Here is a 46,775-nt window from a genome sequence, read left to right on the forward strand (position 1 = left end):
AGGCCGTTCAGGGTCTTCAGCCGGCGGGCGTAGTTATAGGCGGCCATGTCGTCGCCGGGATGCGCCCTGAGTTGCTGATGATCCTGATAATGGAAGCGCTTGACGTTCAGCAGGAAAACGATCCCCCGGCTCGGTTTCTGATCTGCTTCACCGTCTTTGATCGTTCGGTTCATCCGCTCGACCTGACCGTTTGTCGGGAAAACCAACCGCAGGGTATTTGATCCCCCGGATCAAATGCTTGCCCTGCTCATACCCGGACTGTTTTCTGATTCTCCAAACTCCAGGGGTGGTTGGGCTTCGTCAGCCGATGCTCGATACCATGCGCTTCGCAGATCATGTCGAAGCGCATGGGGCGGGACCAGACCTGGTTTCTGTTGCGCGGCTGATCTGCGAATTGGATCCCCTTCGCCATTGGGCTTGAGCCAATGGCGCCTCAATGGCGCAGTCAGTGAGGAGGGTGTGGATCCGATATGGCACGGCCTTGAGGAGATGTTCGAGGAACTCCCAGGCGGTTTTCCGATCGGCTTTGTCGACCAGTTGGGTCACCGCGAACCTGCTGGTTCTGTCAATGCCCACAAAGAGATACAGCCAATCGTCGGGCAAACGATCCCCTGGATCGTTTGCTGATCCTCCTCATACCTCCGCCGTTTGCACCTCGGCTATGTCGATGTGGAAGAAGCCGATCAGGGTGCGCTTGAACTTCTGCCGCCTGGGCTTATCGCCGCTGACATCCTCCAGCTTTGAGATCCCGTGGCGCTGCAAACACCGATGAAGTGCCGATCTGCTGAGATGCGGGATGCCGGGCTGGAGGGCATAGAGACAGTCGTCCAGCGGAAGAAGAGTGTGGCGTCGGAAGGCCACCACAATAGCCTCTTCTCCCTCGGTCAGAACGGTCGAACGGGGCTCCTTTGGCCCCGTTTTCTGATCTTCAACCGATGCTCGCTTATGCCATTTGGCGACTGTCCTGGAGTTTATTCCGAGCTCCCGGCTCAACTCCGCGAGCACTCAAGCCTGCCGTTGAGCCGATGGCGGGCAAGCCCTCAGTATTGCTGCTCTGACGGCGTGCCCTCGCCATGGTCACTCGAATCAGTGGCATGCCATGGCTCGATCGTGGCGCTTCCATGACGAATTTGTCCCATAGGACATCCTTCCATTCCCTTGAAAAGATCTCACCATCAAACCGTGGGATCAAACACCTAAGGTTTCCCCCCAGACCACCTGACACCCCCCGTATCGCATGATCGCTGGCGGGCAGGCCCGTTTCATTGCAACAGCACGAGGAAAGCCGGATCCTTCGGGCCGCCCAATCCCCGGGGCCCCTCGGGATGCGCCAAACCCCGCCTGCCTCGCTGCGCCAGCGCGGGACTCAGTTGATTTTCAGTCGCGCTGTCCGCAGTCTTTCCCTGACGACATCTGACCGGAGGAGGGCAGGATGAACTGCTACACAGGCTCGCTGATCGCCGTGCCTCTGACCAGCAGGGCGGCTTATCTTGAATTGAGCAGGGCGTCCTGGCCACTGATCCGAAAGCAGGGCGCAAGGCGCATTGTTGAGGCCTGGGGCGTGGATATCCCGAAAGGCAAAATTAACGATCTGCCCGGTGCTGTGCAGGCGACTGAAGAGGAGGCCGTGGCCTTTTCCTTCGTCGAATGGCCTGACGCCGCCACCGCTGCCACTGCCTGGGAGGCGATGGCCGCAGATCCCGCTATGGCCGCGCTTCCTGAGATGCCCTTTGACGGCAGCCGCATGATTATGGGCACTTTTGAGGCCATTCTCACCGCGGGGACGGACCGCGGGATGGGCTGGCTTCAGGGCTTTGTGCTTGCGGTGCCGGAGAGTGCAAAGGCGCGCTATACCGCCCTTGCCCGCCGGGTCTGGGAGGAGGAGTTCCGCCCCAATGGCTGTCTGGGCACCGTTGAGACCTGGGGCCGCGATGTCCCGCATGGACAAAAGACCGATTTCTGGCGCGCCACTCTGGCCAGGCCCGGTGAGGTGCCGCTGTTCAGCTGGACCGCCTGGGCGGACCGCGAAACCTGCGATGCTGCGACCTCTGCCATGTCCTCGGGCAACGGCGAAGAGCGCTATGGAGAGATGCCCTTTGATCCGCAGCGGATGATCTGGGGCGGCTTTGAGGTGATCTACGATTCCGACCGCGGCTGAAGGCACGCGGCCCGTGCAAAAGGAGGCGTCAATGGGCTTTCAGGGCACACCCTGCTGGTATGAACTCGGCACCCCGGATCCGGAGGCGGCGGCAAAGTTTTACAGCCGTCTTTTGGGCTGGCAGATCAGCGACAGCGGGATGACGGGCATTGACTACCGCCTTGCGCGCAGCGGTGAGGACACGGTGGCCGGCCTGATGCCCCTCGCAGAGCGACCCGACAGCCCGCCGCAGTGGCTCATCTATTTCGCGGCGGAGGATTGTGACCGCAGCGCCGCAGCGCTCACCCAGGCCGGCGGGCAGATCCTGCAGGCCCCGGCAGATATCCCCGGCACCGGCCGCTTTGCCGTGGTGCGCGATCCGCAGGGTGCCCGATTTGGCCTCCTGCAGCCTGATATGAGCAATATGTCCGAAAGCGACCGCGCAAAGGCCGAGGCCGGTCGCGGGGCTTTCAGCGCGGGCGCATCGGGCCATGCGCAGTGGAATGAGCTGATGAGCGCTGATCCGGAGGCGGCCTTTCGCTTTTACACCGGGCTCTTTGGCTGGACGCGGGGAGAAGCCATGCCAATGGGCGAGGCGGGCGACTATCAGCTTTTCCGCCATGAGGGTCGCGATATCGGTGCCATGATGGGCCTTGATGAGGCTCCGGCCTCTGTCTGGCTGCCCTATTTTGGCAGCGATCTTCCGATAACGAAGGCGATTGAGGTCATCCGCGCAGAAGGCGGGCAGGTGCATCACGGCCCGATGGAAGTGCCCGGCCCCGCCTTTATCGCTGTGGCGCAGGATCCTCAGGGGGCCTGGTTTGCCCTGATCGGCAAAGACAAATAGCCGGGGGTGCCCCCGGCAAGGACATCAGCAGAGAGCGCGCCATGCCCAAAAACACCATCTGCCTCTGGTTTGACCACGACGCCGAAGAGGCCGCGCGGTTTTACGCAGAGGTCTTTCCCGACAGCCGCGTGACGGCGGTGCATCATGCCCCTGCGGATTACCCTTCCGGCCTGGCCGGAGATGTGCTGACGGTAGAATTCACCGTCGCGGGCCTGCCCTGCATTGGCCTGAACGGCGGCCCGGTCTTTCGCCACAGCGAGGCCTTTTCCTTTCAGATCGCCACGGACAGTCAGGAAGAAACCGACCGCTACTGGCAGGCGATCATCGGAAACGGTGGCGAGGAAAGCGACTGCGGCTGGTGCCGGGATCGCTGGGGGCTGTCCTGGCAGATCACCCCCAGGGTGCTGACTGAGGCTCTGGCCCGCGGCGGCGCAGAGGCCCGGCGCGCTTTTACCGCCATGATGCGCATGAAAAAGATCGACGTCGCGGCGATTGAAGCCGCCGTGCGGGGCTGAGCGACCCCGGTGGGGCGCAGCCGCTGCCTGAAAGAATGGCACTCTGCCTGACGCGCAGGTGCTGCGGTGGCCACACCCGTCCTGAAACTGCTTCATAAGGTGAGAGAGCCGTCGCAAAAGCGCCGTCACTCGCCTAAGCCCGGAGGGCCTTTCTTTCGGGACCGACCCTGCCATGACGCCGCTCCTTTATCTCTCCTCTGCTGCGATCGCCGCCCTGCGTCCTGATCCGCAGCTTGCCCGCGATGCGGTGGCGCAGGCCTTTCGCCTGAAGGCCGAAGGCCGCACGCGGATGGCGCCAAAAACCGCCGTGGCACTGCAGGGCAGCGATGTGGCCATGGCCATGGTGGGGATGCTGGAAGCGCCCGGGCTGGCGGGGGTGAAATGGGTGGGGGTCTGCCCGGGGAACCCGGCAGCGGGGCTTGCCGCCATCAACGGGGTGATCGTGCTGAGCGATGCGGCCACGGGCCTGCCGCGCGCGATCCTTGATGCGGGCTGGATCACCGCCACCCGCACCGCCGCCTGCACCGGGGTTGCCGCCGTGCATCTGGCCGATCCCCAAAGCGAAAGCGCGGGCTTTATCGGCTGCGGGCTGCAGGCCCATGCCAATCTGGATGCGCTTTTGCTGGCGCTGCCGGGGCTGCAGCGGGTGCGGATCTTCGGGCGCGGTGCCGCCTCTCGTGACGCTTTTGCCGCAAGGGTGCACGAGCTTGGCCTGCGGGCCGAAATGGCACCAACACCGGAAGCGGCCGTGCGGGAGATGGATGTGGTGGTCAGTTCTGTCCCGCCTGCCCCGCAGCTTCAGCCCTTTCTCGATCCGCGCTGGCTGACGAAGCGCGCCTTTGTCTCGGCGGTCGATCTGGGGCGCAGCTGGCATCAGGCACCCTGGCGCGCGGCCTTTGATCTTGTGGTGACCGATGACACCGACCAAAGCAAAGCGCTGATCGAACAGGGCAAACTTCTGGACGGCGGCCCCTTTGACGGCGAGATAGGTGATCTGCTGACCGCCCGGCTGAGCCCCCCGGACGGACGCCGCGCGCTGCTCTTTGCCGGGACGCCGCTTTGCGATCTCGCGCTTGCCGCGCGGATTGAGGCGCTGGCCCGCGAAGCCGGGCTCGGGATGGAGCTTCCGCGATGAGCCCGCATCCGGCGCGCCCCGATGTCATTATCGCCGGGGCAGGCATCATCGGCGTGGCCCTGGCGCTTGAGCTGCGCCTGCGCGGGCGCGAGGTTCTGCTGATCGATCCGGCCCCGCCCTGTGATGCCGCCTCCCGCGTCAATGCGGGCGTGCTGTCGCCGGGCTCGGTGCTGCCGCTGTCGGGGCCGGGCCTCTGGCGGGCGCTGCCGCGCTATCTGACCCGGCGCGATCCGGGGCTGCGCTTCGCTTTGCGCGATCTTCCGGGCCTCAGCCCCTGGCTGATCCGCTTTCTGGCCCGCGCCAATGCCCGCAGCGTCACCGATACCGCCGGGGCCCTGGCCCCCCTGACCGCGGCGGCCAGCGCCGCGCATCTGCGGCTGGCGGATCTGTCCGGCGCGGGCAGCCATTTCCGCGCCACCGGCTGGACCAAACTCTACCGCAGCCCCCCGGGCGCGGCTCAGGAAGGCGAGATGCGCCTGATGGAGCGGCTGGGCATCCCGGTGCACCGCCTCTCACGCGAGGCGGTGCAGGCGCTGGAGCCGGATCTGGCCCCGGTCTATGCGGGCGCGCTGCACTATCACAGCGCCCTCTCCGTCGACAGCCCGCAGGAGGTCGGCCTGAGCTATTTCCGGCAGTATCAACGCCTTGGCGGGGCCTTCCTTCAGGCGGCCCTGACACAGCTTCACCGCGAGGGCGAGGCCTGGGTGCTGCGCACAGGCGCGGGCGAGATCCGCAGTAAAGCGGTGGTGATTGCCGCCGGAGCCTGGAGTGCGGCCCTTTTGCGCCCGCTGGGGCTGAAGCTTCCCATGGTGGCCGAGCGCGGCTGGTCGGCCCATCTGCCGCAGGGCACGCTGCGGTTGTCGCGGCCGGTTTATGACGTGGCGCGCGGCTTTGTCATGACCCCGATGCGCGAGGGGATCCGGGTCTCCAGCGGGGTAGAGCTGACCCTGCCCGGCCGGGCAGCGGATCTGAGCCAGATCACCGCCGCGCTGGAGGGTGCAAGGCAGGTGCTGGGGATCACGGCTGCCGCCACCACAGCGCCGCGCAGCGGGATGCGCCCCTCGCTGCCGGACGGGCTTCCGGCGATCGGGCGGGCGGCGCGGCTCAGCAATCTCTGGGTGGCGACCGGGCATGCCCATATCGGCTTTGCCACCTCAGCGATCACCGCACAGATGATCGCGGCGGACATGGCCGGAGAGACCCCGCCGGTGCCCATGGCCCGCTTTGCGCCGGACCGCTTTTAGCCCTTCTTCGGGGCTGGTGCGGGCGGCTCAAGCGTGGTCTGCACAAAGGCCACGATATCGCGGGCCGGACGCGCGCCCGCCAGACGGCCCATCTCTTTGCCGCGGTGATAAAGGATCAGCAGCGGAATGCCCTGAATGCGCGAGCGCGTGGCGATGGCCGGGTGATCCTGGGTGTTCAGCTTGGCCAGCCGCACCCAGGGCGCCAGACTTTTGGCCGCGCGCAGAAACTCCGGCGCCATGGTCCGGCAGGGACCGCACCAGGGCGCCCAGTAATCCACCAGGATCGGCACTTCATCATTGCGGATCGCCTTGTCATGCGAGACCGGATCAAGCTCCGCCACGCCCCCGGTGATCAGGGGATCCCCGCAAGTTCCGCAGCGCGGCTTGCCGGGCAGTTTCTCAACCGCCAGCCTGTTAATCTGACGGCAGGTCAGACAGGTGATTTTTGCCTGCTCCATTGCGCTTTCTCCGATCCCCGCTAACACAGGATTGACCGAGCCCTGCCCGCAATGCCAGAGGGTTGCAACCGGCCGGGGAAACAAAACCGTGTAACCGGCAAAAGTCTGCGCGAGAGTGCTGAAAAGGACCGTCATGACACGACCCCAGGCCACGCTGATCGGAACCACTGCCATCCTGCTCTGGGCCTCGCTGGCGGCCCTCACGGTGCTGTCGCAGCCGGTTCCGGCCATGCTGCTGAATGCGCTGACCTTCGGGATCGGCGGCGTGCTGGGCATGGGCTGGCTGATCGTCTCGGGCTCGCTGGGCAAGCTGCGCGGGATCAGCCTGTCGGCGCTGGCTTTCGGGACAGCAGGTCTGTTCGGCTATCACGCGCTTTACGTCTCAGCTCTGCGGCTGGCGGCCCCGGTGGAGGCGAGCCTGATCAATTATCTCTGGCCGCTGTTCATCGTGCTGCTCTCAGGGCTGCTGCCGGGAGAGCGGCTGAAGCGCGGGCATATCCTCGGGGCGCTGCTGGGCTTTGCCGGCGCGGTGCTGATCGTCGTCACCCGCGCGCCATCAGAGGCGCAGCCGGGGGCGGCGCTTGGCCTGCTGCTGGCCTTTCTGGCGGCGATCACCTGGGCGCTTTATTCGCTCGGCTCGCGCCGCATGGCCGGGGTGCCGACAGAGGCGGTGGCGCTTTACTGCCTTGGGACGGCGGTGCTTTCGGCCCTGCTGCACCTGGGCTTTGAAGACACCGCCTGGCCCGCCGACAGCACCGGCTGGATTGCGGTGGCGGTGCTCGGTGCCGGTCCGGTGGGGCTGGCCTTCTACGTCTGGGATATCGGCGTGAAGCGCGGCGATATCCAGCTGCTGGGCGTTGCCTCTTATGCCGCACCGCTGCTGACCACCTTTGGCCTGTGGCTGACCGGCCAGGTAGAGCTGACGGCCATGGTGGGGCTTGCCGCCTGTCTCATCACGCTCGGCGCGGTCATTGCAGCCCGCGCCGGGCGTAAGCCGCGTCAGGGCGCGGTGGCCGCAAAAGAGGGCCGCGCCGCCTGAGCGTCAAACCAGGCCGCCAGCTCCGGGCGGGCCTCACGCCAGCCGCGCGCCGCATGGCGCAGATCCAGATAGCCAAGCGCCGCAAGCACCGCGATCTGGCCGATGCCGAAGGGCCCGTGCAGATGCGCCATCCAGCGCTCTTCCAGCGCGGCGAGGGCGCGGTCGATCTTCACCCACTGCGCCTCGACAAACTCGGGCACATGTTTGTCTTCCGGGCGCAGACGCCCCTCATAGACCATCAAAAGCGCCGCATCGAGGATGCCATCTGCCGTCGCCTCCAGGGTCAGCGCCTCCCAAAGCGTCTCGCCTTCGGGATAAAGGCCGCCCTTCGCGCGGGCGTCGAGATAGCGGGTGATCACGCGGCTGTCGTAAAGCGCCGGCCCCTCCGGGCGCTCCAGCGCCGGAACCTTGCCAAGCGGGTTCGAGGCGGCCGGCCGCGCCGCCGTCTCATAGGGCGTACCGCCCGAGGTCACCAGCTCCACCTGCGCCAGCTGGCCGGTTTCATGCAGCACCGTCATAACTTTACGCACATAAGGCGAGGTCGGAGAGTAGAAGAGACGCATGGCAGTCCTCTGAGTGGCACGGGCGGGACGAAAAACCCCCGCCGTGGTTACGGCGGGGGTATGATGGCAGGCCCTGCGACAGGTGCAAGCGGCCTCAGCCGTATTTTGCAACCGGCGTCCCGGCCAGCGCCGCGATGTTCAGCAGCCCGCGCGAGGTGACCGAGGGCGTCACGATATGCGCCCGGTTGCCCATGCCCATGAGAATCGGCCCGACTTCCAGACCATCACCGCGGGTTTTCAGAATGTTGCGCACGCCCGAAGCCGCATCGGTCGACCCAAACACCAGCACATTGGCGGCACCTTCCATCCGCCCCGAGGGGAAGACCCGGCCCCGCAGATCCGGATCCAGCGCCAGATCGACCGTCATCTCGCCCTCATATTCAAAGTCGAGCGACATGGCATCCAGCAGCGCCATAGCTTCGCGCATCCGCAGACCCGAAGAGGTATTCAGGTTGCCAAACTGCGACGACGAGCAGAGCGCGATTTTCGGCGTGATACCAAAGCGGCGCACGTGGCGCGCGGCCCCGATGACAATATCCGCAAGCTGCGCCGGGGTCGGCTCGGCATGGGCCTGAGTATCGGCGATGAACAGCGGCCCCTGATCCTGGATCATCAGACTAAGCGCGCCAACCGGGCGCAGCCCGTCGCGGGCCAGCACTTCCTGGACGTATTTCAGATGCCAGAGATATTGCCCGAAAGCGCCGCAGATCAGGCTGTCCGCCTCGCCGCGATGGACCATGACGGCACCGATGGCGGTGGTATTGGTGCGCAGCACCGCGCGGGCGGTGTCGGGGGTGACGCCGCGCCGCTCCATCAACCGGTGATAGGTTTCCCAGTAATCGCGGTAGCGGCTGTCGCTTTGCGGGTTCACGATCTCAAAATCGCGGTCCGGACGGATCGGCAGACCGGCGCGCTCACAGCGCAAGGCGATGACATCGGGGCGACCGATCAGGATCGGCACCTCGGTGGTTTCCTCAAGGATCGCCTGGGCCGCGCGGATCACCCGCTCATCCTCACCTTCCGCAAAGACGATGCGGCGCGAGGCGGTGCGGGCGGCCTCAAAGACCGGGCGCATAATCATCGACGAGCGGAAGACCGAGCCATCAAGCTTGTGCTTATACTCCGCCACATCCGCCAGCGGACGCTTGGCCACGCCGGTCCGCATCGCGGCTTCGGCCACGGCGGTGGCGATCACCCCCATGAGGCGCGGATCAAAAGGCTTCGGGATCAGATAGTTCGGCCCAAATGTCATCTGCTCACCGTGATAGGCGGCAGCGGCCTCAGCCGAAGTGGTGGCGCGGGCCAGCTGGGCAATGCCTTCGATACAGGCAAGCTGCATCTCATCATTGATCTCACTTGCGCCTACGTCCAAAGCGCCCCGGAAGATGAAGGGGAAGCACAGAACGTTGTTCACCTGGTTCGGGAAATCCGAGCGCCCGGTGGCCATAATCGCATCCGGCGCCACTTCGCGCACCAGATCGGGCAGGATTTCCGGGGTCGGGTTTGCCAGCGCAAAGATGATCGGCTGCGGCGCCATCAACTTTACCATGTCCTGGGTCAGAACGCCCGGACCCGAAAGGCCAAGGAACATATCGGCACCCGCGATCACCTCGCCAAGGTTGCGCGGACCACCCGGCTGCGCATAGGCGGCCTTATGGGGGTTCATATCCTCTTTGCGGCCCTCATAGACCAGACCATGAAGATCACAAAGCCAGACGTTTTCGCGCTTCACGCCCAGTTTCAGCAGCATGTTCAGACAGGCAATGCCCGCAGCACCACCGCCGGTGGAGACCAGCTTGATATCTTCAAAGCGCTTGCCCGAGACATGCAGCGCATTGGTCGCCGCAGCGCCCACCACAATGGCGGTGCCGTGCTGGTCATCATGAAAGACCGGAATGCCCATCCGCTCGCGGCAGATCTTTTCCACGATAAAGCAGTCGGGGGCCTTGATGTCTTCAAGGTTGATCGCCCCGAAGCTCGGCTCAAGGGCGCAGACGATCTCGGCCAGTTTATAGGGGTCGTTCTCATTCACCTCGATATCGAAGCAGTCGATATTGGCGAATTTCTTGAAGAGAACCGCCTTGCCCTCCATCACCGGCTTCGAGGCCAGCGCGCCGATATTGCCAAGGCCCAGAACGGCGGTGCCGTTGGAGACCACCGCCACCAGGTTGCCGCGCGAGGTATAGCGCGCCGCGGTCGAGGGATCGGCCTTAATTTCAAGGCAGGCCTCTGCGACGCCCGGCGAATAGGCGCGGGCCAGGTCGCGGCCGGTGGCCAGGGGCTTGGTCGCGCGGATCTCAAGTTTGCCCGGCCGGGGAAACTCATGATAGTCCAGCGCCGCCTGGCGGAGATTTTCGTGGCGATTTTCTTCCATAGCCCCCTCCGGAGATTTTGTTTAAGGCTAAACTATATTCAGGCAGGGGTGTATATCGAATTTCCGACAGGTTCTTCCGCAAAAGCGTGAAGTTTACGTGAACGCCACAGGGTTACGCAGCGTCCGTCGGCCCCGCCCAGCGCGCAAGCGCCTCTTCATCGGCATCCTTTGCCGCGACCCAGGATTTCCCGCTGCCGCTGACTTCCTTTTTCCAGAACGGCGCGCGGGATTTCAGGTAATCCATCAGAAATTCAGCCGCTTCAAAGGCCGCCACCCGGTGCCGTGCCGCCGTGACCACCATCATAATCACTTCGCCCGGGCGCAGGGGCCCGTGACGGTGGATGACCAAAGCCGCCTCCAGATCCCAGCGGGCCATGGCCTCAGCACGGATCTGTTCCAGCGCCTTTTCGGTCATGCCGGGATAATGCTCAATCTCCATGACGCTGAGGCCGCCCTCAACATCACGCACCACGCCGGAAAAACTGACGATCGCACCCGAGGCAGAGACCCCGGCGGAAAAGGCGTTCAGCTCAGCGCCCGGATCGAAGGCTTCGGCCTGCACCCGCACCGACATGGCTCAGCCCCCCGTCATCGGCGGGAAAAAGGCCACCTCGCGCACACCGCTCAGCGGCGCGTGAAATTCAGAGAGTTCCTGATCCAGCGCGACCCGAAGCGCCGTCAGGTCCGAAAAGGCCAGCGCATAGCGCGGCTCGCGGGCGGCGAGTTCCGCCACCAGGTCCGCCACCGTTGCTGCCTCCGTCTCCACCCGCTCCCGCGCCTCACCGATGCGTTCGCGCACCCAGGCAAAATAGAGCAGATCGAGCGTCATTGCGGATCGTCTTTCAGATAGGGCGCAGCCTTGCGCAGATAGTCAAAACCGGTGATCGCGGTCAGAATGGCCGCCAGCCAGATAAGGGCCAGACCCGCCCAATTGGCAAGGGCCGCATAGCTGAGGCCCGGGGGCACTTCGCCCTCACCCGCGACCGGGCTTTGCCCGGCCTCCAGATAGGCCAGACCGGTGGCCAGAAACAGCACCGCAATCGCCACCATCTGCGCCGTGGTCTTCCACTTCGCCAGCCGCGTGACCTTCAGAAGTGAGGATTTTGCGCCGAGATATTCCCTGAGGCCCGAGACAAAGACCTCCCGGAAGAGGATCACCGCCGCCGGAAGGATCAGCCAGGGGTTCATGCCGGAATAGCCGGTGATCACCATGATCGCGATCACCACCATGGCCTTATCCGCAATGGGATCGAGCATGGCGCCGTAGCGGCTTTCCTGCTTCCAGGCCCGCGCCAGATAGCCGTCGACAAAGTCGGTCAGCGCGGCGGTCACAAAAAGTGCCAGCGCCAGCCAGTCGGCCCAGGGGCGGTTAAAATAAAGGAACATCACCGCTACGCCGGGGGCGGCGAGCAGGCGCAGGGTCGTCAGAATGTTAGGAACCGTCCACCGCATGGCACAGGGATAGCCCAAGCAACACGGAACGGGAAGGGGGCCTGACGCCCCCCTGCGGGATTTCAGCGCAGAACGTGAACCGAGCATTGCGCATGACGCACCACACGCGCAGCGGTTGAGCCAAGAAAATAGTCCTGCAGCCCCGGACGGTGCGAGGCGATCACGATGCAGTCATGGGCATCGGCCTCTGCCACATCGAGGATGGTCTGCGCCGCATGGCCGGCCCGCACCTCAACGCTGACGCCCTGCCCTGCGAATTCGGCCTCAAGCGCCTCTTTCGCATCGGTCAGATTGCGCTGCAGCTGATCCTGCGGAAGATATTGCGAGACATAGGTCGGGATCTCGGCCAGCACGGTCAGCAGAGTGATCCTGCCGCCCTCCGCGCAAAGCACCCGCGCCGCCGCCATCGAGGAGGCAATGGTGGTTTCATGGTCCTGAATGACGGGGACGAGAATATTTTTATACATCATCAGCTCCTGTTTACGGATCCTTCATAGCAGATCCGCTAAAGACTGACTTTGATCGGGATCAAAGCGCGCGGGAACCACCCGCGCGTGCAGAAGCCTTCAGCCCGCAGCGTCGCTTTGTGCCAGACGCGCCGCACCGATCAGTGCCGCCTGAGTGCGGTTCTTCGCGCCCAGCTTCACGCAGACAGAGCGCATATGGGTTTTGATGGTGATCTCGGTCAGATCCATTTCGCGGGCAATCTCTTTGTTGGAAAGCCCCTCACAAAGATAGCGCAGCACCCGCGTCTCCTGGGGCGTCAGCCCCGGCAGAACGACCGCCGCCGCATCGCGGTCATAGTCCGGCGGCAGCCAGACGCCGCCTTCGGCCACTTCAAGAAGCGCCTCAGCCAGCTGCGCGGGCGACAGGGTCTTCGGCACAAAGCCCCGCGCGCCGCCCTGCAATGCCTGATCGACGGTGCTGCGCGCGACATTGCCGGACATCACCACCACAGCGCCGCCTTCATTGGCAGCCACTACTTCGGCCACGCCGCTCAGCCCGTTCATCCCCGGCATCACGAAATCCAGCAGCACCACATCAAAGGTGCCCTGGCTGCGGATCGCCGCAAGGCTTTCCTCCAGCGTGGCGGCGGTGGTCATGGCAAAGCCGCCTCGGGCATTCAGAAGCGCGACAAGCGTGTCCCGCAGCAGCAGATGATCATCCGCCACCAGCAGTGATATCACAGCCATCCCGCACTTCCTTCCTCACGCCCCGATTGCAACACTTTAACGGCACAGGCCTCAGGTTCAACCCCGGGGGCATAATTCATTCGGCGCTCTCGCTCCGCATGAAACGCACCAGCTGCTGCGTGGAGCCGTCGATACCGTCATCGCGGGTGTCGCCCGACAGCATCGGCTCAAGGGTCAGGGCAAGTTCCTTGCCCAATTCGACCCCCCACTGATCGAAGCTGTTGATGCCCAGAAGCACCCCCTCCACAAAGACCCGATGCTCATAAAGCGCGAGGATCATGCCAAGGGTAAAGGGCGTCAGCCGGTGATAAGCCAGCATCACAGAGGGACGGTTGCCCGGGAAAACGCGGTGGCGCGCCTGCCGCTCCAGCTCAGCACCGGTCAGACCGGCGGCGGCCATCCGGGCGCGGGCCTCATCAAGGCTGCGACCGGCCATCAGCGCCTTGGCCTGCGCGAGGCAATTGGCGATCAGCTGACGGTGCTGGGCCTGCTGCTCGGGATAACAGCCCCGCGCTGCGACCAGAAACTCGCAGGGGATCACCCGGGTGCCCTGGTGGATCAGCTGATAAAAGGCGTGCTGTCCATTGGTGCCAGGCTCCCCCCAGACCACGGGGCCGCTGTCGCAGGGCAGATCAGAGCCGTCCATGGCGACGCGCTTGCCGTTGCTCTCCATTTCCAGCTGCTGAAGATAGGCCGGAAGCCGCCCAAGCCTTTGATCATAAGGCAAAACTGCGCGGGTCGGATAGCCACAGCCCTGGGCATGCCAGACCCCGCTCAGCGCCAGAAGAACCGGCAGGTTCTGTGCAAAAGGCGTGGTGCGGAAATGGTGGTCCATATGGGCCGCCCCGGCGAGGAACTGGTTGAACCGCTCGGGCCCCACGGCCAGCATCAGGCTGAGCCCGACCGGACCCCAGACCGAATAGCGCCCGCCGATGTAATCGCCAAAGCCAAAGACCCGCTCGGGCGGAATGCCCCATTCCCCGGCCTTATCGGCGGCCGAAGAAATCGCCACCATCTGCGCGGCCGGATCCGCCACCGCCGTCAGCAGCCAGTTCCGCACAATGCGGGCATTGGCCATGGTCTCAGAGGTGGTGAACGTCTTTGAGGCGATCAGCACCAGGGTGCGCGCCGGGTTCATCTCGCTCAGGATCCAGTTGGCATGAGCCGGATCCACATTCGAGAGGTAATGCGTGCGCGGTCCGGTGCGGAAAGGCGACAGCGCAATGCTGGCCATCGCCGGGCCCAGATCCGAGCCGCCGATGCCGATATTGATGATATCCGTAAACCGCCCGCCGGGACCGGAATAGGCCCCGCTGCGCACCGCCTCACAAAGCGCCGCCATCCGTGAACGGGTGGCCTCCATCGCAGCGATATCTGCTTTGGGAAGCGTCGGATCGGGCGTGCCGCGCAGCATGGTGTGCAGCACGGCCCGGCCTTCGGTCTCATTGATGCGCGCGCCGGTGAACATGGCGTCGCGCCGCGCAGCAAGGCCCGACTCCTCCGCCATGCGCAGCAAAAGCGCCATCACCTCATCGTCGATCAGCGTCTTTGAAAAATCAAAGAGCATCTCAGAGTTAATATTGTCATCCCTATAGGGCAGCCGCGCTGAAAAACGCGCCGCGCGGCCCCCCGCTTCAAAAAGATCTTGTATCGAGCTGTCCTTCCGGCTCAGCGCGGCCTGCGATAAATTCCGCCAGGACTGGTCGTTCAGCATAAATCACTCCGCCCAATGGACGGTGGCATTCTCTGCGATTGCCCTCACCGGCGCAAGCTCTGGTGGTAAACCCTTTGAACTCTCAAAGGCTTCGCGTTTGGCGTGTCCCAGGATCACCAGATGAATGTTCATCGCATCGCGCAGCACCGGCAGGCTGAGGGTGATGCGCCCTTCCGGCTGGCCCGGAACGCTCATCTCCATCACCGGCGGAGCGGCGGGCGAAAGCGCCCCGGCAAGCTGCGGCGAGCCGGGAAAAAGGCTGGCAATATGGAGATCTTCGCCCATGCCCAGCACCACCGTGCTCAGCGGCAGACGGGTGGAAACGGCCTCGGCAATCCGCTCAATCCGGCCCGTCTCTCCCGCGGCATGCAGATAAAGCGGCACCACTTTTGCCGCAGAGGCCGCTGCCCGCACCAGCCGTTTGCGCACCTGACCCAGGTTGGAGCGCGGGTGATCTTCCGGCACGCAGCGCTCATCCGTCAGCATGAGGGCGACGTTTTCCCAGTCAAGCTCCACCGCCGACAGCAGATCATAAAGCGGCAGCGGCGTGCTGCCCCCCGCCACCGCAAAGCTCGCGCGCCCGGCAGAGCGTAAGGCCTGCCCCAACTCACCAGCCACCTGATTGGCCAGCGACAAAAACAGCATCTCACGATCGGCGTATTCGATAAATTCCATGTTAATGCAGCTCCCTCCAAACCCGTCCGTCCCGCGCCATCAGCCGGTCTGACGCCAGCGGACCGGAAGTCCCTTCGGCATAGGCCAGCGGGCGGCGCCCCTCATGCGCTGCGATCACCGGATCCGCCCAGCTCCAGGCGGCCTCCACTTCATCGCCGCGCATAAACAGTGTCTGATTTCCGCGGATCACATCCATAATCAGCCGCTCATAGGCGTCGGGCATATCCGCACCCTCCGCCCCCAGCGCTTCGGCAAAGGACATATCGAGCGGCACCCGCACGAGGCGCATGCCACCCGGGCCCGGCTCTTTGATCATGACCTTAAGGTTCATCCCCTCATCCGGCTGCAGCCGGATCACCAAAAGGTTCTCCTGCCAGCCGGAGGCATCATCAAAAATCGTATGCGGCGGCTGTTTGAAGAACACCGCAATCTCTGAGGCCCGTGCCTTCAGCCGCTTGCCGGTGCGCAGATAAAACGGCGTGCCCTTCCAGCGCCAGTTCGAGATATGCACCTTCAGGGCCATGAAACTCTCGGTCCGGCTGTCGGGGTTTCCCGCCTCATCGGAATAAGACAAGCCCTCGCCCGCCTCATACTGGCCGCGCACCACATCTTCCGGGCGCACCGGGTCCAGCGCGCGGATCACCTTCAGCTTTTCATCGCGCACCGCATCAGGATCAAAATGATAGGGCGGCTCCATGGCGATGAGGCACAAAAGCTGCATCATATGGTTCTGGATCATATCGCGCATCGCGCCCGCGCGGTCGTAATAGGCCCCGCGCCCGGCAACCCCCACCGTTTCGGCCACGGTGATCTGAACATGATCAACGTATTGCGCATTCCAGAGCGGCTCAAAAAGAATATTGGCAAAGCGCACCGCCATCAGGTTCTGCACGGTTTCTTTGCCAAGGTAGTGATCGATCCGGTAGATCTGCGTCTCGTCAAAGTGCTGCGCAAGCGTGGCATTCAACTCCCGCGCCGTCTCCAGATCATGGCCGAAGGGCTTTTCCACCACGATGCGGCTGCCCGCATCGGCCACATCATGGGCGCGCAGACGCTCGGCCAGCGGACCGAAAAGATCGGGTGCGACGGAGAAGTAAAACGCCCGCACCACGCCCTCGCGCATCATCGCGGCCAGATCGGACCAGCCGTGATCGCCCCGCGCATCGACGGTGACAAACTCCAGCCGCTCCAGAAAGCCCGCGACTTTTTCAGCCTTCAGCTTGTCTTTCGCGACATGCTGGCTCAGCGCCTTTTCAATCATCGCCTGCCAGTCCGCGCGGGTCATCGGACCCCGTGCTGCGCCAATGATACGGCAGTGCTCTGTGACCTGACCACCCAGATAGCGGCGATAAAGACCTGGTAAAATCTTCCGGCAGGCCAGATCGCCCGTGGCCCCAAAGACCACCAGATCGAACGCTTCAACCGGAATCACACGTGAAACCACAATCGCCCCCTGCCCCTCAGGGGCTTAACCGACAGGCGCCGTCAGACGCCGCAGGGCAGTCTAGCACCGCTCCTGCGACACCGAAAGAAGGCCGCAACCCCGGGGGGCGGAAAACCCCCTTCGGTTGTCAAGCGGATGGAAACGCGGGGAAACGGGGTGAGATACCCTTTCCCGAAGGCAGCCGGCAACCGCCCCTCAGAGGTCCGAAAGCCCCGCGCAAAGGCCCGCAACCATTTTCAACCAATTCGACGGCGCGAGGATGATGCGTAAGCATCCAGCCCCGCAAAAGATTAAAAATTAATCATCAGCAAGATCATGACCCTCTAATTGTCATAAAATCACCCGAAACCTGCAGAAATTGAAACTATCATATTCCCATGCCGGAGATTTCGGGACAAAAGCAATGCAACCAATAATGAAATGGTTGACTCATGCCCGGCACCTCCGATCTGTCCCAAACCCAGGGCGCGAACTTCGCGCTCAATGAACTGCGTCAGCTGATCGCCAGTTCTGCGGCGGGTGGCACCCGGAAGCTGCCGACCGAGCGCGAGCTGACCGCGCAGCTGGGCATCACCCGCCATGCGCTGCGTCAGGCGCTTGAGGTGCTGGAGACCGAGGGGCTGATCTGGCGCCGTCAGGGGGCGGGGACCTGGATCGGCTCACCGCGCAGCAATCTCGAAAGCCAGATCAATGCCACGCTGCCCGGCACCACGGTCGAGGAAGCGATTGAGACCCGCCTGCGCATTGAGCCGCAGCTGGCGCAGCTGGCCGCCCTGCGCGCCACCGGCGATGACGTCGCCCGCATGAAAGAGCTGAACCGGCGCAGCATCGAGGCCTCTGACCCTGAGGCCTGTGAGCTGTGGGACGGCGCCTTTCACCGCCAGATTGCGCTGGCCGCCCGCAACCGGATCCTGCTGTCGCTCTTTGATGTGATGAACCGCATCCGCGAAGAGCCCTTCTGGCAGATGACCCGCGAAAACGCCCGCACCGAGGCTGGCATGACCGAGCAGGTCAATTTCCACCATCTCGCCCTGATTGAGGCCATCGAGGCCCGCGACAGCCAGCGCGCCGGTCAGGCGATGTGTGACCATCTTCTCGACGTTCAGCACCGCTGGCTGCGGCGTCTGAGCCGCGAAAGCCTGGGCATTCCTGCTTTGAATGCCGCCCCGCCCGTCCTTCCGTCCTGAGCCCTGAGGAGTCTCACCATGACCTGGAAAACCCTTGCCACCACCGCCCTTGCCGGCTGCCTGTTCGCTTTTGCCGGTCAGGCTGCGGACCTGCGCATCGCGCTGCAGGACGATCCTGACATGCTCGACCCGGCGCAGTCGCGCTCTTTTGTGGGGCGGATCGTCTATGCGTCGCTTTGCGATAAGCTGGTGGATGTGAACGAAAATGTTGAGCTGGTGCCGATGTTGGCCACCGACTGGGCCTTTTCGGACGACGGGCTGAAGCTGGTGATGAACCTGCGCGACGGCGTGACATTCCACGACGGCGAAGTGATGAACGCGGATGCGGTGGTCTATACCATCAACCGCAACATCAACCTGAAAGAAAGCCGCCGCAAGTCAGAGCTGGCCTCGATTGACTCGGTTGAGGCCACCGGCCCGCTGCAGGTCACCTTCACGCTGAAAAAGCCCGATGCCTCGCTGGTTGCCCAGCTGTCCGACCGCGCCGGCATGATCGTCTCGCCGAAAGCCGCAGAGGCGGCTGGCGCGAACTTCGGTGCGAACCCCGTCTGCGCAGGCCCGTTCAAATTCGTTGAGCGCGTGGCGCAGGACCGCATCGTTCTGGAGAAATTCGCCGATTACTGGAACGCGGATGCGATCCACCTGAACAAGGTGACCTTCCTGCCGATCCCGGATACCACCGTGCGTCTGGCCAACCTGCGTTCGGGCGATGTGCAACTGGTTGACCGGATTGCCGCCACCGATGCGGGCATCGTGCAGGGCGATGCCTCGCTCGGCTATGCCGAAGCGGTGGGCCTTGGCTCCATGGGCATGTATGTGAACATGGGCAATGGCCCGAATGCTGAAAAGCCGATGGGCCAGCACAAAGCGCTGCGTCAGGCCTTTTCGGCGGCGATCGACCGCGAGGCGATCAACCAGGTTGTCTTCTCGGGCGGCGCGCTGCCGGGCAACCAGCCCTGGCCGCCGACCTCGCCCTGGTACAACCAGGATCTGCCGGTGGAGCCGCGCGACATCGAAAAAGCCAAAGCCCTTGTGAAAGAGGCAGGCTTTGACCGTGTGGCCGTGACGCTGAAGCATCACAACAACCCGGTTGTCACTCAGACCATGCAGATGATCCAGGCCATGGTCGCAGAAGCAGGCTTTGACCTTTCGCTCCTGTCGACCGAATTTGCGACGCTGCTCGATAACCAATCCGCCGGTGATTATGAGCTGACCCGCTCGGACTGGTCGGGCCGTCCGGATCCGGATGGCAACGTTCACACCTTCTACCACTCGAAGGGTGGTCTGAACGATCCGAAGTATAACAACCCCGAAGTGGACCGCCTGCTCGATGAGGCCCGCGCCTCGACCGATCCGGTAGCCCGCAAAGCAAACTATGATGAATTTGCCGCCATCGTCACCGATGAGCTGCCGATCATCACCATCGGCCATCAGAAATACCTCTATGGCTTCACCGCAAAACTGGAGGGTTTCACCGCCTATCCGGATGCGATGATCCGCCTGCAGGGCGTGAAACTGAACGACTGATCCTGAAACCCGCCGCCTTCGGGTTCTTCCCGAAGGCGGCCCGTGCGGACCCCGGCCATGCATATCTTTCTCGCCAAGCGGCTGTTGGTGGCGATCCCCACCCTTCTGCTTGTTTCCGTTTTCGTCTTCTTCCTGCAAAAGCTGCTGCCCGGTGATCCGGTGCTGGCCCTGGCAGGCGAAGAACGTGATCCCGCCACTCTCGAAGCCATCCGCGAACAGCTGGGCTTCAATGATCCGCTGATCGTGCAATATCTGCGCTGGATCGGAGCGGCGCTGACCGGGGATCTCGGCACCTCTCTGCGCACCGGACAGCCGGTGCTGGAACTGATCGGGCAAAAGCTGCCCGTGACCCTGCAACTCGCCACTATGGCGCTTGGCATTGCCTTTCTCTTTGGCGTGCCCGCAGGCATCTATGCCGCCGTGCGCAAGCGCCGCGCGGGCGATTATACCGCGAATTTCATTGCCCTGACGCTGCTTTCGGTGCCGAATTTCTGGCTGGGGATCATGCTGATCCTGCTGGTTTCGGTGAACCTGAACTGGCTGCCCGCTTCGGGCTATGTCTCGCCGCTTGAGAATTTCGCGCTGTCGATGAAGACCATGATCATGCCCGCCCTGGTGCTGGCCACGGGTCTGGCGGCAACGCTGCTGCGTCACACCCGCTCGTCGATGATGGGGGTGCTGAAGTCCGACTATATCCGCACCGCGCGGGCCAAGGGCCTTGCGGGCCGCAATGTGGTGCTGGGCCATGCCTTCCGCAACGCGGTGCTGCCGATCATCACCCTGACGGCGCTGCTGTTCGGCGAACTGCTGGCAGGCGCGGTTCTGACCGAGCAGATCTTCACCATTCCGGGTTTCGGCAAGCTGATCGTCGATGCGGTCTTCACCCGCGATTATGCCGTGGTCCAGGGCGTGGTGCTTTGCACGGCGGCAGGTTTCATCCTGCTCAATATCATCGCTGACGTGCTTTACGTCCTTCTCAACCCGCGTCTGAGGGCCCAGCTGTGAGTTCTGCTGTTCAATCCCCCGCGCTGCCGAAAAAGCAGCCCTCCCGCGCCTGGCGCTCGTTGCGGCGCAATCCTTCGGCCATCATCGGCGCGCTGATCATTCTGCCGATCGCGCTGCTGGCGATCCTGGCACCGCTGCTGCCGATTGCCGATCCGAATGCCACCTCCTGGACCGCCATCCGCCTTGCGCCCAATGCGCAATATTGGATGGGCACCGATGAGATCGGCCGCGATATCTTCTCGCGGATGATCTGGGGCGCCCGCGCCTCGCTGCTGGCGGGCACGATTTCGGTGGCCATTGCGCTGGTGACCGGGGTGCCTTTGGGCCTTCTGGCGGGCTATTTCGGCGGCTGGGTCGATATGGTGATCTCGCGCATCACCGAGGCGCTGCTGGCGATGCCCTTCCTGATCATGGCCATTGCGCTTGCAGCCTTCCTCGGGCCGTCGCTGACCAATGCCATGATCGCCATCGGGCTTTCGGCCATGCCGATCATCATCCGTCTGACGCGAGGCCAGGTGCTGGCGGTGAAGGCGGAAGACTATGTCGAGGGCGCCCGCGCCGTGGGTCTTAACCACTTTGAGATCATGTCGCGCTATATTCTGCCCAATATCGTGCCGCCGATCATTGTGCAGGCCGCGCTGACCATCGCCACCGCGATCATTGCGGAAGCCTCGCTTTCCTTCCTCGGTCTGGGCCAACAGGCGCCCGCGCCCTCCTGGGGGTCGATGCTGAACACGGCGAAGAACTTCCTGAGCCAGGCCCCGACCTATGCCCTCTTCCCCGGCCTTGCGATTTTCCTTGTTGTGGTTGGCTTTAACCTTCTGGGCGACGGTCTGCGCGATGCGCTGGACCCCCGTGAACACTGAAGACGGACATTTGACATGAGCACTTTTACCACCCGCCCTGAGATCACCGGCACCTTTGGCGTGACCACCTCGACCCATTGGATCGCGACCGCCGTTGGCATGTCGATTCTCGAAAAAGGCGGCAATGCCTTTGACGCGACCGTCGCGACCGCACTGACGCTGATCGTGGTTGAGCCGCATCTGAACGGCTTTGGCGGCGATATGCCCGCCATTTTCTACAGCGAAAAAACCGGCAAGGTTGAGGTGATCTGCGCCCAGGGGCCCGCCCCTGCAGGTGCCACCATCGCGCATTATAAGGCTGAAGGCATTGATCTGATCCCCGGCGACGGGCTTCTCTCGACCGTGATCCCCGGCGCTTTCGACGGCTGGATGCTGATGCTGCGCGATTATGGCAGCATGTCGGTGCGGGAGGTCTTTGAGCCTGCAATCGGCTATGCCCGCGACGGCCATCCGCTGCTGGCGCGCGTCGCCAATACCATCAAAGATCTGGCGGAATTCTTTGAGAAGGAATGGCCGACCTCGCATGCGCATTGGCTGCCGGGCGGCAAAGCGCCTGAGGCCGGAAAGCTCTTCAAACAGCCGGAACTCGCCCGCACCTGGACCCGCATTGTTGAGGCCGCCGAGAAAGTGGACGGCCGTGAAGCGCAGATCGATGCCGCGCGTGACTTCTTCTACCGGGGTGAGATCGCGGCTGAGATGGCGGAATGGCTGAAGACCGCTGAGGTCATGGATGCCAGCGGCAGCAGGCACAAAGCCGTGCTGACGGCGGAGGATCTGGCGGGCTATAAAGCCACCATCGAGGCCCCGCTGACCTATGACTACGAAGGCTGGACGATCTGCAAACAGGGTCCCTGGGGCCAGGGCCCGGTCTTCGCCCAGACCCTCGCGCTCCTGAAGCACACCCATATTGCCACTATGGACCCGATGGGCGCGGAGTTCGTCCATACCGTCATCGAGGCCATGAAGCTCGCCTATGCCGACCGTGAGGTCTATTACGGCGATCCGGATTTTGCCGAGATCCCGATGGAGCATCTGCTGTCGGATGCCTATAACGCCGGGCGCGCAAAGCTGATCTCCGATCAGGCCTCGCTGGAGCTGCGCCCCGGCGTGGTGCCGGGCTTTGAAGCCCAGGTCGCGCTGGCCATGGAGATCCTTGGCGCGCAGAAGGGCCAGGCGGTCTATGAGCCGACCATGGCGCATCTTGCGACCGCTGAGGATAAAAACACCGAAAAACGCGGCGATACCGTGCATATCGATGTCATCGACCGCTGGGGCAATATGGTCTCGACCACGCCTTCGGGCGGCTGGCTGATGTCTTCGCCGATCATTCCGGGGCTGGGCTTCTGCCTGAACTCGCGCGCGCAGATGTTCTGGCTGAAAGAGGGTCTGCCGACCTCGCTCGCACCGGGCAAGCGCCCGCGCACCACGCTGACCCCCTCGCTCGCGCTGAAAGACGGCAGGCCGACGCTGGCCTTTGGCACGCCCGGCGGCGATCAGCAGGACCAGTGGCAGCTGGGCTTCTTCCTGCGCTATGTCCACACCGGGCTGAATCTGCAGCAGGTGATTGACGGGCCGCTGTTTCACAGCTCGCATTTCCCGGCCTCGTTCTATCCGCGCACCATGGATCCGGGCGTTATGATGATCGAAGACCGCATCGGTGCCGAGGCCATCGCCGATCTGAAAGCCCGCGGCCATAAGGTCACCGTCTCGGGCCCCTGGGACATTGGTCGTCTGACCGCTGCCCGCCGTGATGAGGACGGCCTTTTGCGCGCCGCCGCCACCCCCCGCCTGATGCAGGCCTATGCCGCAGGCCGCTGAGGCTTTGCGAGGAGTATGGTATCGTGACTGAACCCGTTCTGAGTGTCCGCAACCTCACCACCTCTTTCCGCACGGAAGCGGGCTGGAAATCGGTGGTGCGCAATATGGGGTTTGACATCCACGCCGGGGAAACCGTGGCTGTGGTGGGGGAATCGGGCTCCGGGAAATCGGTGACCTCGCTTTCGGTGATGCGGCTTCTTGATCCGCATGCGAGCCGGATTGAGGGGGAAGTGATCCTCAATGGCCGCAACCTGCTTGGGCTTTCTGAGCGCGGGATGCAGGATGTGCGCGGCAATGAAATCGCCATGATCTTCCAGGAGCCGATGACCTCTCTCAACCCCGCCTATACCGTGGGGCGGCAGATCGCCGAGGTGCTGATCCGCCACAAAGAGATGTCGAAAGACGAGGCCCGCCGCGCCGCCATCGCCATGATGGAGCGCGTGCGGATCCCCAATGCCGACCGCCGCTTTGACCAATATCCGCATGAGTTTTCCGGCGGGATGCGCCAGCGGGTGATGATCGCCATGGCGCTGGCAGCACGTCCGAAACTGCTGATCGCCGATGAGCCGACCACCGCGCTTGATGTGACGATCCAGGGACAGATCCTTGATCTGATCAAGGAGTTGCAGCAGGAAGAGGGTATGGCGGTTCTTTTCATCACCCATGATATGGGCGTGGTGGCTGAGATCGCGGACCGCACCGTGGTGATGTTCCGCGGCGATCAGGCCGAGACCGGCACCACGGAAAAGATCTTCCGTGACGCCGCGCACCCCTATTCCCGCGCGCTGCTGGCCGCCGTTCCGGCGCTTGGTGCGATGGAGGGGGCCGATAAACCGCTGCGCTTCCCGCGCGTCGATATGGCAAGCGGGGCGATCTCGCCGCTGCCGCCCCAGGCGCGTCCGGTGGATTACGCCGCGGCACCGCTGCTGTCTGTGAAAAACCTGGCGACGCGCTTTGACGTCAAATCGGGGCTTTTGAACCGCACCACGGGGGCCGTTCATGCGGTCGAGGGGGTCAGCTTTGATCTTTGGGCTGGCGAGACGCTGTCGCTGGTCGGGGAATCGGGCTGCGGGAAATCGACCACCGGCCGCTCAATCATGCGGCTGGTCGAGCCGCGCGGCGGTGAGATTTCGCTGCAAAGCCGCGATGTGCTGAAGCTCTCAGGCTCTGAGATGCAGGCCATGCGGCGCGATATCCAGATGATCTTCCAGGACCCTTTCTCCTCGCTGAACCCGCGGATGACAGTGGGCCAGGCGGTGGCCGAGCCGCTGATCAAACACGGCATCGCCAAGGGTCAGGCGGCGCGGGCACGGGCGGCGGAGCTTCTCGACCAGGTCGGGCTGAATTCGGCCATGATGGACCGTTACCCGCATGAGTTTTCCGGCGGGCAGCGCCAGCGGGTGGCGATTGCGCGGGTGCTGGGGCTGGAGCCGAAGGTCATTGTGGCGGATGAGTCCGTCTCGGCGCTGGATGTTTCGATCAAGGCGCAGGTCTGTAACCTGTTGATGGATCTGCAGGAACGTCTGGGGATCGCGTTTTTGTTCATCAGCCATGATATGGCGGTGGTCGAGCGCATCAGCCACCGGGTGGCGGTGATGTATCTCGGCGAAATCGTTGAGATCGGCCCGCGCGCGCAGGTCTTTGGCAATCCGCAGCATGACTATACCAAAAAGCTGATTGCTGCCGTGCCGGTGCCGGACCCGGACCGCCGCGCTTTGCGCCGCAACACGCCGGTGGATGAGCTGAAATCGCCGGTGCGGCCTTTGGGCTTTGTGCCGCCGGTGCGCAGCTACCGCGAAGCGGGACCGGGGCATTTCGTGATGAGTGCCTGATTTAAAAAAGCCCCCGCGCCTCACTGGCACGGGGGCTTTTTATTGGCGAGCGCCGGGGAGGGCTGCCTGCCCTCCCCGGACCCCACCCGGGAGTATTTTTAAAAAGCCAAAACCGCAGGCCGGGGGGCCTCAGGCGCGGATCCTTTGGGAGAGGATGGCGCAGACGACGAGTTGCAGCAGGTGAAAAACCATCAGCGGCAGCACGATCAGAGAGATATCCTGGCCTGCAAAGAGGATCCCGGCCATCGGCAGGCCCGTGGCGAGGCTTTTGGTGGAGCCGCAGTAGAAAAGCGCCAGAAGATCGGCCTTTGACATGCCCGCAAGGCGGCCGGCGCTGATGGCGATGCCTATGACGATCGCCAGAAGAGCGGCGCAAAAGCCAATGAGCATGAAGAGTTGCGCGGGCTGCACCACCTGCCAGATGCCGTTCACCACCCCCGCGGAGAAGGCGGAATAGACGATCAGCAGGATCGAGCCGCGGTCAACCACCAGGGTCGGAGTTTTGTATTTATTGAGGAAATTCGCCAAAAGCGGGCGACAAAGCTGGCCGATGGCGAAGGGCAGCAGGATTTGTTGCACGATTTTCCAGATCGCCGCAGGCTCAACCCCATAACCGCTGTTGCCGGGGATCAGCGTCATGAAGAGGAGGGGCGAAAGGATCACCCCGATCAGGTTGGAGATGGAAGCCGCGCAGACCGCGCCTGCGACATTGCCATTTGAGACGGAGGTGAAAGCGATTGAGCTTTGCACCGTTGAGGGCATGCAGCCAATATAGAGAAAGCCCACGCCGATGGCGACCGGCAGGCCCATGGCGATCATCGGCTTGAGTGCAAGGGTCAGCAGCGGGAAGAGCGCGAAGGTGCACAAAAGCACCCCGAGCTGCAGCTTCCAGTTCGCAAGCCCGGTGAGAATGGTCGCCGTAGAGAGCTTTGCGCCATAGATGAAGAAGAGGAGCGAGACGGCCCACCAGGTGATCTGGCGCAGGATCCCGGCGAACTCTCCGCGGGCCGGCGCGAAGGTGGCCAGCAGCACGGTGAGAACCAGGAGCATCATATAGCGGTCAAGGCCGAAGCGCCTGAGTGCGCCCTCGATCCGGCTGAGTGACATTGCGGCCTCCTGTGCAGACCCGACGATCCGGGTGTTGTATACGCTGGAAGCGCTGATACTCTGGTTATGTATGCATTCCAAGGGAAACTCCGCGATGACTCAGACGCTTGCTCTGCGACTGGCCGATCAGATCAGCTCAGATATTCTGACGGGACTTCTGCCCGCAGGCGCGCGCCTTGAAGAAGTCGCGCTGGCGGAGCGATTCGGCTGTTCGCGCACCCCCGTACGGGAGGCTTTGAGCGAGCTTTGCGCGCGCGGGCTGGCGCAGCGGCGCGCGGGGCGCGGGATGGAGGTGATCCGGCCCGACAGCGATCTCTTGCTCGATCAGTTTGAGGCGCTGGCTGAGATGGAGGGGCTTTTGGCCGGGATGGCGGCGCATCGCGGGACGCTGGCGGAGGTCATGGCGCTGGAGGAGCTTTCGCGGCGGATGGAGGCTGCAGAGGCGGCGGATTATCCGGATCTGAACCTGCAGCTTCATGAGCGGATCTGCGCAATGGCGGGCAATCGCGAGCTGGCACGGGTGGCCGGGGAGATGCGGCTACGGCTTGATGCCCTGCGCGGGGCGCAGCTGCGCTCAGACGCGCGGCGGCAGCGCTCGGCACTGGAGCATGCGGAGCTGGTGACGGCCATTGCGGCAAGGGACGCGCCGCTGGCCGGCCGGATCATGCGCGATCACCTGCGGGCCTCGGCGCGGGCCTCGCTGGCGGTGCTGGCGGCGGCGGCGGAAAGCGCGTAACCTCGGCCGCCGTAAGGAGGCCGTCTATGGTCACAAAAATTCTTGTTGCGGGCGCGGGTTCCATCGGGCGGCGTCATGCGGAAAACCTGGCCGCGCTTGGGGCTGAGGTCACGCTGAAGGGCTGGCGCGGCTGGGGACTTGCGGGGCTTGAGGCCGATCTGGCAGACCATGATGCGCTGGTGGTGGCCACGGCCACCGATCTGCGGCTGCCGTTGATTGAGATCGCCGCGCGGATGGACAAGCCGCTCTTCATCGAGAAGCCGCTGGCCTTTCAGCGCGATGAGCTGGCGGTGATTGCCGATGTGACGCGCGCCGTCGCCGATCGCTCGATGCTGGGCTATATGATGCGCTATCATCCGGCGTTCCGGGTGCTGGCGGCAACGGACCTCTCTGATATTTTTCAGTTTTCCCTGACCATCGGGCATGATGTGACGCAGTGGCGGCAGAACTGGCGCTTCTCAGAAAGCTATGCGGCGCGGGCCGAGGGCGGCGGCGTGCTGCTGGATCTGTGTCATGAGCTGGATATGGCGGCCTGCCTGTTTCCGGGCCTTGCACCGGTCATGGTGGAGGCACAGGGTCATGCGGCCTATCCGGGGGTGGATATGGCCAGCCGCATCTCACTGCGCAATACGCAGGTGACCGGTGAGGTGACCATGGATTACCTGACGCCGCGCATGCACCGCCAGGCGATCCTGCGCGGCACCCGCGCGCGGCATCAGTTTGACTATGTGGCGCAGGACTACCGCACAGAGACCCTCTCGGGCGTGACGCAGCATGACCGCCCGCTGGAGCGCAACGCCATGTTCATGGCGATCTCGCGCGATTTTCTGGCGCTGGTCGAAGGCCGCGCCCCCTCAGATATTGAACATCTGCCCCGGCTGGATCTGGCGCTGGCTTCGGCCCGCCTGGTCGCTGACTGCTGGCAGACCCGCTCTTTCATTGGAACCATCGATAAGGAACTCCCATGATCCTTGGTCATATCGGCGCGCGCAAAGGCTCTAAGGGCGTGCCGCGCAAGAACTTTCGTGAGATCTGCGGCAGGCCGCTGATCGACTGGTCGCTCGATCAGCTTTTCGCGCATCCTTCGGTCGATGCGGTCGTGGTCTCGACCGACGATGAGGAAATCTATGAGCATGCCATCGCCAAAGGCGCGCTGAAGATCGGGCTGCGCCCGGATCATCTGGCGACCGACGGGGCGGGCAAATGGGGCGTCTGGCAACATGCGCTGGAGGTCTCTCAGCCGCTTCTGGATGCGTCGGTTGAGGCCTTTCTGGACCTCGACTGCACCTCGCCGCTGCGGCTGGCGGAGGATATCACCAATGCGCTGATCCTCTTTGATGAGCAGGACCCCGATATGGTGATGTCCTGCTGTGAGGCGCGCAAGAACCCCTATTTCAACCTCGTTGAGCCCGATGCCAGCGGCGCTTTGCATGTCTCAAAACCGCTGCCGGGGGGCGTGGTTGCGCGCCAACAGGCGCCGGTGGTCTATGAGCATGCGGCTTCGACCTATGTGGTCTCGCCGGAGTATCTGCGGCGCTCCAAGGGCTTGTGGGAGGGGCGCGTGATCCCCTTCCTGATGCCGCCTGAGCGCTGCGTGGATATCGACAGCGAGTTTGATTTCCGTCTTGTCGAATTTTTGCTGAAAGAGGCGCAGAATGGCTGAGCAACTTACGGGCCGCACCGTTTTCATCACCGGCTCGGGCGGGGTGCTGGGCAGCACCTATGTCCGCCGCATGCTGGATGAGGGCGCGCGGGTCATCGGGTCGGATCTTCCCGGCCATCGCGCCGAGGCGCTGAAAGAGGCCCATGCCGGCAATGAGAACTTCCGCTTTTATGAGCTGGATGTCTCGGAAGAAGATCAGGTCACTGAGATCTTCAAACGCATCCTGGCCGACGGCTGGGAGCCGAATGTCGTTCTGAACAATGCCGCCATCACCGGGGAACTCCTGATGGGCGCGGGCAAGGGCTTTCCGGATTTCGCCGATCTTGAGGTGAAGGACTGGGAAAAGACCATGCGCACCAATCTGACCGCGCCCTTCATGGTCGCCCGTCAGATGGACCGCGATATTGTGGGCAAATATCCCTGCACGCTGATCAATGTGGCCTCGATGTATGCGCTGAACGGCGCGCATCACCGCATCTATGACGGCATGCCGTTTAAGAACTTCTCGGCTTATGGCGTCTCAAAAGCGGGCATCCACGGGCTGACGCTCTGGCTGGCGGGCTATTGGGCGGACCGGGGTGCAACGGTGAATACCATCGCGCCGGGGGCCGTCTTCAACGGTCACTCCGATGAATTCCAGCGCCGCGTGGGCGAGCTGATCATGCTCAACCGCATGGCAAAGCCCGATGAGATCGCCGATGCGATGCTCTTCCTGGCCTCGAAGGCCGCGGGCTATATGACCGGGCAGCTGGTCAATGTGGATGGCGGCTTCTCGGGCTGGTAAGTCTTTGTAAAGAAAGCCCCGGCAGATCACTCTGCCGGGGCTTTTCTTATTTTTGCAGCCAGGGCTGCAGCGCTTCCATGGCGCGGCGGGTGCCGCCGGAATGTTCTTCAAGGAAAGCCGTGATCTGATCGGGCCTGGGGCCAGGCCAGCCCTCTGCGCTGAAGGCGCGCAGCACCTGATCGGGGCCGACCTGCAGGCAGACGCCCGCGCGGATCGCCTCGACCGCAGGATATTCGATGGTGGAAATATCGGGGCCGACCACCACGGGTTTGCCAAGCGCCAGCGGCTCAATGATATTATGCGAGCCTTTCGGGGTGAAACCGCCGCCCACCAGAACCCGGTCGGTCAGGGAGAGGTAGAAATACATCTCGCCAATGCTGTCGCCCAGCAGCAGATCAATCTGCGCCGGATCCTTCAGCGTCAGATCTTTGTCAAAAAGCTCTGAGCGGCGGGCGAAATTGACGCCCATTTCTGTCAGCGCCTCTGCCATGGGGGCAAAGCGCTCTGGCGCGCGCGGCACCAGCACGATCAGCGGGCGCGGGGTCAGCTCTGTCAGCGCCCGCGCGATGGCCGAGAGGATCAACTCCTCCTCCCCCTCAACGATTGAGGCGAGGCCAATGACCGGACGCCCCTGCGCCAGTGCGGCAAGCGCCAGCGCGCCCTTTTCCAGATGAGCGGGCGGGATCGGCTGATCAAACCGCAACTCACCCGTCACAAAAATCGGCTCAACGCCCACCTCGCGAAAGCGCTCGCGCTGCAGCTCGGACTTCACCAGCGCCCCGGCAAAGCGGCGCATGACGGCGGGGCGCAGCGGAAAACCCCGGTCGCGCATCATCGAATTCAGCGGATAGCCCGCGTTGCACATCAACAGCGGCACGCCATGATCGCGGGCCGATTGCACCATGCGCGGCCAGATCTCAACCTCCATCACAAGGCCGAGTTTGGGGGCAAAGGCATTAAAGAAGCGTTTAAAGCAGCGCTCCAGTTCCAGCGGCACCCAGACGACCTGCACGGCTTCTCCCGCGAAAACCCGCTCGGCCTCTCGCCGTCCGGCGGGGGTGAAACAGGTGATCAGCAGATGCTCTCCGGCCTCCAGCATGGCGCGCATCAAAGGCACCGCCGAGCGCACCTCGCCAAGGCTGACCGCGTGAAACCAGACCGCACCCCTGCGCGGGGTCTCATAGCGGCCAAAGCGCTCAGGCAGATGCTGCGCGTAAAGCGGATCTTTCTTCGCGCGTTTGCGCAGATAGCCCCGGATCAGCGGCAGCGAGACGGTCCAGAGCGCGGACCAGAACAGCAAAAACGCCCGCATTATGCCACCAGATCCAGCAGATCCCGCGCCAGCGGCCGCAGGCTGCCCCGCGCCGCATGGACGATCTGCGAGGCCCGCGACCGCTGCGGCATATGATCCGCCTGCAGCGCCGCGAGAAGGTTGCCTTCCGTCACCGGAAGGGCGGCGCCCGAGACATCCAACTGCGCGAAATCAGCGGCGAAATTGGCGGTGCGCGGCCCGTGCAGCACGGCGGCGCCAAGTGCCAGCGGCTCCCAGGGGTTATGCCCCTCAATCCTGCAGAAGGTGCCGCCGATCAGCGCCACCGGGATCAGGCGATACCACAGGCCCAGCTCGCCAAAGGTATCGGCGATCCAGACCGCCGCCTGGCCTGGCCCCTCACCTTTGGAACGCTGCGCCACGGTCAGACCCATGGCCCGGGCGGCCGCCGCAATCTCAGAGGCGCGCTGCGGATCGCGCGGCGCGATGACCAGAAGCTGCGCCGGATCGCCGGCGTGAAGCTGCACCTGCGCCTTCAGGGCAATCGCCTCATCCGTCTGATGCGAGGAGGCCAGAAGCCAGGGCCTGCGCCCCTCCAGCGCCACCCGTGCAAGCTCCAGGGCGTTCTTATCGGCGGCCAGCGGCGGAGCTGCAGATTTCAGCGAGCCCGTCACCTCAACCGCCTGCGCCCCCAGCTTTTTGAGGTTGGCTGCCGTCACCGCATCCTGGGCAGTAATCAGACGGAAGCGCTTGAGAAGATTGCCATAAAGGCTTTTCGCCTTTTCGCGACGCGCGAAGGCCGCGTCATTCATCCGCGCATTCACCATGGCCAGCGGAATCCCCGCCCGGTCGGCCGCAACCACTGCACCGGGCCAGAGGTCCTGCTCTGCCCAGATCGAAAGGCTGGGTTTCCAGTGGTCAAGAAACTTCGCCAGATATTGCGGCGCATCGACCGGCAGGAACTGATGGCGGGTGCGGCGCGGCAGTTGCCCGCCCATCACCTCAGCCGAGGACCGCGCGGTAGAAGTCACCAGAAACTCAACATCCGGGCGCAGATCGGCCAGTTGCACGATCAGCCCGCGCAGGGCCAGCACCTCACCCACGCCCACGGCATGCAGCCAGATGACCGGCGCATCGGGGCGCGGAAGTGTCGGCTCTCCCAGCTTTTCACGCCAGCGCGCGGCCTCTTCTTTGCCCTTTGCCAGGCGGCGGGCCAGCAGCTTTGGCGCGACCAGCGGCAGAAGGCGCGAGGCCGCAAGATAGGCCTGAAGCTGCAGGCTCATGCGCTGTGATCCTCAAAGGCCTTTTGCAGCGAGCGGGTCCAGAAACCGGGATCATTCAGCACCTTAAGGAACTGATCCGAGGCCAACCCCTCACCAAAACCCGCATCACGGCCATGGTTTTTGCCCCATTGATTGGTCAAAAACCCAAGGATCACCCCACGGTCCGAGGCCTTCACAGAAGTCACCGACCCGGCTTCCGAGCGGTTCGACTGCCGCGTGCCGACATCCAGCGAGGGCAGCCCCAGGAAGGGCGCTTCGCGGACCCCGGCCGAGGAGTTGCCCACCATGCAGGAGGCGTTTTTCATCAGCTCCGAGAAATGCGCAAACCGCATCGAGGGCAGCACCCGGAAACGCTCTTCCGGCAGGCTCTTCAGCACCGCGAAAATCCCGTCAGAGCCGGGATCATTGTTCGGTGCAACCACCACGAAATTGCGCCGCGACTCGGTCAGAGCGCCGAAAAGCGCTTCGGCCTGCGCGCCCATGGTGGCCTGCTCAGAGGTCACCGGATGGAAGATCGCGATGCCGAAGTCCTTGAAAGGAATTGCATAACGCGCCTTCACCTCATCGAGCGTCACCCCGGAGGGGCGGGCGTGGAAATCCAGTTCGGGAGAGCCGATGACATGGATCACATCCTCCGGCTCGCCCAGCGACATCACCCGCCGCTTCGCCTGTTCAGAGGAGACGAAGTGATGGGTGCAGAGCTTGGTGCAGCAGTGACGGAAGACCTCATCAATGGTGCCCGAGACCTCACCGCCCTCAATATGCGCCGAGCGGATGTAATTGGTCGCCGAGACCATGGCCCCCGCCACCGCCTCAATGCGGTCGCCGTGAATGACGATCAGATCGGGGCGATGCTCGGCGAGATAATCCGAAAATCCGATGACGGTTTTCGCCAGGATCACATCCTGCGGATCGCCGGGGCGCTGGTTGAGAAAGCCGTGGCTTTTGACGCCGGGCATCCGCTCGACCTCCAGCCGGGTCAGGCCGTAGCGGTCCATCATATGCATGCCGGTCACGAAAAAGCTGACCTCATGGCCCGCATCCCGCGCCGCAGCGGCCAGGGGTTCAAGCTTGCCGAAATCTGCCCGGGTGCCGGTGAGAAAGAGGATTTTACGGGTCACAAAGTACGCTCCGCATTGGCGGGTGGGTTGCGCTCATAGTCTTCGACCATCGCGCGGAACTCCGACAGAAGGTCAGGCGGCGGCGGCGCAATCAGCCCGCTGTCGATGCCACGAAGAATTTGCATGCGCATCCGGTGGAAAAAGGCCTGCGAGTTTTTCTTCACATAGGCTGTGCCGAAAAGCCGGTCCGCCGCAAGCGGGAAGCCCACATTGAAGGGCCGCCGCAGCGCCACGGCTTTGACATGGGCCAGCGCCTGAGCGCGCCAGTCGGGCGAGCCGTCATAGCCCGCCAGCAGCGCCGCGCCGTCGCGGGCATGGTGTTCATCGGCATAAACGGCGTAATCGAGGGCAAGGCGCAGATCTTCGACCCCGGCCTCCTCCATGGCCTGCAGGAACTCCTGGCGGCGGATCATGCCCTTCAGGCGCAGACCGCGCTCCATGAGACAGGTCGAGAAACCCACCTCGCCGTGTTTGATGGTATAGGATTTGTCGCTCGACATCCGGTAGCCCTGCCAGAAGGCCTGAAAAGCCTCACTGCGGGCAGCCGCGCCGGAGAAGAGGAAGAAATAGGACTCGAGCTGGCGGGTCTCAAAGCTTTCCGCGCCACTGGCGTCGCGGCGCAGCTTCTGGTCCTGGTTGAGGCCCAGGCCGTCAAGGCCCTCTGCCTCCAGCGCGGCCTCCATCTGCGCCAGCGGGTCGCCCTGAAAGGGGAACCAGACGCTGTCGTTCATGATGATCAGCCGGTCAGGCGTTACGCCCTGGCGGTTGAGAATGCGCAGGCCGTCACGGTAGCCGCCGAAGTCATAGCCGAAATTCGGCCGCTCCAGCACCTGCCAGCACAGGGCCGTCAGCCGCGCCAGATCGCCCTCTGGCAGCGGGGTGTTCAGCACCGCCAGCACCGCATAGCCGTGGCGGGTCAGATATTCGATGGTGTGAAAGATTGAGGCCGGAAGGCCGCGGGGCTGATAGATGACCAACAAAGCCACCTTCGGCCCCGGCAGAGCCGCGCCCGGGATCAGGCGGGTGGCCTGATCGAAATTGGCGTCATATTCCGCCAGCGTTTTATCATGGCGCAGCTGCCCCGGCAGCTGGCGCAACCGGCGCGGCAGATCCTGCAGCTGAAAGACCAGGCGTTTCAGCTCACGTTTCACTTTCCAGAGGGGCAGAGCCATGGCGTTCAGATCCGCTTCAGCAGTTTGAATTTCAGCAGCATGGCCAGCCTGCGCCCGTAATTGCCGCCGCGCATGGCATAATTGCGCCAGCGCTGGTGCTTTGGCGGCTTTTTCACCGCTTCAAAGTTGCGCCCGTTGATGGTGCTGAGACCGCCGTCATCGACATGGCTGGGGAAAGGCTCCAGCCCCAGCAGGCGGAAATCATGCGCCCACCAGCGCGTCGCCTCATAATCGACCGGCAGCCGGATCGGCAGCACCCGGGCGACCAGCTTTTGCGCCAGAGCGCGGGTGATCAGATAGGCCCCGAAGCCCGTCGCCGGACCGAGATAGAGGTTGAAATCATAGCCCCCGGCATTGAACTGCGTCACCGGCACTTTCGCGCGGATTTTATTCAGCTTCAGCATATCCCAGCGCGACTGCTGCGACAAAGCCACCTCAAGGGCGGCTTTGAAATCGTCGTGGAAGACGACATCATCCTCCATGACCAGCGCCACTTCGGCATCACTGGCCAGAAAGGCCTCCCAGACGCGCAGATGCGACAGGAAGACCCCGATCTCTCCCGGCAGGATCTCGCGCGCCATCTGGCGGCAAAAGGCGGGCGCATCGACAAAGCGCCCGGCCAGTGACGCGTCCGCCCTGCCATCCACCCCGGAAAAGCGCGACACCGCGAAGGGCAGATCCAGCGCGGCAAGCCGCGCCTCCATCGCTTCGCGGCGCTCTGTCGAGCGGTCGAGGTTGATATACCAGGCTGCAAGCCGCGTCAGATCATTACTCACGCCAGATCCGCCCACTTCAGCTGGGTGTTGCGGGTGACCGCGCGGGTCAGGCGCTTGCCCACCACCTGGTCAAACTCATAGGCCGGGATTTCGCCCGAGCCGGGGCGGCGGGCCCAGATATCGGCCTCAGTGATCACATGGCCCTCGGGCAGGTCTTTATCCGCCACGACCGAGCCACGGGCGAAGCGGTAGACGTCTTCCTCCGGCGCGGTGCGCTGTTTGGGGTTATTGGCCGCGATCCAGATCTCTTTTGAGCGGTCGACCAGGTGGCGCAGCTCAGACGGGTCCATCGAATTGATGATATCGGGACCCTTGCGGTAGCGGGTGTCGGTGTAATGCCGCTCCAGGATCGAGGCCCCCAGCGCGACCGAGGCCAGCGCCATCTCCGGCCCGATCGAGTGATCCGAGAAGCCCACAACCGCATTGGGGAAGGCCTCTTTCAGATCGCTCACGCCCTTCAGAGAGACAATCTCGGGCGGCGAGGGATAGAGGTTGGTGCATTCCAGCAGCGCATATTCAATGCCCGCATCTTCCAGGATCTGCACCGAGGCCCGCACCGAGTCGATGGTCTGCATGCCGGTCGACAGGATCACCGGTTTGCCCTTGGACGCGATGTGGCGGATCAGCGGCAGGTTATCCGCCTCTCCCGAGCCGATCTTATAGGCCGGCACGTCGAGCGTTTCGAGGAACTCACAGGCTGCGCGCGAAAACGGCGTCGAGATCCAGATCATGCCCAGCTCTTCGCAGTACCGCTTCAGCTCGGCTTCTTCGTCGAGGGTCAGGGTGTTGCGCTGCATCACCTCCCAGATCGAGACATCGGCATTCGGCGGGAAGATCGATTTCGCCTCCTCCGTCATCTCATCTTCGATGATATGGGTCTGATGCTTGATCATCTCACACCCCGCGAGAGCCGCCAGGCGGGCCATCTCTTTGGCGACCGAGAGGTCCCCGCCGTGGTTGATGCCGATCTCGGCGATCACGAGCGGCGGAAAGTCCGGGCCGATACCACGGCCAGCGATGGTGATGTTGCGGGGCATTTGGCTCTCCCGGAGCATGTGAACCTGTCAGATTTCTGCTGCCCCATGACGCCCTGGCTGTCAAGAAGACCCCCGGCCCCTTCCCCTGCGCAGGCGGAAACCCGATATAGGGGGAAACGGCCAACCCTCGCCTCCGGCTCCCGCCTGAGGTAGATCACAGGGAAACGGGCTGCGCTCAGAAAGGATCAGAACATGTCGGGAACCGATCCGGAAACGGCCTCGCGCCTTGTCGCGCAGCGCGTGCTGCGGGTGGAAGCCGCCGCACTTGAGCGGCTGGCCGCGGAGCTGCCTGCGGATTTCGCGGGCGCGGTGCAGATGATCCTGAATGCAAAGGGGCGTCTGATCGTCTCGGGCATGGGGAAATCGGGCCATATCGGCAAGAAGATCGCGGCGACCCTCGCCTCGACCGGCACGCCCTCGTTCTTTGTGCATCCGGCAGAGGCCAGCCACGGCGATCTGGGGATGGTGACGCCGGATGATCTGTGTCTGATGATCTCGAACTCGGGCGAAACCTCAGAGCTGGGGGATCTGATTGCGCATTGTAAGCGCTTTTCCGTGCCGATCATCGGCATCAGCCGGGTGGCGGGCAGCACGCTGATGACGGCGGCGACTTTGCGCCTTCTGCTGCCCGATGCGCCCGAGGCCTGTTCCATCGGCATGGCGCCCACCACCTCGACCACGCTGACGCTGGCGCTTGGCGATGCGCTGGCGGTGGCGCTGATGGAGGCGCGCGCCTTCCGGCCCGATCAGTTCCGCACCTATCACCCGGGCGGCAAGCTGGGCGCGCGTCTGGCCACCGTGGCGCAGCTGATGCACCGCGAAGCGCCGCTGCCGCTGGTCACAAAGGCCACCCCCATGCAGGAGGTCATTCTGGAGATGACCGCGCGGGGCTATGGCATCGCGGGGGTGCTGGATGAGGCCGGACGCCTTTGCGGCGTGATCTCAGACGGCGACCTGCGGCGCAATATCGCGGGGCTTTTTGATTTGAGCGCCGGTGAGGTGGCGACGAAAGGCCCTGTCACCGTGACCCCCGGCCAGCTTGCGGCAGAGGCCCTTGCGGTGATGAATGCCCGCAAGATCACCGCGCTTTTTGCCACCGATGCGGATGCAAAACCGCTTGGTATCCTCCATATCCATGACTGCCTGCGCGCAGGCGTTGCGTGAGCCCTGAAAGGACCCGCTATGACCCCTCAGACCGTTCAGATCCGCGACATCACCATTGGCGCGGACAATCCGATCTCGCTGATCACCGGCCCCTGCCAGCTGGAAAGCTATGACCACGCCCGCATGATGTGCGAGCGGATCCTGGAGGCCTGTGCCCCCACCGGCACGAAGTTCATCTTCAAGGCCAGCTACGACAAGGCCAACCGCTCCTCCATCAAAACCCAGCGCGGTCTGGGGATGGAAAAGGGCCTCGAAATCCTGGCCCGTATCCGCGACGAATTTGGCGTCCCGGTGCTGACCGATGTGCATGAGCCCTCGCATTGCGCCCCGGCGGCTGAGGTCTGCGAAGTGCTGCAGATCCCGGCGTTCCTCTGCCGTCAGACCGATCTGCTGCTGGCCGCAGGCGAGACCGGCCGCGCGATCAATATCAAAAAGGGCCAGTTCCTGGCGCCCTGGGATATGAAAAACGTCGCGGAAAAGGTGGAAAGCACCGGCAACCGCAAGATCATGCTTTGCGAGCGCGGCACCTCTTTTGGCTATAACACGCTGGTCACCGACTTCCGGGGCATGCCGACCATGGCGCAGACCGGCTGGCCGGTGGTCTTTGACGCCACCCATTCGGTGCAGCAGCCGGGTGGCTTGGGCGGCTCTTCGGGCGGGCAGCGCGAATTTGCCCCGGTGCTGGCGCGGGCGGCCTGCGCGGTGGGCGTCTCGGCGCTGTTCATTGAGACCCATGAGGATCCGGACAATGCCCCCTCGGACGGGCCGAATATGATCCCGATTGAGCAGATGGGCGCTCTGATCGCCAATCTGCGCGCCTTTGATGCCCTGGCGAAGGGGATCTGAGCCATGGCTGATATCGCGATCATCATTCCGGCCCGCTATGCTTCAACCCGCTATCCGGCGAAGCCGCTGGCGACGCTGAAGGGGGCCTCGGGCGTGGCGCGCACGCTGCTGGAACGCTCTGTCATGGCCGGGCGCAAGGCGGTTGAGGAGTTCGGCGGCGATGTGGCGCTTTATGTGGCGACCGACGACGCCCGCATCGCCGATGAGGCTGCGCGGATCGGGGCTGAGGTCATCATGACCTCAGAGGCCTGCCGCAACGGCACCGAGCGCGTCTCTGAGGCGCTGAAAAACGCCGGGATCGCGCCGAAGATCGTGGTGAACCTGCAGGGCGATGCGCCGCTGACGCCGCCGCATTTTGTGACCGCCCTGATCCGCACCATGATCGACGAGCCGGAGTGCCGGATGGCGACCCCGGTGCTGCGCTGTGACGCCGAGGCCGTGCAGAATTTCATCAATGACCGCGCCCATGGCCGGGTCGGCGCGACCACGGTGGTCTCAAACCAATTGGGCCAGGCGCTTTACTTCTCAAAAGAGGTGATCCCCTTCACCAATGGCAAGGGTGTGGTCAACGGCGAGGTGCCGGTCTTTCACCACGTCGGGCTTTATGCCTATCGCCCCGAGGCGCTGGCGGCCTATATGTCCTGGGAGCCGGGGCCGCTCGAGACCCTTGAGGGGCTGGAGCAGCTGCGGTTTCTGGAGAACGGCCATCCCATTCGCACGGTTGAGGTTTCGGCCCCTGGTGCGGCCTTCTGGGAGCTGAACAACCCCTCCGATGTGCCGCTGATTGAGGGCTATCTGGCGCGGATGGGGATGGAGTGATCCCCGCGCGCGGCGCAGGTCAGATCCGCAGATTCCGCCATTGAACCAAAGCGCGCTCCGGGGTCTGAAAGGCCCCGGAGCGTTTCACTTTCTGGGAGGATCTGATGAGCGACTGGCTGGGACTGGCGGGCAAAACCGTGGCTGTGACCGGGGCATTGGGCGGCATTGGCCGGGCCATCACGCGGGCCTTTCTGGAGGCAGGCGTCAATGTGCTGCTGATCGACCGCAAACCGGCGGATGAGACAGAGGCCATGGCGGAATTTGCCGGCAAACCGGCGCGCTTTGCGGCTGCCGATGTCAGCGACAAAGCCTCGCTGGAGGCGGCTTTCGCGCTTGGGCGGGAGGCTTTTGGCGCGATTGATCTTCTGGTCAATAATGCCGCCATGTCGAACCCGGCGCCGCTGCGCGAACTGAGCATGGAGGCCTTTGAGCGCCAGATGCAGGTCAATGTGGGCGGCTATCTGCTTTGCGCCCAGGTCTATCTGGCGCAGCGCCCGGAGGGCGGCGGCTCGATCGTGAATATCGCCTCGATCGCGGGGCGCAATGCGCAGCTGAATTCGGGTGGCTATGCCTGTGGCAAGGCGGCCATTTTGATGCTGAGCCAGCAGATGGCGCTGGAATGGGGGCCGGAGGGCCTGCGGGTCAATTCGGTGAGCCCGGGGCTTTTCGTGACGCCGCTGACGAAGCATTTTTACGAAGATCCGGCAGATCGCCAGCGCCGCGAAGAGGTGGTGCCGCTGCGCCGGGTCGGCGATCCGAAAGATCTGGCGGATGCGGTGGTTTACCTCTCATCCTCGCGGGCAGCTTATGTGAACGGTGCTGAGATCATCGTGGATGGCGGCTTTTCGCAGACTTTGATGAGCCATATCCCCCGGCCCTATCATAAGAGATAAACACCGGCGGGGGTCTGCGCCTGTGGCAGGCCCCGGGGGCTGACGGCCCCCGGACCCCCGTGAGTATTTCTAAAAAGCCAAAAGCCGCAGGCGGGAGCGCTGCGGCTTTTGTTGATCTGTTTGTCGCGCGCAGCTTAGTCGAGCTTCAGGCCCCGGGCCTCAATGACGGCACCGAACTGCTCTTTATCAGCGGCAAGCTGGTCGTCCATGACCGAAGGCGCGCCGCCGACTTTGAACTGGCCGATCTTGTCGAGGAACTCGAGGGTCGAGGGCTGCTGCAGCACTTTGTCGAGGGCCGCGTTGATCTGGGTGACGAGCGCGTCATCCATGCCTTTGGGGGCGAAGATGCCGGTCCAGAAGGAGGTGGTGATCTGCGGGTAGCCAAGCTCTTTGAAGGTCGGCACCTCCGAGAGGCGCTCCATGCGCTCATCCCGGGCGAGGGCCAGCATCTTCATGGTGCCGGCCTGGATCTGGCCCAGAACGCCGAGCGGCGAGGAGACGGTGAAATCGACCTGACCGCCGAGGATGTCACGGACCTCTTCCGAGGTGGCTTTGTAGGAGACTTCGGTGAGTTTGAAGCCGAATTCCTGCTGCAGGATCGCGCCGAAGACCTGGCTCAGCGAGCCGGGGCCGAAGGTGCCGAAGCGCAGCGGTTTGTCGGAGGATTTTGCGCGGGCGACAAACTCTTCGAAGGTATTGAGCCCGGAGGCCGTCGGCACCGTTACGGCCAGCGGGCCGTTCGAGATATATGAGACCGATTTGAAGTCTTCGAGTTTGAAGGGCACGCTTTTGCGCATCATCACATTGAGCGACAGCGGGCCGGTGCCGCCGACGAAGAGCGTGTTATTGGGCTGGCGGGTGCCGGCCACATATTGCGCACCGATGATGCCGTTTGCGCCCGGCTTATTGTCGACGAGGAACGAGCGGCCCAGCTCTTTTGAGAGGCCGTCTGCGAGCACGCGCGAAATGCCGTCGATGCCGCTGCCGGCCGAATAGGGCACGATCAGCGTGATCGGATCATTCGAGGCCAGCGCCAGGCCCGAGGTCAGCGGCAGGGCGGCGAGGGCAGAGAGACCGCCGAGGATGGCGCGACGTTGAATATTCATGAGGGATCCTCCCAGATCTCAGTTGCGCGAGGTTAGCGGGCGATTTCAAAGGGGTATAGCGGACGCGCCGCAGAACAGTTCTGCACCCGGGCGCAGTTATCCCGCAGGGTGGAATTATTTCCTGTAAAAGCACGCCGGAGGCCTGGCCTGTTCCGGGCGGATGTCAGGGACGCTGCGTCACGCCGGCCGGTCCCTTCTGCGCGGGGCGCAGGATTTTTTCGCCGTCCCGGTGGCTGCAGGTGAGAAAGCGGCCTCTCCGGGCTGGAAATGCGCAGGCCCGGCGCTTTACCGGGCCTGACGCGTGGGCGAATCTCTGTCAGAGATCAGGCCTCAAAGGTCGGGACGATGGCCATCTGCGGCACGGTCACAAGGCCTTTGTCAGTGATCCGGATCTCGGGGATGACCGAGAGCGGGATCAGGTTGAAGCCCATATAGGGGATCGCGCAGCCCGCCTCTTCCCAGGCGGCTTTCAGGGCACGGGTCTCTTCGGCCACCTCATGGACGCGCTTGTCGGACATGAGGCCTGCCACCGGCAGCGCCACAAAGGCTTTGACCTCGCCGTCGCGCACCACGGCGATGCCGCCCTGATGCTTTTCGATCTCGGCCACGGCCAGCAGCATATCCGCCTCATTGAGGCCCGCCACGATGATATTATGGCTGTCATGGCCGACCGACGAGGCCACGGCCCCGGCTTTCAGGGTGAAGTCGTGCAGGAACCCTTTGGCGATATTGCCATCGGATTTGCCGTGACGCTCAATCACCGCGACATGGGTGAGGCTATGGGCCGCCAGGGTCCCGGCCCAGTCTTTGCCCGGGGTGACCGGCACTTTGCGGTGCGGCAGCGCGATGCCCGGCATCTCAATGCCGATCGCATTGACGGTGACCGGACCTGCGGGCAGCTCGGGCAGCAGGCTGCGCGCGGCGGGCAGCTTCACGGTCTGATAGGCGGCTTTGGGATAGGTGTAGCGCGCTTCAAGGCAGTGATCGAGCAGCGGGGTGATTTTGCCGCCCTCAACCATCAGCTCGCCACCATACCAGGTGTTCTGCACCTTCAGATCGTCGTTCAGCAGGATCACATCGGCGCGGCGGCCACCGCCAAGTGCGCCGAAATCGCCGTCCATGCCAAAGCGGGTCGCACCATGCAGCGAGCCCATGGCCCAGGCGGTGGCGGGGGCCATCCCAAGGCGGATCGCTTCGCGCACAACCCAGTCCTGGCCGAAGGTCAGCAGGTCATCAGCGTCGCGGTCATCGGTGCAGACGCAGAAGCGTTTCGGCGAAGCCCCGTCTTTGGTGATCGCGCCAATCGCCTCAGCGATCGAGTTCCAGGGGGTGGAGGGATTGCCGCCGCGCAGGAAGACCCAGATCCCGGCATCAGCCATGTCATTGGCAATTTCGCGGTCGATGGCTTCATGGGTATCGGTGACGCCGGAGGCGGCATAGCCCGGAATAAACTCCCGGCCATAGACGTGGCCTGAGACCGGGCGGCCGCGCTTCAGGCTTTCGGCGATGATCGCATGGCTGCGCGGATCGCCCATGACGACCGGCACAAAGTCCATCTTCTCGCCCAGAGCCACCGCTTCGGGCCAGGCATCAAAGAGCGCGCCGATTTTCTCGGGCGTCAGATCGCCGCCTGCGGTCTCCAGCTCCGGCGATGTGGCCGGAACGGTCGAGGGCACGGTGAGGAAGATCGACATCGGCGCAAGGCGGGCGTCTTCCAGCATGGCCTCAATACCCGCCACATCCATGACGTTGCCGATCTCATGGCTGTCGCAGAAGATGGTGGTGGTGCCGTTCAGCAGCGCGCCCTCGGCATAGGCGCAGGCGGTGATCATCGAGCTTTCGATGTGGATATGCGGATCCACGAGGCCGGGAGCCAGGATGCCGCCCCTGGCGTCATAGATCGCCTTCGGCTGCGGGGCGCTGCGATGGGCACCAGGGTCTTTCACCGCCGCGATGCGACCACCCGAGAGCCAGATCTCTTTCGGGCCGGATATGCGGTCAGTATAGGTCGAGAGGATCCGCGCATCGGTGATGACCAGATCTGCCGCCGCGCGGCCACCGGCCACGGCAGCAAGCTGGCGGGTCATCTGCCAAAGAGGGGCTGTGGAAAAACGGGTCACGGGACGCGTCATGGCTCTGCTCCGGTTCAGGCAATTCTGACCCAGCCATACACCTCTGCGGATCCGCCGGACAGAGTGGGGCGAACGGAAATGACAAAAGGCGCGGCAGGATGTCCCACCGCGCCCCGTGTGAGTGCCTGATCCGTAATCAGTTTTTCTTCTGAACCCCAAAGAGCGGCCCGGCGATCAGGGCCAGAACAGCCGCCCCGAAGGAAAAGAGCGCGCCCATCTTGGCCGCCGCCTGCACCGGGATATCGCCCAGCATGACATTGGGATCAAACGCAACCGAGGCCACAAAGAGCGCCACCGTAAAGCCGATGGCCGCAACGATCCCCATGACCGGCAGATCGTTCAGCCGCATCCCCTCGGGCAGGCCAAGGCGCATGGGCACGGCCGCGATCCAGCCAAAGAGCGTGATCCCCAGCGGCTTGCCGATCAGCAGCGCCAGCAGCACGATCCAGGTCGGAGAGCCGATGGCCGAAAATTCCACCCCCGCATTCAACAGGCCAAAGAGGAACAGAACCAGTTGCACCGGCGCTTTGATGCCATGCTCGATGGTGTTGAGAAGATCAGTCTGATGCGCCTCTTCTTCGGCGAAAATCCCAAAGCCCCGGTCCGCATGCGGAATGGTCAGGACCACCGGCAAAAGGCCAAGCGCGGGATGGATCCCAGCCTCCTGGAAGGCATACCAGCTGATCGCCCCGGCAATGGCATAGGGCCAGAAGCTGAGTTTCTCGCGCATCCAGGTAGAGCGGGGACGGGCCTGATTGCCGCGATCAAGGCGGCGCGGCAGCCAGTTGGCCAGCACAAAGACCCCCGCCGCAGCCGCAGCCGAGACCAGAAGCCACTCCGGCGCCAGCGGGGCTGAGGGGTAAAAGAGCGCCAGAATAATCAGCCCAACCGCATCATCCGCAATCGCCAGCAGCAACAGGAAGCCCACCGCCGGGTGCCCTGCCCCGAAAACCAGCCGCCCGACCAGATAGGCAAAGGCAATATCGGTGGCCGTCGGCACCGCCCAGCCCCCCGCAACGGCCGAGAAGGTCGCAGCCCCCATCATGGCCGCCAGCGCCAGATAAACCGCCACAGGACCCACAACCCCGCCCGCCGTCGCAATCAGCGGCGTCAGGGCCTTTTTACCGCGCAGCGAGCCTTCATCGAGGATAATCGCTTCCCAGACTTCTTTTGCCGCAATGGCAAAGAAGAACGCCATCAGCAGGTCGTTCACCAGGTAATGAAGCGTGAGCGTGCGGTGCGTAATGACCCCATCCGCGGCAAAGTTCGCCGCACCGATCGGGGCGTGATCCCAAAGGACCAGGTGTACGAGATGGTGATAGCTGTCATTGGCCGTATTCGCCCAAATCAGCGCAATGACCGCACCGCCAATCAGCATCAGCGAGTAGGTCGTGATAATATTCCAGATCCGATACACGGAAAGCCCCTCCCGGAAGTCTCAGCCCGCCTCCGCCCTATCGGATCATCTGCCCCGCGGCAAGAAAAGACCCGCTGACAGGCCGCGCCCGGCCCCGCGAGCGGGCACCTGTATCGACGAACCACGGTTGGAGTCATCCTGTGAGATTCAGTCTGTCAGACTTTCTGATCAGGCACCTGACATGAGCGGCCCTTCGAAGCCTGCTCCAGGATCAGCGACTGGCGTGGCGGCAAACCACTCCAATGCCGGTGCCGCTGCGCCCGAAGCAGCGCTGGTCGCTGGACTTTCTGTCGGACACGTTCGGGGCCTGCCGCAAATTCCGCATCCTGGCAGTCAACTACGATTGCTGCCGCGAGAACCTCGCCCTGATCGCCGATACCAGCATCTCAGGGGCCAGGGTGGGGCGCGAACGGGACGCTTTAGTCAGAACCTAAGGAAACCAGCCTGTGTCGTCACTTGATGTGAGCCCAGCAAACTGGATCATTTGAAACCGGAGTTTTCCGGCTCCCCTTCCCCATGGCCGGGAGGAGTTAAACGCGATGAAATCCCCGAAGTTCTCAGATGCCCAAAAGGCGTTCATCCTGAAGCAGGGCGCGGACGGTATGCCGGTGGCGGATCTGTGCCGCAAGGCCGGGATCAGCCCTGCGATCTCCTTCAGCTGGAAGAAAAAAACGACGGCATGCTGCCGACGGATATGCGGCGCATGAAGCTGCTCGAGGACGAGAATGCCAAGCTGCGCAAGCTCGTGGCAGATCTGTCCCTGGATAAAGTGAGCTACTCCCCGCTCCTTGGACAGTTTTCGGGGATATTTAAGCTACTGTCTGCGCCTGCCGGTCGGTTTCGAGCCTGTGGAGTAAACCATGGCGGGGGGTATCCCGCCATGGGCAGTATGTGGCCGCCGGTGATTGTAGAATGCGATCCAAGAGCCGATAGCGGCCTTTGCCTGCGACCCTGTCTTCCAGGCTTGCAAATAGGCGCATTCATACTTCAGCGACCGCCACAGACGCTCGATGAAGATATGGTCGATGCAGCGTCCTTTGCCCTCCATCGAGATCCGGGTGCCGACGCGTTTCAGGCGGTCAGTCCAGGCGAGGGACGTGAACTGTGAACCCTGGTCCGTATTCATGATCCCCGGCGCGCCGAAGCGGTGGATGGCCTCATTCAGCGCCTCGACGCAGAAGTCGGCCTCCAGCGTGTTGGAGATGCGCCAGGACAGCACCTTGCGGGTGAACCAGTCCATGATCGCCACCAGATACAGAAAGCCCCGCCGCCTCGGCAAATAGGTGATATCGGCGCACCAGCCCTGACCGGGCCGATCCACCCGCAGCCCGCCCGACAGTTAGGGATAGGTCTTGTGGCCCTTTCTCGGCTTGCTGGTGTTGGGCTTTTGATAGATCGGCATCAGGCGCATGAGCCGCATCAGCCGCCGGATGCGTTTTTTGGTTCACACCATGCCCCTCGTTCTGCAGATGCTAGGTCATCTGCCGGACAGCGTAGAAGGGTGTGTCGAGGAACTGCTGGTCAATGGCCCGCATCAGCCCAAGGTTCTGCTCCGTCTCTCCGACCTGTTCATGATAGTACGACGAGCGCGAGATCGACAGCAGGCGGCACTGCGCGCCGATCGACAACGCCGGATGGCCCCGCTCAATCATCCCTCGCCTCACTTGCCGGTCCACGGCTTGAGCTTTCGTGACAAAAATCGTTGGCGACAGCCTTCGCCATCGGGCTCGAACCGATGGCGCCTCGATGGCTCAGTCCCCAATTTTGGCGTGCAGCGACCGGACCGTCTCTTCATCCACTTCCGCAACGGGCTTTCTGCCGCCACGCTCGAAAATATCCGCAGCCCCGTCCAGCAGCGCCTTCTTCCATTGATGGATCATCGTCGGGTGCACGCCGTATTCGGCCGCCAACTCAGACACAATGCGCTCGCCCTTCACGGCCTCAAGCGCCACGCGTGCCTTGAAGCCCGCGTCATGGTTCCTGCGTTTCCGCATGCCTGATCTCCTCGTCCCTGGAGACCAGCAAACGTCAGATCGTAGCTTCCGTCACTGTCCGATTTCCGGGGAGTAGCTCAACTGAGGTGGCTGCGGAAATCTGAACAGCCGGGATAAGTGGATTTTCCGCGTATGAGCCGGGCCAGAAATTGATCCAGTGGATCAATTTCCCGGCGATTGAGCAGCATGCTGCTGCGAGTGAGGAGAAGACCATGGCAAGACGACCGCGCCGGAACCACAGCCCGGCTTTCAAGGTATGAGGAGGATCAGAAAACAGTCCGGGTATGAGCATGACAAGCATTTGATCTGGGGGATCAAATGCCCTGCGATTGGTTTTCCCGACGATTGAGTTGCGGTAGCCGCGATCAAGGGCGAGAAGGCGCTGATCGAGTTGGCGCAGGAGTTCGACGTTCATCCGAACCAGATCAAG

42 protein-coding genes and 4 pseudogenes are annotated in these 46,775 nt (G+C 63.5%); 22 read left to right on the forward strand and 24 right to left on the reverse strand.

Annotated features, from left to right (window positions below):
• Positions 1-1,002: pseudogene (locus EG244_RS16090) on the reverse strand (hypothetical protein); the annotation flags it as partial.
• Positions 1,003-1,432: 430 nt separating this feature from the next.
• Between EG244_RS16090 and EG244_RS16100 the strand changes: the two are divergent.
• The 5 genes from EG244_RS16100 (at position 1,433) to EG244_RS16120 (ending at position 5,878) form a co-directional block, all read left to right on the forward strand.
• Complete coding sequence (locus tag EG244_RS16100) at positions 1,433-2,158, forward strand: DUF1428 domain-containing protein (RefSeq protein WP_124966206.1); 726 nt, start codon at positions 1,433-1,435, stop codon at positions 2,156-2,158.
• A gap of 31 nt (positions 2,159-2,189) precedes the next feature.
• Positions 2,190-2,984: a VOC family protein gene (locus EG244_RS16105; protein ID WP_124966207.1), complete on the forward strand. Its 795-nt coding sequence runs from the start codon at positions 2,190-2,192 to the stop codon at positions 2,982-2,984.
• 41 nt (positions 2,985-3,025) lie between these two features.
• Positions 3,026-3,499 carry a VOC family protein gene (locus tag EG244_RS16110; RefSeq protein WP_124966208.1) on the forward strand — a complete coding sequence of 158 codons (474 nt, stop codon included), beginning with the start codon at positions 3,026-3,028 and terminating at the stop codon, positions 3,497-3,499.
• 172 nt (positions 3,500-3,671) lie between these two features.
• On the forward strand, positions 3,672-4,634 hold the full coding sequence (locus tag EG244_RS16115) for an ornithine cyclodeaminase family protein (RefSeq protein WP_124966209.1): 963 nt from the start codon (positions 3,672-3,674) through the stop codon (positions 4,632-4,634).
• Positions 4,631-5,878, forward strand: coding sequence for an NAD(P)/FAD-dependent oxidoreductase (locus tag EG244_RS16120; RefSeq protein ID WP_124966210.1), 1,248 nt, complete (start codon positions 4,631-4,633; stop codon positions 5,876-5,878). Before EG244_RS16115 ends, EG244_RS16120 begins: the two co-directional genes overlap by 4 nt.
• On the opposite strand, the gene EG244_RS16125 is transcribed toward EG244_RS16120, so the two are convergent.
• Positions 5,875-6,336 (reverse strand): thioredoxin family protein, encoded by a 462-nt coding sequence (locus tag EG244_RS16125; protein WP_124966211.1) that lies wholly within the window; start codon positions 6,334-6,336, stop codon positions 5,875-5,877. The genes EG244_RS16120 and EG244_RS16125 overlap by 4 nt on opposite strands.
• Before the next feature lie 133 nt (positions 6,337-6,469).
• Between EG244_RS16125 and yddG the strand changes: the two genes are divergently transcribed.
• On the forward strand, positions 6,470-7,375 hold the full coding sequence (yddG, locus tag EG244_RS16130) for an aromatic amino acid exporter YddG (RefSeq protein WP_124966212.1): 906 nt from the start codon (positions 6,470-6,472) through the stop codon (positions 7,373-7,375).
• Here yddG and EG244_RS16135 read toward each other — a convergent pair.
• The 10 genes from EG244_RS16135 to zwf form a co-directional block, all read right to left on the reverse strand.
• Positions 7,336-7,938: a glutathione S-transferase gene (locus EG244_RS16135; RefSeq protein WP_124966213.1), complete on the reverse strand. Its 603-nt coding sequence runs from the start codon at positions 7,936-7,938 to the stop codon at positions 7,336-7,338. The two genes, yddG and EG244_RS16135, sit on opposite strands and share 40 nt — an antisense overlap.
• Before the next feature lie 94 nt (positions 7,939-8,032).
• Positions 8,033-10,312: an NADP-dependent malic enzyme gene (locus EG244_RS16140; RefSeq protein ID WP_124966214.1), complete on the reverse strand. Its 2,280-nt coding sequence runs from the start codon at positions 10,310-10,312 to the stop codon at positions 8,033-8,035.
• Positions 10,313-10,424: 112 nt separating this feature from the next.
• On the reverse strand, positions 10,425-10,886 hold the full coding sequence (locus tag EG244_RS16145) for a molybdenum cofactor biosynthesis protein MoaE (RefSeq protein ID WP_124966215.1): 462 nt from the start codon (positions 10,884-10,886) through the stop codon (positions 10,425-10,427).
• A 3-nt stretch (positions 10,887-10,889) separates the two neighbouring features.
• Positions 10,890-11,141 carry a molybdopterin converting factor subunit 1 gene (gene moaD / locus EG244_RS16150; RefSeq protein WP_124966216.1) on the reverse strand — a complete coding sequence of 84 codons (252 nt, stop codon included), beginning with the start codon at positions 11,139-11,141 and terminating at the stop codon, positions 10,890-10,892.
• Positions 11,138-11,764 (reverse strand): CDP-diacylglycerol--glycerol-3-phosphate 3-phosphatidyltransferase, encoded by a 627-nt coding sequence (gene pgsA / locus EG244_RS16155; protein WP_124966217.1) that lies wholly within the window; start codon positions 11,762-11,764, stop codon positions 11,138-11,140. Before pgsA ends, moaD begins: the two co-directional genes overlap by 4 nt.
• 62 nt (positions 11,765-11,826) lie before the next feature.
• Complete coding sequence (locus EG244_RS16160; RefSeq protein WP_124966218.1) at positions 11,827-12,231, reverse strand: universal stress protein; 405 nt, start codon at positions 12,229-12,231, stop codon at positions 11,827-11,829.
• A gap of 99 nt (positions 12,232-12,330) precedes the next feature.
• Positions 12,331-12,957, reverse strand: coding sequence for a response regulator (locus tag EG244_RS16165; protein ID WP_124966219.1), 627 nt, complete (start codon positions 12,955-12,957; stop codon positions 12,331-12,333).
• Between the two features lie 76 nt (positions 12,958-13,033).
• Complete coding sequence (gene pgi, locus EG244_RS16170) at positions 13,034-14,671, reverse strand: glucose-6-phosphate isomerase (protein ID WP_124966220.1); 1,638 nt, start codon at positions 14,669-14,671, stop codon at positions 13,034-13,036.
• Between the two features lie 3 nt (positions 14,672-14,674).
• Positions 14,675-15,346 (reverse strand): 6-phosphogluconolactonase, encoded by a 672-nt coding sequence (pgl, locus tag EG244_RS16175; protein WP_124966221.1) that lies wholly within the window; start codon positions 15,344-15,346, stop codon positions 14,675-14,677.
• A gap of 1 nt (position 15,347) precedes the next feature.
• A complete protein-coding gene (gene zwf, locus EG244_RS16180; protein ID WP_124966222.1) occupies positions 15,348-16,790 on the reverse strand; it encodes a glucose-6-phosphate dehydrogenase in 1,443 nt (480 codons plus the stop codon).
• A 431-nt stretch (positions 16,791-17,221) separates the two neighbouring features.
• On the opposite strand from zwf, the gene EG244_RS16185 reads away from it, so the two are divergent.
• From EG244_RS16185 to EG244_RS16210, 6 genes are read left to right on the forward strand one after another with little or no spacing between them, the layout of a single operon-like run.
• On the forward strand, positions 17,222-17,977 hold the full coding sequence (locus EG244_RS16185; protein ID WP_124966223.1) for a FadR/GntR family transcriptional regulator: 756 nt from the start codon (positions 17,222-17,224) through the stop codon (positions 17,975-17,977).
• 18 nt (positions 17,978-17,995) lie between these two features.
• Positions 17,996-19,504 (forward strand): ABC transporter substrate-binding protein, encoded by a 1,509-nt coding sequence (locus EG244_RS16190; protein ID WP_124966224.1) that lies wholly within the window; start codon positions 17,996-17,998, stop codon positions 19,502-19,504.
• 57 nt (positions 19,505-19,561) lie between these two features.
• Positions 19,562-20,509 (forward strand): ABC transporter permease, encoded by a 948-nt coding sequence (locus EG244_RS16195; protein WP_124966225.1) that lies wholly within the window; start codon positions 19,562-19,564, stop codon positions 20,507-20,509.
• Entirely contained in the window at positions 20,506-21,375 is an 870-nt protein-coding gene (locus EG244_RS16200) for an ABC transporter permease (RefSeq protein WP_199738006.1), read from the forward strand. The genes EG244_RS16195 and EG244_RS16200 overlap by 4 nt, the downstream gene beginning before the upstream one ends.
• 15 nt (positions 21,376-21,390) lie before the next feature.
• The gene (locus EG244_RS16205) at positions 21,391-23,193 is read left to right on the forward strand and encodes a gamma-glutamyltransferase family protein (protein ID WP_124966226.1); all 1,803 of its coding nucleotides are present in this window, start codon (positions 21,391-21,393) and stop codon (positions 23,191-23,193) included.
• A gap of 20 nt (positions 23,194-23,213) precedes the next feature.
• The gene (locus EG244_RS16210; protein ID WP_124966227.1) at positions 23,214-25,025 is read left to right on the forward strand and encodes an ABC transporter ATP-binding protein; all 1,812 of its coding nucleotides are present in this window, start codon (positions 23,214-23,216) and stop codon (positions 25,023-25,025) included.
• Between the two features lie 129 nt (positions 25,026-25,154).
• Here EG244_RS16210 and EG244_RS16215 read toward each other — a convergent pair whose 3' ends face one another.
• Positions 25,155-26,132, reverse strand: coding sequence for a bile acid:sodium symporter family protein (locus EG244_RS16215; RefSeq protein WP_124966228.1), 978 nt, complete (start codon positions 26,130-26,132; stop codon positions 25,155-25,157).
• 94 nt (positions 26,133-26,226) lie between these two features.
• Between EG244_RS16215 and EG244_RS16220 the strand changes: the two genes are divergently transcribed.
• Genes EG244_RS16220 through EG244_RS16235 form a run of 4 tightly spaced genes read left to right on the forward strand, consistent with a single transcriptional unit; the run spans position 26,227 to position 29,315 of the window.
• The gene (locus EG244_RS16220; RefSeq protein ID WP_158617334.1) at positions 26,227-26,868 is read left to right on the forward strand and encodes a GntR family transcriptional regulator; all 642 of its coding nucleotides are present in this window, start codon (positions 26,227-26,229) and stop codon (positions 26,866-26,868) included.
• 26 nt (positions 26,869-26,894) lie between these two features.
• Entirely contained in the window at positions 26,895-27,836 is a 942-nt protein-coding gene (locus EG244_RS16225; protein ID WP_124966230.1) for a Gfo/Idh/MocA family protein, read from the forward strand.
• The gene (locus EG244_RS16230; protein WP_124966231.1) at positions 27,833-28,531 is read left to right on the forward strand and encodes an acylneuraminate cytidylyltransferase family protein; all 699 of its coding nucleotides are present in this window, start codon (positions 27,833-27,835) and stop codon (positions 28,529-28,531) included. Before EG244_RS16225 ends, EG244_RS16230 begins: the two co-directional genes overlap by 4 nt.
• Positions 28,524-29,315: an SDR family NAD(P)-dependent oxidoreductase gene (locus EG244_RS16235; RefSeq protein ID WP_124966232.1), complete on the forward strand. Its 792-nt coding sequence runs from the start codon at positions 28,524-28,526 to the stop codon at positions 29,313-29,315. Before EG244_RS16230 ends, EG244_RS16235 begins: the two co-directional genes overlap by 8 nt.
• A 46-nt stretch (positions 29,316-29,361) precedes the next feature.
• Here the strand turns inward: EG244_RS16235 and EG244_RS16240 are convergent, their stop codons facing one another.
• From EG244_RS16240 to EG244_RS16265, 6 genes are read right to left on the reverse strand one after another with little or no spacing between them, the layout of a single operon-like run.
• Positions 29,362-30,615, reverse strand: a complete 1,254-nt coding sequence (locus EG244_RS16240) for a 3-deoxy-D-manno-octulosonic acid transferase (protein WP_233589041.1) — start codon at positions 30,613-30,615, stop codon at positions 29,362-29,364.
• Between the two features lie 11 nt (positions 30,616-30,626).
• On the reverse strand, positions 30,627-31,868 hold the full coding sequence (locus tag EG244_RS16245; RefSeq protein ID WP_124966234.1) for a 3-deoxy-D-manno-octulosonic acid transferase: 1,242 nt from the start codon (positions 31,866-31,868) through the stop codon (positions 30,627-30,629).
• The gene (gene neuC / locus EG244_RS16250) at positions 31,865-32,989 is read right to left on the reverse strand and encodes a UDP-N-acetylglucosamine 2-epimerase (protein ID WP_124966235.1); all 1,125 of its coding nucleotides are present in this window, start codon (positions 32,987-32,989) and stop codon (positions 31,865-31,867) included. The genes EG244_RS16245 and neuC overlap by 4 nt, the downstream gene beginning before the upstream one ends.
• Complete coding sequence (locus EG244_RS16255) at positions 32,986-34,161, reverse strand: rhamnan synthesis F family protein (protein WP_124966236.1); 1,176 nt, start codon at positions 34,159-34,161, stop codon at positions 32,986-32,988. The genes neuC and EG244_RS16255 overlap by 4 nt, the downstream gene beginning before the upstream one ends.
• A gap of 5 nt (positions 34,162-34,166) precedes the next feature.
• Positions 34,167-34,937: a glycosyltransferase family 25 protein gene (locus EG244_RS16260; RefSeq protein WP_124966237.1), complete on the reverse strand. Its 771-nt coding sequence runs from the start codon at positions 34,935-34,937 to the stop codon at positions 34,167-34,169.
• Positions 34,934-35,974 carry an N-acetylneuraminate synthase family protein gene (locus EG244_RS16265; protein ID WP_199738008.1) on the reverse strand — a complete coding sequence of 347 codons (1,041 nt, stop codon included), beginning with the start codon at positions 35,972-35,974 and terminating at the stop codon, positions 34,934-34,936. Before EG244_RS16265 ends, EG244_RS16260 begins: the two co-directional genes overlap by 4 nt.
• Positions 35,975-36,166: 192 nt before the next feature.
• On the opposite strand from EG244_RS16265, the gene EG244_RS16270 reads away from it, so the two are divergent.
• The 4 genes from EG244_RS16270 (at position 36,167) to EG244_RS16285 (ending at position 39,696) form a co-directional block, all read left to right on the forward strand.
• Positions 36,167-37,138, forward strand: coding sequence for a KpsF/GutQ family sugar-phosphate isomerase (locus EG244_RS16270; RefSeq protein WP_124966238.1), 972 nt, complete (start codon positions 36,167-36,169; stop codon positions 37,136-37,138).
• Positions 37,139-37,156: 18 nt separating this feature from the next.
• Positions 37,157-37,984, forward strand: coding sequence for a 3-deoxy-8-phosphooctulonate synthase (kdsA, locus tag EG244_RS16275; protein WP_124966239.1), 828 nt, complete (start codon positions 37,157-37,159; stop codon positions 37,982-37,984).
• Between the two features lie 3 nt (positions 37,985-37,987).
• Positions 37,988-38,803 carry a 3-deoxy-manno-octulosonate cytidylyltransferase gene (locus EG244_RS16280; RefSeq protein ID WP_124966240.1) on the forward strand — a complete coding sequence of 272 codons (816 nt, stop codon included), beginning with the start codon at positions 37,988-37,990 and terminating at the stop codon, positions 38,801-38,803.
• Positions 38,804-38,907: 104 nt separating this feature from the next.
• Positions 38,908-39,696 (forward strand): SDR family NAD(P)-dependent oxidoreductase, encoded by a 789-nt coding sequence (locus EG244_RS16285; RefSeq protein WP_124966241.1) that lies wholly within the window; start codon positions 38,908-38,910, stop codon positions 39,694-39,696.
• 134 nt (positions 39,697-39,830) lie between these two features.
• Here EG244_RS16285 and EG244_RS16290 read toward each other — a convergent pair whose 3' ends face one another.
• From EG244_RS16290 to EG244_RS16300, 3 genes are all read right to left on the reverse strand, one after another.
• Positions 39,831-40,802, reverse strand: coding sequence for a Bug family tripartite tricarboxylate transporter substrate binding protein (locus tag EG244_RS16290; RefSeq protein WP_124966242.1), 972 nt, complete (start codon positions 40,800-40,802; stop codon positions 39,831-39,833).
• A 323-nt stretch (positions 40,803-41,125) separates the two neighbouring features.
• Positions 41,126-42,934 carry an adenine deaminase gene (locus EG244_RS16295; RefSeq protein WP_124966243.1) on the reverse strand — a complete coding sequence of 603 codons (1,809 nt, stop codon included), beginning with the start codon at positions 42,932-42,934 and terminating at the stop codon, positions 41,126-41,128.
• A 136-nt stretch (positions 42,935-43,070) separates the two neighbouring features.
• Positions 43,071-44,351: a Na+/H+ antiporter NhaA gene (locus EG244_RS16300; protein ID WP_124966244.1), complete on the reverse strand. Its 1,281-nt coding sequence runs from the start codon at positions 44,349-44,351 to the stop codon at positions 43,071-43,073.
• Positions 44,352-44,587: 236 nt separating this feature from the next.
• Between EG244_RS16300 and EG244_RS16305 the strand changes: the two are divergent.
• Together EG244_RS16305 and EG244_RS16310 are read left to right on the forward strand one after the other, a co-directional pair.
• Positions 44,588-44,779 (forward strand): annotated as a pseudogene (locus tag EG244_RS16305) (IS3 family transposase); the annotation flags it as partial.
• A gap of 111 nt (positions 44,780-44,890) precedes the next feature.
• A pseudogene (locus EG244_RS16310) lies at positions 44,891-45,120 on the forward strand (transposase); the annotation flags it as partial.
• 45 nt (positions 45,121-45,165) lie between these two features.
• On the opposite strand, the pseudogene EG244_RS16315 reads toward EG244_RS16310, so the two are convergent.
• Positions 45,166-46,345, reverse strand: a pseudogene (locus EG244_RS16315) (IS3 family transposase).
• 34 nt (positions 46,346-46,379) lie between these two features.
• Positions 46,380-46,775: hypothetical protein (locus EG244_RS16320; RefSeq protein WP_233589042.1), on the reverse strand; the 396-nt coding region annotated here is incomplete at its 5' end.

The sequence above is a fragment of the Falsigemmobacter faecalis genome (assembly GCF_003863335.1).
GTDB classification, from domain to species: Bacteria; Pseudomonadota; Alphaproteobacteria; order Rhodobacterales; family Rhodobacteraceae; genus Wagnerdoeblera; species Wagnerdoeblera faecalis.

Bases quoted from the DNA above. Each gene is read 5' to 3' on its own strand.
- EG244_RS16185 (WP_124966223.1), top strand. From the start codon at position 17,222: ATGCCCGGCACCTCCGATCTGTCCCAAACCCAGGGCGCGAACTTCGCG.
- EG244_RS16290 (WP_124966242.1), bottom strand. From the start codon at position 40,802: ATGAATATTCAACGTCGCGCCATCCTCGGCGGTCTCTCTGCCCTCGCC.
- EG244_RS16295 (WP_124966243.1), bottom strand. From the start codon at position 42,934: ATGACGCGTCCCGTGACCCGTTTTTCCACAGCCCCTCTTTGGCAGATG.
- EG244_RS16115 (WP_124966209.1), top strand. From the start codon at position 3,672: ATGACGCCGCTCCTTTATCTCTCCTCTGCTGCGATCGCCGCCCTGCGT.
- moaD (WP_124966216.1), bottom strand. From the start codon at position 11,141: ATGACGCTCGATCTGCTCTATTTTGCCTGGGTGCGCGAACGCATCGGT.
- EG244_RS16190 (WP_124966224.1), top strand. From the start codon at position 17,996: ATGACCTGGAAAACCCTTGCCACCACCGCCCTTGCCGGCTGCCTGTTC.
- EG244_RS16100 (WP_124966206.1), top strand. From the start codon at position 1,433: ATGAACTGCTACACAGGCTCGCTGATCGCCGTGCCTCTGACCAGCAGG.
- EG244_RS16230 (WP_124966231.1), top strand. From the start codon at position 27,833: ATGATCCTTGGTCATATCGGCGCGCGCAAAGGCTCTAAGGGCGTGCCG.
- EG244_RS16235 (WP_124966232.1), top strand. From the start codon at position 28,524: ATGGCTGAGCAACTTACGGGCCGCACCGTTTTCATCACCGGCTCGGGC.
- EG244_RS16255 (WP_124966236.1), bottom strand. From the start codon at position 34,161: ATGGCTCTGCCCCTCTGGAAAGTGAAACGTGAGCTGAAACGCCTGGTC.
- yddG (WP_124966212.1), top strand. From the start codon at position 6,470: ATGACACGACCCCAGGCCACGCTGATCGGAACCACTGCCATCCTGCTC.
- EG244_RS16220 (WP_158617334.1), top strand. From the start codon at position 26,227: ATGACTCAGACGCTTGCTCTGCGACTGGCCGATCAGATCAGCTCAGAT.
- pgl (WP_124966221.1), bottom strand. From the start codon at position 15,346: ATGGAATTTATCGAATACGCCGATCGTGAGATGCTGTTTTTGTCGCTG.
- pgi (WP_124966220.1), bottom strand. From the start codon at position 14,671: ATGCTGAACGACCAGTCCTGGCGGAATTTATCGCAGGCCGCGCTGAGC.
- EG244_RS16125 (WP_124966211.1), bottom strand. From the start codon at position 6,336: ATGGAGCAGGCAAAAATCACCTGTCTGACCTGCCGTCAGATTAACAGG.
- EG244_RS16140 (WP_124966214.1), bottom strand. From the start codon at position 10,312: ATGGAAGAAAATCGCCACGAAAATCTCCGCCAGGCGGCGCTGGACTAT.
- EG244_RS16280 (WP_124966240.1), top strand. From the start codon at position 37,988: ATGGCTGATATCGCGATCATCATTCCGGCCCGCTATGCTTCAACCCGC.
- kdsA (WP_124966239.1), top strand. From the start codon at position 37,157: ATGACCCCTCAGACCGTTCAGATCCGCGACATCACCATTGGCGCGGAC.
- EG244_RS16165 (WP_124966219.1), bottom strand. From the start codon at position 12,957: ATGGCTGTGATATCACTGCTGGTGGCGGATGATCATCTGCTGCTGCGG.
- EG244_RS16245 (WP_124966234.1), bottom strand. From the start codon at position 31,868: ATGAGCCTGCAGCTTCAGGCCTATCTTGCGGCCTCGCGCCTTCTGCCG.
- pgsA (WP_124966217.1), bottom strand. From the start codon at position 11,764: ATGCGGTGGACGGTTCCTAACATTCTGACGACCCTGCGCCTGCTCGCC.
- EG244_RS16270 (WP_124966238.1), top strand. From the start codon at position 36,167: ATGTCGGGAACCGATCCGGAAACGGCCTCGCGCCTTGTCGCGCAGCGC.
- EG244_RS16105 (WP_124966207.1), top strand. From the start codon at position 2,190: ATGGGCTTTCAGGGCACACCCTGCTGGTATGAACTCGGCACCCCGGAT.
- EG244_RS16285 (WP_124966241.1), top strand. From the start codon at position 38,908: ATGAGCGACTGGCTGGGACTGGCGGGCAAAACCGTGGCTGTGACCGGG.
- EG244_RS16195 (WP_124966225.1), top strand. From the start codon at position 19,562: ATGCATATCTTTCTCGCCAAGCGGCTGTTGGTGGCGATCCCCACCCTT.
- EG244_RS16145 (WP_124966215.1), bottom strand. From the start codon at position 10,886: ATGTCGGTGCGGGTGCAGGCCGAAGCCTTCGATCCGGGCGCTGAGCTG.
- EG244_RS16215 (WP_124966228.1), bottom strand. From the start codon at position 26,132: ATGTCACTCAGCCGGATCGAGGGCGCACTCAGGCGCTTCGGCCTTGAC.
- EG244_RS16225 (WP_124966230.1), top strand. From the start codon at position 26,895: ATGGTCACAAAAATTCTTGTTGCGGGCGCGGGTTCCATCGGGCGGCGT.
- EG244_RS16120 (WP_124966210.1), top strand. From the start codon at position 4,631: ATGAGCCCGCATCCGGCGCGCCCCGATGTCATTATCGCCGGGGCAGGC.
- EG244_RS16205 (WP_124966226.1), top strand. From the start codon at position 21,391: ATGAGCACTTTTACCACCCGCCCTGAGATCACCGGCACCTTTGGCGTG.
- EG244_RS16110 (WP_124966208.1), top strand. From the start codon at position 3,026: ATGCCCAAAAACACCATCTGCCTCTGGTTTGACCACGACGCCGAAGAG.
- EG244_RS16160 (WP_124966218.1), bottom strand. From the start codon at position 12,231: ATGTATAAAAATATTCTCGTCCCCGTCATTCAGGACCATGAAACCACC.
- EG244_RS16265 (WP_199738008.1), bottom strand. From the start codon at position 35,974: ATGCCCCGCAACATCACCATCGCTGGCCGTGGTATCGGCCCGGACTTT.
- EG244_RS16135 (WP_124966213.1), bottom strand. From the start codon at position 7,938: ATGCGTCTCTTCTACTCTCCGACCTCGCCTTATGTGCGTAAAGTTATG.